This window comes from Pseudoalteromonas sp. GutCa3, assembly GCF_002836155.1.
Lineage (GTDB): Bacteria > Pseudomonadota > Gammaproteobacteria > Enterobacterales > Alteromonadaceae > Pseudoalteromonas > Pseudoalteromonas arctica.
The window spans coordinates 1-57,671 of sequence record NZ_PJBK01000016.1 but is presented as its reverse complement, the minus strand read 5'-3'; the positions used below and the strand labels follow the sequence as shown (position 1 = coordinate 57,671).

At 39.8% G+C, this 57,671-nt stretch carries 58 protein-coding genes, 10 tRNA genes and 2 pseudogenes (1 of these 70 running past the window's edge); 40 read left to right on the top strand and 30 right to left on the bottom strand.

Features of this window, described 5'->3' with window-relative positions:
- The 13 genes from CXF64_RS02030 to hemA form a co-directional block, all read right to left on the bottom strand.
- On the bottom strand, window positions 1-1,237 hold the 5' end (the start) of the coding sequence (locus CXF64_RS02030; RefSeq protein ID WP_101216153.1) for a PKD domain-containing protein. The gene continues 2,072 nt to the left of window position 1, outside the view; 1,237 of the gene's 3,309 nt are visible here — the first part of the coding sequence; the start codon lies at window positions 1,235-1,237; the stop codon falls past the left edge of the window.
- Window positions 1,238-1,253: 16 nt separating this feature from the next.
- Window positions 1,254-2,339: a 23S rRNA (cytidine(2498)-2'-O)-methyltransferase RlmM gene (rlmM, locus tag CXF64_RS02025; RefSeq protein ID WP_007583974.1), complete on the bottom strand. Its 1,086-nt coding sequence runs from the start codon at window positions 2,337-2,339 to the stop codon at window positions 1,254-1,256.
- Between the two features lie 17 nt (window positions 2,340-2,356).
- Complete coding sequence (locus CXF64_RS02020; protein WP_007583972.1) at window positions 2,357-2,725, bottom strand: DUF423 domain-containing protein; 369 nt, start codon at window positions 2,723-2,725, stop codon at window positions 2,357-2,359.
- A gap of 19 nt (window positions 2,726-2,744) precedes the next feature.
- Window positions 2,745-3,380: an alpha/beta family hydrolase gene (locus CXF64_RS02015; RefSeq protein WP_024591611.1), complete on the bottom strand. Its 636-nt coding sequence runs from the start codon at window positions 3,378-3,380 to the stop codon at window positions 2,745-2,747.
- Window positions 3,381-3,382: 2 nt separating this feature from the next.
- A complete protein-coding gene (locus tag CXF64_RS02010) occupies window positions 3,383-4,285 on the bottom strand; it encodes a transcriptional regulator GcvA (RefSeq protein ID WP_002958561.1) in 903 nt (300 codons plus the stop codon).
- Between the two features lie 121 nt (window positions 4,286-4,406).
- The gene (kdsA, locus tag CXF64_RS02005) at window positions 4,407-5,261 is read right to left on the bottom strand and encodes a 3-deoxy-8-phosphooctulonate synthase (RefSeq protein WP_007583968.1); all 855 of its coding nucleotides are present in this window, start codon (window positions 5,259-5,261) and stop codon (window positions 4,407-4,409) included.
- Window positions 5,262-5,270: 9 nt separating this feature from the next.
- Complete coding sequence (locus CXF64_RS02000) at window positions 5,271-6,524, bottom strand: DUF819 family protein (RefSeq protein WP_024591612.1); 1,254 nt, start codon at window positions 6,522-6,524, stop codon at window positions 5,271-5,273.
- 14 nt (window positions 6,525-6,538) lie between these two features.
- The gene (locus tag CXF64_RS01995; protein WP_101216152.1) at window positions 6,539-7,366 is read right to left on the bottom strand and encodes a tetratricopeptide repeat protein; all 828 of its coding nucleotides are present in this window, start codon (window positions 7,364-7,366) and stop codon (window positions 6,539-6,541) included.
- A gap of 149 nt (window positions 7,367-7,515) precedes the next feature.
- Window positions 7,516-7,890, bottom strand: coding sequence for a SirB2 family protein (locus CXF64_RS01990; protein ID WP_007583965.1), 375 nt, complete (start codon window positions 7,888-7,890; stop codon window positions 7,516-7,518).
- A 29-nt stretch (window positions 7,891-7,919) separates the two neighbouring features.
- Window positions 7,920-9,464 carry a response regulator gene (locus tag CXF64_RS01985; protein ID WP_180961419.1) on the bottom strand — a complete coding sequence of 515 codons (1,545 nt, stop codon included), beginning with the start codon at window positions 9,462-9,464 and terminating at the stop codon, window positions 7,920-7,922.
- Between the two features lie 54 nt (window positions 9,465-9,518).
- Window positions 9,519-10,358, bottom strand: a complete 840-nt coding sequence (gene prmC, locus CXF64_RS01980; protein WP_101216151.1) for a peptide chain release factor N(5)-glutamine methyltransferase — start codon at window positions 10,356-10,358, stop codon at window positions 9,519-9,521.
- Window positions 10,359-10,360: 2 nt separating this feature from the next.
- On the bottom strand, window positions 10,361-11,446 hold the full coding sequence (gene prfA, locus CXF64_RS01975) for a peptide chain release factor 1 (RefSeq protein ID WP_007583962.1): 1,086 nt from the start codon (window positions 11,444-11,446) through the stop codon (window positions 10,361-10,363).
- A 7-nt stretch (window positions 11,447-11,453) separates the two neighbouring features.
- On the bottom strand, window positions 11,454-12,710 hold the full coding sequence (gene hemA / locus CXF64_RS01970) for a glutamyl-tRNA reductase (RefSeq protein ID WP_010554718.1): 1,257 nt from the start codon (window positions 12,708-12,710) through the stop codon (window positions 11,454-11,456).
- An 83-nt stretch (window positions 12,711-12,793) separates the two neighbouring features.
- On the opposite strand from hemA, the gene lolB reads away from it, so the two are divergent.
- The 16 genes from lolB (at window position 12,794) to CXF64_RS01890 (ending at window position 19,351) form a co-directional block, all read left to right on the top strand.
- Window positions 12,794-13,381, top strand: a complete 588-nt coding sequence (gene lolB, locus CXF64_RS01965; RefSeq protein WP_024593864.1) for a lipoprotein insertase outer membrane protein LolB — start codon at window positions 12,794-12,796, stop codon at window positions 13,379-13,381.
- A 2-nt stretch (window positions 13,382-13,383) separates the two neighbouring features.
- Window positions 13,384-14,241: a 4-(cytidine 5'-diphospho)-2-C-methyl-D-erythritol kinase gene (ispE, locus tag CXF64_RS01960; protein ID WP_010554716.1), complete on the top strand. Its 858-nt coding sequence runs from the start codon at window positions 13,384-13,386 to the stop codon at window positions 14,239-14,241.
- Window positions 14,242-14,329: 88 nt separating this feature from the next.
- Window positions 14,330-15,277, top strand: coding sequence for a ribose-phosphate pyrophosphokinase (locus CXF64_RS01955; RefSeq protein ID WP_007583957.1), 948 nt, complete (start codon window positions 14,330-14,332; stop codon window positions 15,275-15,277).
- A 149-nt stretch (window positions 15,278-15,426) separates the two neighbouring features.
- Window positions 15,427-16,038: a 50S ribosomal protein L25/general stress protein Ctc gene (locus CXF64_RS01950; RefSeq protein ID WP_008171830.1), complete on the top strand. Its 612-nt coding sequence runs from the start codon at window positions 15,427-15,429 to the stop codon at window positions 16,036-16,038.
- 19 nt (window positions 16,039-16,057) lie between these two features.
- A complete protein-coding gene (gene pth, locus CXF64_RS01945) occupies window positions 16,058-16,642 on the top strand; it encodes an aminoacyl-tRNA hydrolase (RefSeq protein ID WP_007583954.1) in 585 nt (194 codons plus the stop codon).
- 53 nt (window positions 16,643-16,695) lie between these two features.
- On the top strand, window positions 16,696-17,787 hold the full coding sequence (gene ychF, locus CXF64_RS01940) for a redox-regulated ATPase YchF (protein ID WP_007583951.1): 1,092 nt from the start codon (window positions 16,696-16,698) through the stop codon (window positions 17,785-17,787).
- Window positions 17,788-18,119: 332 nt separating this feature from the next.
- Window positions 18,120-18,196: transfer RNA gene (locus CXF64_RS01935), tRNA-Met, on the top strand.
- A gap of 47 nt (window positions 18,197-18,243) precedes the next feature.
- Window positions 18,244-18,328, top strand: a tRNA-Leu gene (locus tag CXF64_RS01930).
- A gap of 39 nt (window positions 18,329-18,367) precedes the next feature.
- Window positions 18,368-18,442 (top strand) — tRNA-Gln (locus CXF64_RS01925).
- A 5-nt stretch (window positions 18,443-18,447) separates the two neighbouring features.
- Window positions 18,448-18,524: transfer RNA gene (locus CXF64_RS01920), tRNA-Met, on the top strand.
- A 90-nt stretch (window positions 18,525-18,614) separates the two neighbouring features.
- Window positions 18,615-18,699: transfer RNA gene (locus tag CXF64_RS01915), tRNA-Leu, on the top strand.
- A 38-nt stretch (window positions 18,700-18,737) separates the two neighbouring features.
- Window positions 18,738-18,812 (top strand) — tRNA-Gln (locus CXF64_RS01910).
- A gap of 71 nt (window positions 18,813-18,883) precedes the next feature.
- Window positions 18,884-18,968: transfer RNA gene (locus tag CXF64_RS01905), tRNA-Leu, on the top strand.
- Between the two features lie 38 nt (window positions 18,969-19,006).
- Window positions 19,007-19,081: transfer RNA gene (locus CXF64_RS01900), tRNA-Gln, on the top strand.
- Between the two features lie 71 nt (window positions 19,082-19,152).
- Window positions 19,153-19,237 (top strand) — tRNA-Leu (locus CXF64_RS01895).
- Between the two features lie 39 nt (window positions 19,238-19,276).
- A tRNA-Gln gene (locus tag CXF64_RS01890) sits at window positions 19,277-19,351 on the top strand.
- A 41-nt stretch (window positions 19,352-19,392) separates the two neighbouring features.
- On the opposite strand, the gene CXF64_RS01885 is transcribed toward CXF64_RS01890, so the two are convergent.
- On the bottom strand, window positions 19,393-20,976 hold the full coding sequence (locus tag CXF64_RS01885; protein ID WP_101216150.1) for a putative bifunctional diguanylate cyclase/phosphodiesterase: 1,584 nt from the start codon (window positions 20,974-20,976) through the stop codon (window positions 19,393-19,395).
- 154 nt (window positions 20,977-21,130) lie between these two features.
- Complete coding sequence (locus CXF64_RS01880; RefSeq protein ID WP_101216149.1) at window positions 21,131-22,387, bottom strand: FAD-dependent monooxygenase; 1,257 nt, start codon at window positions 22,385-22,387, stop codon at window positions 21,131-21,133.
- A gap of 169 nt (window positions 22,388-22,556) precedes the next feature.
- Between CXF64_RS01880 and miaB the strand changes: the two genes are divergently transcribed.
- The 5 genes from miaB to lnt are packed head-to-tail and all read left to right on the top strand — an operon-like array spanning window position 22,557 to window position 28,015.
- The gene (miaB, locus tag CXF64_RS01875; protein WP_101216148.1) at window positions 22,557-24,005 is read left to right on the top strand and encodes a tRNA (N6-isopentenyl adenosine(37)-C2)-methylthiotransferase MiaB; all 1,449 of its coding nucleotides are present in this window, start codon (window positions 22,557-22,559) and stop codon (window positions 24,003-24,005) included.
- Between the two features lie 50 nt (window positions 24,006-24,055).
- The gene (locus CXF64_RS01870; protein ID WP_007585598.1) at window positions 24,056-25,114 is read left to right on the top strand and encodes a PhoH family protein; all 1,059 of its coding nucleotides are present in this window, start codon (window positions 24,056-24,058) and stop codon (window positions 25,112-25,114) included.
- Window positions 25,115-25,118: 4 nt separating this feature from the next.
- Entirely contained in the window at window positions 25,119-25,577 is a 459-nt protein-coding gene (gene ybeY / locus CXF64_RS01865) for an rRNA maturation RNase YbeY (RefSeq protein WP_002958542.1), read from the top strand.
- Window positions 25,578-25,599: 22 nt separating this feature from the next.
- Complete coding sequence (corC, locus tag CXF64_RS01860) at window positions 25,600-26,484, top strand: CNNM family magnesium/cobalt transport protein CorC (protein WP_007585597.1); 885 nt, start codon at window positions 25,600-25,602, stop codon at window positions 26,482-26,484.
- Complete coding sequence (gene lnt / locus CXF64_RS01855) at window positions 26,465-28,015, top strand: apolipoprotein N-acyltransferase (RefSeq protein ID WP_198551126.1); 1,551 nt, start codon at window positions 26,465-26,467, stop codon at window positions 28,013-28,015. The genes corC and lnt overlap by 20 nt, the downstream gene beginning before the upstream one ends.
- Before the next feature lie 65 nt (window positions 28,016-28,080).
- Here lnt and CXF64_RS01850 read toward each other — a convergent pair whose 3' ends face one another.
- From CXF64_RS01850 to CXF64_RS01840, 5 genes and pseudogenes are all read right to left on the bottom strand, one after another.
- On the bottom strand, window positions 28,081-28,776 hold the full coding sequence (locus CXF64_RS01850) for a hypothetical protein (protein WP_101216146.1): 696 nt from the start codon (window positions 28,774-28,776) through the stop codon (window positions 28,081-28,083).
- A gap of 74 nt (window positions 28,777-28,850) precedes the next feature.
- Window positions 28,851-29,198: a hypothetical protein gene (locus tag CXF64_RS20905; protein ID WP_232783778.1), complete on the bottom strand. Its 348-nt coding sequence runs from the start codon at window positions 29,196-29,198 to the stop codon at window positions 28,851-28,853.
- Between the two features lie 3 nt (window positions 29,199-29,201).
- Window positions 29,202-29,387 (bottom strand): annotated as a pseudogene (locus CXF64_RS20900) (alpha/beta hydrolase-fold protein); the annotation flags it as partial.
- Window positions 29,384-29,698 carry an alpha/beta hydrolase-fold protein gene (locus CXF64_RS20895; protein WP_232783777.1) on the bottom strand — a complete coding sequence of 105 codons (315 nt, stop codon included), beginning with the start codon at window positions 29,696-29,698 and terminating at the stop codon, window positions 29,384-29,386. The gene CXF64_RS20895 and the pseudogene CXF64_RS20900, both read right to left, overlap by 4 nt.
- Window positions 29,699-29,727: 29 nt before the next feature.
- The gene (locus CXF64_RS01840) at window positions 29,728-30,738 is read right to left on the bottom strand and encodes an RDD family protein (protein ID WP_101216145.1); all 1,011 of its coding nucleotides are present in this window, start codon (window positions 30,736-30,738) and stop codon (window positions 29,728-29,730) included.
- 223 nt (window positions 30,739-30,961) lie between these two features.
- On the opposite strand from CXF64_RS01840, the gene CXF64_RS01835 reads away from it, so the two are divergent.
- Window positions 30,962-31,537 carry a hypothetical protein gene (locus CXF64_RS01835; RefSeq protein WP_024591117.1) on the top strand — a complete coding sequence of 192 codons (576 nt, stop codon included), beginning with the start codon at window positions 30,962-30,964 and terminating at the stop codon, window positions 31,535-31,537.
- Between the two features lie 17 nt (window positions 31,538-31,554).
- On the top strand, window positions 31,555-32,103 hold the full coding sequence (locus CXF64_RS01830) for a hypothetical protein (protein ID WP_024591118.1): 549 nt from the start codon (window positions 31,555-31,557) through the stop codon (window positions 32,101-32,103).
- A gap of 65 nt (window positions 32,104-32,168) precedes the next feature.
- Here CXF64_RS01830 and CXF64_RS01825 read toward each other — a convergent pair whose 3' ends face one another.
- Complete coding sequence (locus CXF64_RS01825) at window positions 32,169-33,257, bottom strand: alkene reductase (protein ID WP_101216144.1); 1,089 nt, start codon at window positions 33,255-33,257, stop codon at window positions 32,169-32,171.
- A 180-nt stretch (window positions 33,258-33,437) separates the two neighbouring features.
- On the opposite strand from CXF64_RS01825, the gene CXF64_RS01820 reads away from it, so the two are divergent.
- Both CXF64_RS01820 and CXF64_RS01815 read left to right on the top strand, forming a co-directional pair.
- A complete protein-coding gene (locus CXF64_RS01820; protein WP_024593877.1) occupies window positions 33,438-34,205 on the top strand; it encodes a hypothetical protein in 768 nt (255 codons plus the stop codon).
- 82 nt (window positions 34,206-34,287) lie between these two features.
- Window positions 34,288-34,812: a CIA30 family protein gene (locus tag CXF64_RS01815; RefSeq protein WP_101216143.1), complete on the top strand. Its 525-nt coding sequence runs from the start codon at window positions 34,288-34,290 to the stop codon at window positions 34,810-34,812.
- A 21-nt stretch (window positions 34,813-34,833) separates the two neighbouring features.
- On the opposite strand, the gene CXF64_RS01810 is transcribed toward CXF64_RS01815, so the two are convergent.
- The 5 genes from CXF64_RS01810 to CXF64_RS01790 form a co-directional block, all read right to left on the bottom strand.
- Window positions 34,834-35,370, bottom strand: a complete 537-nt coding sequence (locus CXF64_RS01810; protein ID WP_101216142.1) for a hypothetical protein — start codon at window positions 35,368-35,370, stop codon at window positions 34,834-34,836.
- A 146-nt stretch (window positions 35,371-35,516) separates the two neighbouring features.
- Window positions 35,517-35,771 carry a hypothetical protein gene (locus CXF64_RS01805; RefSeq protein WP_002958531.1) on the bottom strand — a complete coding sequence of 85 codons (255 nt, stop codon included), beginning with the start codon at window positions 35,769-35,771 and terminating at the stop codon, window positions 35,517-35,519.
- A 25-nt stretch (window positions 35,772-35,796) separates the two neighbouring features.
- Window positions 35,797-36,273 (bottom strand): FKBP-type peptidyl-prolyl cis-trans isomerase, encoded by a 477-nt coding sequence (locus tag CXF64_RS01800; RefSeq protein ID WP_033012432.1) that lies wholly within the window; start codon window positions 36,271-36,273, stop codon window positions 35,797-35,799.
- A 2-nt stretch (window positions 36,274-36,275) separates the two neighbouring features.
- Entirely contained in the window at window positions 36,276-38,696 is a 2,421-nt protein-coding gene (locus tag CXF64_RS01795) for a Lon protease family protein (RefSeq protein ID WP_232783776.1), read from the bottom strand.
- A 77-nt stretch (window positions 38,697-38,773) separates the two neighbouring features.
- Window positions 38,774-39,232, bottom strand: a complete 459-nt coding sequence (locus tag CXF64_RS01790; RefSeq protein WP_007585575.1) for a zinc ribbon-containing protein — start codon at window positions 39,230-39,232, stop codon at window positions 38,774-38,776.
- Window positions 39,233-39,428: 196 nt separating this feature from the next.
- Here CXF64_RS01790 and leuS point away from each other — a divergent pair, with 196 nt between their 5' ends.
- From leuS to lipA, 13 genes are all read left to right on the top strand, one after another.
- The gene (gene leuS / locus CXF64_RS01785) at window positions 39,429-42,017 is read left to right on the top strand and encodes a leucine--tRNA ligase (RefSeq protein ID WP_007585573.1); all 2,589 of its coding nucleotides are present in this window, start codon (window positions 39,429-39,431) and stop codon (window positions 42,015-42,017) included.
- A 1-nt stretch (window position 42,018) separates the two neighbouring features.
- Window positions 42,019-42,510 carry an LPS-assembly lipoprotein LptE gene (locus CXF64_RS01780; protein ID WP_101216140.1) on the top strand — a complete coding sequence of 164 codons (492 nt, stop codon included), beginning with the start codon at window positions 42,019-42,021 and terminating at the stop codon, window positions 42,508-42,510.
- On the top strand, window positions 42,510-43,547 hold the full coding sequence (holA, locus tag CXF64_RS01775) for a DNA polymerase III subunit delta (RefSeq protein ID WP_101216139.1): 1,038 nt from the start codon (window positions 42,510-42,512) through the stop codon (window positions 43,545-43,547). The genes CXF64_RS01780 and holA overlap by 1 nt, the downstream gene beginning before the upstream one ends.
- A 21-nt stretch (window positions 43,548-43,568) precedes the next feature.
- Window positions 43,569-44,204 carry a nicotinate-nucleotide adenylyltransferase gene (gene nadD / locus CXF64_RS01770; protein ID WP_010554701.1) on the top strand — a complete coding sequence of 212 codons (636 nt, stop codon included), beginning with the start codon at window positions 43,569-43,571 and terminating at the stop codon, window positions 44,202-44,204.
- 55 nt (window positions 44,205-44,259) lie between these two features.
- Entirely contained in the window at window positions 44,260-44,577 is a 318-nt protein-coding gene (gene rsfS / locus CXF64_RS01765) for a ribosome silencing factor (protein ID WP_007585564.1), read from the top strand.
- Between the two features lie 37 nt (window positions 44,578-44,614).
- A complete protein-coding gene (gene rlmH / locus CXF64_RS01760; RefSeq protein ID WP_007585562.1) occupies window positions 44,615-45,085 on the top strand; it encodes a 23S rRNA (pseudouridine(1915)-N(3))-methyltransferase RlmH in 471 nt (156 codons plus the stop codon).
- A gap of 9 nt (window positions 45,086-45,094) precedes the next feature.
- On the top strand, window positions 45,095-46,963 hold the full coding sequence (gene mrdA, locus CXF64_RS01755) for a penicillin-binding protein 2 (RefSeq protein WP_033012431.1): 1,869 nt from the start codon (window positions 45,095-45,097) through the stop codon (window positions 46,961-46,963).
- The gene (rodA, locus tag CXF64_RS01750) at window positions 46,960-48,066 is read left to right on the top strand and encodes a rod shape-determining protein RodA (RefSeq protein WP_007585558.1); all 1,107 of its coding nucleotides are present in this window, start codon (window positions 46,960-46,962) and stop codon (window positions 48,064-48,066) included. The genes mrdA and rodA overlap by 4 nt, the downstream gene beginning before the upstream one ends.
- Window positions 48,066-48,830, top strand: a complete 765-nt coding sequence (locus tag CXF64_RS01745) for a septal ring lytic transglycosylase RlpA family protein (protein WP_101216138.1) — start codon at window positions 48,066-48,068, stop codon at window positions 48,828-48,830. Before rodA ends, CXF64_RS01745 begins: the two co-directional genes overlap by 1 nt.
- Window positions 48,831-48,929: 99 nt before the next feature.
- Window positions 48,930-50,093: a serine hydrolase gene (locus tag CXF64_RS01740; RefSeq protein WP_010554697.1), complete on the top strand. Its 1,164-nt coding sequence runs from the start codon at window positions 48,930-48,932 to the stop codon at window positions 50,091-50,093.
- A gap of 175 nt (window positions 50,094-50,268) precedes the next feature.
- On the top strand, window positions 50,269-50,547 hold the full coding sequence (gene ybeD / locus CXF64_RS01735) for a DUF493 family protein YbeD (RefSeq protein WP_002958517.1): 279 nt from the start codon (window positions 50,269-50,271) through the stop codon (window positions 50,545-50,547).
- Between the two features lie 19 nt (window positions 50,548-50,566).
- Window positions 50,567-51,220, top strand: a complete 654-nt coding sequence (lipB, locus tag CXF64_RS01730) for a lipoyl(octanoyl) transferase LipB (protein ID WP_010554695.1) — start codon at window positions 50,567-50,569, stop codon at window positions 51,218-51,220.
- Entirely contained in the window at window positions 51,217-52,182 is a 966-nt protein-coding gene (gene lipA / locus CXF64_RS01725; RefSeq protein WP_002958515.1) for a lipoyl synthase, read from the top strand. The genes lipB and lipA overlap by 4 nt, the downstream gene beginning before the upstream one ends.
- 80 nt (window positions 52,183-52,262) lie before the next feature.
- Here lipA and CXF64_RS01720 read toward each other — a convergent pair whose 3' ends face one another.
- Window positions 52,263-53,549, bottom strand: coding sequence for a VCBS domain-containing protein (locus CXF64_RS01720; protein ID WP_101216166.1), 1,287 nt, complete (start codon window positions 53,547-53,549; stop codon window positions 52,263-52,265).
- Between the two features lie 256 nt (window positions 53,550-53,805).
- Between CXF64_RS01720 and CXF64_RS01715 the strand changes: the two genes are divergently transcribed.
- On the top strand, window positions 53,806-54,045 hold the full coding sequence (locus tag CXF64_RS01715; RefSeq protein WP_007585551.1) for an RNA recognition motif domain-containing protein: 240 nt from the start codon (window positions 53,806-53,808) through the stop codon (window positions 54,043-54,045).
- A gap of 106 nt (window positions 54,046-54,151) precedes the next feature.
- On the opposite strand, the gene CXF64_RS20790 is transcribed toward CXF64_RS01715, so the two are convergent.
- Window positions 54,152-54,301 carry a hypothetical protein gene (locus tag CXF64_RS20790; protein WP_165783596.1) on the bottom strand — a complete coding sequence of 50 codons (150 nt, stop codon included), beginning with the start codon at window positions 54,299-54,301 and terminating at the stop codon, window positions 54,152-54,154.
- 142 nt (window positions 54,302-54,443) lie between these two features.
- Here CXF64_RS20790 and CXF64_RS01710 point away from each other — a divergent pair, with 142 nt between their 5' ends.
- Entirely contained in the window at window positions 54,444-56,063 is a 1,620-nt protein-coding gene (locus CXF64_RS01710) for a M28 family metallopeptidase (protein ID WP_101216137.1), read from the top strand.
- Between the two features lie 35 nt (window positions 56,064-56,098).
- Here CXF64_RS01710 and CXF64_RS01705 read toward each other — a convergent pair whose 3' ends face one another.
- On the bottom strand, window positions 56,099-57,046 hold the full coding sequence (locus tag CXF64_RS01705; protein WP_101216136.1) for a PDC sensor domain-containing protein: 948 nt from the start codon (window positions 57,044-57,046) through the stop codon (window positions 56,099-56,101).
- A gap of 233 nt (window positions 57,047-57,279) precedes the next feature.
- Window positions 57,280-57,474 (bottom strand): annotated as a pseudogene (locus CXF64_RS01700) (EF-hand domain-containing protein); the annotation flags it as partial.
- Window positions 57,475-57,671: the final 197 nt, after the last annotated feature.

The window sequence follows — 57,671 nt, the reverse complement described above, 5'->3', positions numbered from 1 at the left end:
TTGTAGCGGGCGTTGAATCAACAACGGTAACACTCAGTACAAATTCGGTTGTGTCTTTTGTATCAGTCGCCGTTAACGTATAGCTTTGTGGAGTGATACTGTTTGCAGGAGGTGTGTAACTAAAACGTAAGGCTTGGGCATCAATAACACTGATTTGCGCACCATTTAAATCATCACCAAAGTCAATCTGTACGCTATCGTTATCAGCGTCGCTAACCACTAAGCTAAATTCTGTGGCTTGGTTATATTGCACATTTATATTTACATCATCGGCAGCCGGTGGGTTATTTGGGGCTAATATTACAACTATTTTCTGGGCGTTATTTGTAGCGTTATCGTCATCGGTAACAGTTACTACAAACGTTACATTGGTATTTTGCGCAACAGTGGGCGCATTAAAGCTAATACTTGTTTCTGTTTGGGTAAGTTCAACTACAGGGCCACTTGTTTGCTGCCAGGTTATGCTATTAATACTGCCATCGCTGTCTTGTGCATCTGCAACTAGGGTTACACTGTCATCTTTTTCAGCTTCTTCAGGGCCTGTAACAATGACTGTTGGCGCGCTATTTACTTGATTAATTAAAACCGTTTTACTCGCTTGAGCGCTTTTACCGGCATTGTCAGTTACGGTTACGCTAAAGCCTAGCGTTGTATTTTCAGATACATTGGGGGCAGTAAAACTAAGTACACCATCTGATTGGCTAAAATCAACATTATCTCCCGCAGACTGAATCCAACTAATAGTGCTTATGGTTCCATCTGTATCTTGAGCGTTAGCAACTAAGCTTACTTGTGTGTTAGCAAGTGCACTACTTGGGCCTGTAATATTAACTGTAGGTGCATTATTTTGAGAAGTGATAGTGCCTGAAAATACTTGTTGTGCAGTAGCACCTGAATTATCAGTAACAGTAACTGAAAAACTAAAGGTCGTGTCAGTGGTTACACTCGGTGCAGTAGCTGTAAGCGTATTGCCATTAACAATAAATGTAAATTCAGGACCACTAAGTTGTTGCCATTGATAATTGGCTATTTGCCCGTCACTATCACTTGCAAGCGCAGTAATAGTAAACGATTGGTTAGAGACAATAACGTTACTACTAACAGAGAGCGTAACACTGGGCGCAGCGTTACCAGAGGGCGTAGTTGAATCACTACCTTCTCCGCCGCCGCCACAACCTGTGATTAAAAGTGATAAAAAAAGTAAACTTAGCCATTTATTAATATTGTTTTTTACCACTTTTAGCCTCTACATATTAACTATACAAATTTTGTGGCACCTTAGTAACGTTTAAATGAACGGTTATTTCCTCACGATCATGATAGAGATGTTTAGCTTGTAACTCGTAATTAATGCTATGTTTCTCAAGCTCTTTTCTTATCATCGAAAGACATTCATAAACACTATCAAAGCGTTTTTTCATAGGTAGTTTTAAGTTAAATATAAACTCTTTTGCGTATGCATTTACTGCCCAGTCAATCATTAGCGTAGTCACTTTGGTTGGTTTTTCCACCATATCGCACACTAACCAAGTAATATTTCTTTTTTCTGGGCGATATTTAAAACCATCTGCTCTAAAATGTTTAACTTGCCCCGTTTGCATTAAATCGTCATTCATTGGGCCGTTATCAATCGCACTTACAAACATACCACGGCGTACAAGCTGATAAGTCCAACCACCCGGGCATGCACCTAAATCAACACTGCGCATACCTGCTGCCACGCGTGATTCACGTTGTTGCTCAGGAATAAATACATTAAACGCTTCGTCGAGTTTTAACGTTGAACGACTCGGTGCATCGCTTGGCATACGAAGGCGTAAAATACCCATGAAAAATGGAGAATTATTAAAGCTATACGAGTAACCAACATAAGCCGTATTGTTTGTTAAAAACATGACATGCATTACTGGGCGGTTTGCTTTTGGCTCACGCAGTACTGTATTTTGTTTTTCGAGGGCTTTTTTAAGCGGCGTTGATATTTTTTTACAGAACGTTAAAAGCTCTTTGCCTTCATTTGTATCTGGCGTTTCTACGCGCAGTTCTGAGCACAATGTAAAATCTTTAGCAGCTTCAACTACTGCACTTACACGGTCCTCTACTGGCATGTTTTCAAGTAATGTACCGGCAAACCATTGGCGTGCAAACACCATATTTTTAAAATCGACTTTTTTGATTATTTCGTCGCTGTGATGCGCTTCAAAACATTCGTAAACAACATAACCTGTATTTGGCTTTGCTTTTACATACCCTGCAAAACCCTGCTCTGCAGCATGAAACGTTATTTCAGCAGCGGCATCGCTTTCAAAACCACTACGACAATAAATCACAACACTAGACATATTAACCCTTAAACTCTTTAAAACTTAAATCGTGCGACTTGCACTAAAATAACAATCCAACCAATAATAAAGCACAATCCACCAAGCGGTGTTATCGGCCCTAGCCACTTCATATCTGTTAGAGCGAGTAAATATAAACTGCCACTAAAAAGTAGTGTGCCCGTTATAAAAAAACCACCAGCCCAACTCAGGTTTATGCCCCATTTAATTAAAATAGCCACCGCAATAAGTGCAAGGCCATGCACCATTTGATACTCAGCAGCTGTTTTAAAAACCCCTAATGAATACTCCGATAAACGGCTTTTTAAACCATGGGCAGCAAATGCACCTAACATAACCGAGAGCATACAAAAAATACTGCCGGCCATTAAAAATAATTTAATCATCTAATCCCCTAATCGAGTCTTAACACATCTCTACTTGTTGCTTAATAAATTCAACGGCACTTAACGCTGCTGTTTCTCTATTTTGCAGTTCAGTTACGCCACTTTTTTTACGTGGTTTTAATGAATGATCGCCATCAGTCAGCCATGTGAGTAAAGGCTGTTTTGGCATTTCCATAGTAAGCAGTTCTTCACGTGTACCAAATGTATCTCGCTCGCCCTGTAATACTAAAAAAGGGCAAACAATATCAGCAAAATGATCGGTGCGTAACTTTTCTGGCTTACCCGGCGGATGAAATGGATAACCAAATGCAATAACACCCGAAAGTCTTTGCTCTGTGCTGCACGCAAGCATTGATGCCATGCGTCCGCCCATCGATTTACCGCCTATAAATAACGGTAAATCTGGCTGCGCCTGCCCAAGCACTTGCTCATAATGAGTAAGTAGCTTTGGCGCTCGCTCAGGAGGCCTACGTTTATTAGTTTGTTTAGCAATTTGCATATATTCAAAATCAAATAAACCAACATCAACACCTTGCTCGCTTATTAATTTTGCCATATGTTGCATAAAGTCAGAATCGCTACCAGCACCTGCACCATGCGCAAATATAAACTGTGCAATTGCAGGTTGTGCGGTGTTTTTAAACCATTCAATCATTGTTAATACTCATGTTCTTGCTCATGCTCTACTAAGCTCAGCATCCACTCTTTAAACGAAACTATTTTACCAAGCTCTGTTTGCGATTCGCGAAGCACTAAGTAATATGCATTTTTACTTTCTAGACTGTGATTAAACGGAATAACCAAACGCCCTGCATCTATGTCGGGTTTAGCTAATACACTATTACCAATTGCCACACCTTGCCCATGTACTGCAGCTTGTAATACCATTGATGAGTGACTAAATATAGGTCCTTGATTTACCTGAATGTTACGCACGCCTGCAGTTTTCATCCACGTTTTCCAGTTTTTACGTGTGGTGTCATGCAATAAGGTGTGATGCGCTAAATCACTAGGTTGATCAAGCGGCTTTAACCCGCTTAATAACATAGGGCTACAAAGTGGTACTAAATACTCGGTATGAAGTTTGTACGCTTGTACGCCATTCCAATGGCCTCTTCCATAGTAAATAGCAATATCTACGTCATCAGTCAGTGAGTTTTCATCTTGATCTTGTGCTTTTATTCGCACGTCTATCTCTGGGTGTAACTCATTAAACAAACTCAAACGAGGCACTAACCACTGAATAGCAAAACTTGGTGTTAGACTAACTGTTAATGAGCCCTTAGCACCACGGGCTAATAGCTTTTCAGTTGCATCAATAAGCTGAGTAAAAATCTCTTTTATATCTAAAAAATAGCCTTGGCCTTCTTCAGTTAATAATAATGAGCGGTTTTTACGTAAAAACAACTTTAAACCTAAATGCTCTTCAAGTGTTTTTATTTGATGACTTACTGCCGCCTGCGTTACATAGAGCTCTTCTGCAGCCTTAGTAAAACTTAAATGACGCGCAGCCGCTTCAAAGGCTTTTAATGCGTTTAATGGAGGTACCCGTCTTGACATAATAACCAAGCTTAGAATTAGTTTTTCTTATGCGTGAGATTATATACATCATATAAGTTTGTGTATATTAAAGGCATAAAAAAAGCGACCTGAGTCGCTTTTTAATAAACATCATGCTTAATTATAAATCGCTTGCACTTGTATCAAGTGGGGCAAAGCTTTTAATTAAATCATCAACCGCTTTCATTTGCGTTAAGTACCCTTCTAACTTACTAAGCGCTAGCGCACATGGGCCATCACATTTAGCTTCGTTAGGGTTTGGATGCGCCTCAATAAATAAACCTGCAATACCTAGCGCCATACCACTTCGAGCAAGCTCTGCAGCTTGTGCACGACGACCATCAGCAGAGTCAGCTCGTCCACCAGGGCGTTGTAGCGCATGTGTTGCATCAAAAATAACAGGCGCCATTGCTTTCATGTCATCCATACCCAGCATATCAACCACTAGGTTGTTGTAACCAAAGCTAGAACCACGCTCACAAAGTGCGATGTTATTATTACCCGCTTCATTAAATTTAGTAATGATATGGCGCATTTCATGCGGCGCTAAAAACTGTGGTTTTTTCACGTTAATAATTGCACCTGTTTTAGCCATCGCCACAACTAAATCTGTTTGACGTGCTAAAAAGGCTGGTAACTGAATTACATCAACAACTTCAGCAACAGGTGCTGCTTGATGCGGTTCGTGTACATCAGTAATAAGCGGTATGTTGAAGGTCTTTTTAATCTCTTCAAATATTTTTAAACCTTCTTCCATACCAGGACCACGGTACGAATTGATTGAAGAACGGTTAGCCTTATCAAATGACGCTTTAAATACATAAGGAATATTGAGTTTCGTCGTAACTTCTACGTAATGCTCTGCAACACGCATTGCTAAATCACGAGATTCTAATACGTTAATACCACCAAACAATACAAACGGTTTGTTGTTTGCTAGTTCAATTTCATTAATTTTAATAATTTGGTCTTTCATTTAAATTCCTTACGGTGCAACTGCTTGCATCATTAATCCACAAATATAAGCCATATAAGTACCCACACCATAGCCCAGTACAGCTAACAGGACACCAACAGGTGCTAATGAGGGATGAAACGCTGATGCTACAACAGGTGCAGACGCTGCACCGCCCACATTAGCCTGCGAGCCCACAGCCATATAAAATAACGGTGCTTTAATTAGTTTAGCTACTACTAACATTATGCTTGCATGCACTAACATCCAAATGGCACCAACTAAAAATAACCCTGGGTTATTAAAAATAGCGGTTACATTCATATGCAAACCAATCGATGCAACTAAAATATACAAAAAGCTAGAGGCTACCTTTGAAGCGCCAAACGCTTCTATTTGTCTCACTTTAGTAAACGATAAGCCTATGCCAATCGTTGTTGATATAACAATTAGCCAAAAGAATTTACTGTTTAAGCTGTACTCTTTTGCCCACTCGTAAGTAGTGCCAAAGTACGGACCTAAAAAGTCAGCACAAAAGTGCGCTAAACCGGTTATACCAAATGCAATTGCAAGCAGCGTCATGTAATCGTTAAGAGTAGGAATACGTGCGTGTTCAGCATGATAGGCTTCAACACGTTTTTTTAAATCTTCAATTGCGCTTGTATCAGCACCCGTAGCAGCATCAATTTTTTTATGATTTGCTGCCATTAACAATAAAACAGCCATCCAAATATTCGCGACTATTACATCTACTGTAATCATTACAGAAAATATATCACCACCAACTTCAAACATCTCTTTCATTGATGCCTGGTTAGCACCACCGCCAATCCAGCTCCCCGCAACGGTTGTCATACCGCGCCATACTGCATCGGGCCCATGACCACCAACAATACTTGGATCAAATGCACTCACTACTAAAATAGCTAATGGCCCACCAATAACAATACCTAATGTACCCACTAAAAACATAATGAGCGCTTTAGGGCCTAAGTTAATAATAGCTTTTAAATCAATACTAATGGTAAGTAGTATTAAACAAGCAGGCAGTAAGTAGCGCGAAGCCACATAATAAACATTAGATTTATTACCATCTACAATACCAAAGGTATTTAATAACGAAGGTAAAAAGTAACACAGTAGTAAAGCAGGTACGTATTTATAAAATCGTTTTAAAGCTGGACGCTCACTGTTTGAGGTTTTAAAAATAACCCCTAAAATAACAGCAAGCAAACCAAGCACAACGGCATCATTTGTAATTAATGCGCTTTGAGTTTCAACCATAATTATTCCTATTCTTAATGGTGCGTTTTATTATTATCTTCTAGTTCTTCTATTTGGTGTTGAATAATCTCTATTGCAGGATCGTCCGGACACTCATCGACAAAAAACTGTAAATCATCACGTGCCATTTTAGGGCAACCGAGCTGATTTAATAAGTAACCTCTGTCGCGTCTCTCATACGGGTCGTCGCCTATTAGCTCCATTAGCATCTCTACACAGGTCAAAGCATGACCAAATTTGTTTTCGCTAATGAAAGACCATTTTTGCTGAGCTAAAAATAGCTTATATACTTCGTCATCAAAAATTAACTCTAAAGGTTCTTGTTCTTGCCCATCATCTTCATCTGCGTTTTCAGGGATGATATACCAGCTTTGTTGCCCGCTGCTTGGCTCAATTATGTAGCCCTCTTCATCACTTATCGCCACATGAACACCAACATCACCCAGCGTAAGACTAAGATTTGCATCAAAGTTAGCTTGTTGTAAAAAGTGACAAAGTATAATTGCAAGCGTTGTTGGTGAGCCACTACGCATAGAAAGCGTATAGCTTAATGTATTTAATTTGTATTCTGGCACTTTTAAGCCTGAGGCACTAAATAGCCAATCGCTGTAAAACATATCTAATAATTTTTCGAAGCGATCGTGCTCATCACTCACTTTTAAACACAGCGCTGAAATTTGCTGTTCAAAGTCAGTTAAAGTTTCATAACATGGTGTTAAATCTATCTGAGGGTCCCATTTTGACTCTGCTTTAATACAGCGGTAAATCGCTGGAGGTGTAAATTCATCGTAAGCATCATCAAGATGAGATTCATCGTGTTCGTCAAACCCGAGGGTAGTCATTAATACTGCAACATTTTAGAAAACGAAGGCGTAGTTTACCTAACTTTAAAGCTATATACCAATATAGAGATGTTTTTGAATATTTTCTGAGAGGGAGTCGTATTTGAGCTTTATAAAACAACTATAAAGCTCAAATAGTCAGGTATTACTTAAAGCAAAAAAGCTGATTTAGACGTCGCTAAATAACCTATCGCTAAAATAACAGCAGTGTTAACTAAAACGTAAGCAACTTTAGCCGTCATTTTAGTTTGTCTGGCGCTTTTAGCCCCAATACCAATATATATAACCACTAAAACTATTTTTTCTAATAGCCAATATTGTTCAAACGGGTTAATTTTAGCCATAAATATAAGCGTAAGTGCAGACACTAATAGCAAAGTATCTATACTATGACTACCAATCATTACCGCTTTATTTTTTGCTAATTTACCACTGCCCATTCGCGAAAATGCGCGAACATAAAATAAAATCACACTCAACATCGCAATTGCCATGTGTGAATGCTTTACTGCTAAATAATCCATATGCCCCTGTACTTCTGTTTTATAAAAATTTAATCAGGAAAACGGTTAAGAACCGCTTCTAACTCATCAAGCTTCTCGTTAAATACTTCAACCAATTTTGGTTCAAAGTGTGTGCCTTTTTGAGCGTTAATTTCATCAACTACGTTTTGCAGTGTCCAGGGTTCTTTATAGCATCGTTTATGGCGAAGTGCATCGTATACATCAGCAAGTGCAACTATACGACCAAATACATTAATTGCGTTTCCGCTTAAACCTTGTGGGTAACCAGAGCCATCCCATTTTTCATGATGCTCTTTTGCAATAATTGCGCCGGCACTAACAATCTCATGCGACGAGTCTTTTAAAATAGTATAGCCTTTATCAGTATGAGTTTTCATCACTTCCCATTCTTGGGCGTCTAACTTTGCTGGTTTATTTAATACCGCATCAGGAATGCCCACTTTGCCTACATCATGAAGAGGCGACGCCAACCTTACTAAATTAGCATCATGCTTAGATAAGCCATACCCTTGTGCCAATATATGACAAATATGTGCTACACGCTTAACATGATTACCCGTTTCTGTTGAGCGTTGCTCTACCGCTTCACTTAACCTGTAAACAAGCTCTTGTTGCGTTGCTTCTATTTCAGACTGAAGTTGTACATTTTCAAACGCAAGTTGCACGTTTTGAGAGAAAATCTTAATTAAATGGCGCTGAGTATCCGTTAAATCCTTTGGAATACCTGATATAAATAGCATCGAATTATGATTGTACTCACTGCTACAATACGCGAATAAGTAGTTATCTTTATAAATAATGCTTTTTTCATTAAGCGCCTGATGACATGCACTTAACTGTTCAGCTTGTAATACCTCATCGAGCTCTTTACCTTCACTTTTTTCAAAGTCACCGGTACCCGAGCAAACAATTAATTTTTTATTATTTTGTGCTTCAGGATTTTGTGCAACTAAAGTAGTTGCATACATAGCTTGATCAGCAATACCAAGTAAAGAAGTTAACTGCTGCATAACGCCTTCAATAAAGTGCTCTATTGAATGCGCAGAAAAAATATCACGGGACGCTATAATTATTTTCTCAAGCCCTTCGCGTGACTGCTCAATCGAAATAATATCCCGATACGAGCGCAGGCTCGACATAATAACAGTAAATAACTTTTGAGCCGTTAGCTCTGTTTTAGATTTGTAATCGTTAATATCATAATTAATAATTACTTGTCGTTCAGGTGCTTGACCAGGTTGACCCGTTCTTAAAATAATTCGAATATGATTATTTTTAGCTTCTTCACGAATAAACTTAGCAACTTGCAAACCGGCATCATCGGTCTCCATTACTACATCAAGTAGTACAATGGCTGCATCTGGATGCTCTTTCACAAGCTCTTTTGCTTCAGCACCTGAGTACGCACTAATGAATTCTAAGCGTTTATTTTGAAACTCAAAATCACTCAACGCTAGTTTTGTAACAGCATGAACTTCAGGTTCATCATCAACGATTAATACTTTCCAGGTACCGAGTTCAATCTCATTGATTGCTTCTTCTGGCTCATCTGAAAATAAAAAATCACCCATCATAGTCGAAATTCCTTCATGGCATTATACAACACACTAGCAGGCAATTATTATTCTTTAGGGCCACTGTGCAAACGTTACACGGTCGTTATCACCAAAGTCTTTCACTGTTTTAATATTCACAAATGCCATTTTTTGGAAAAAATGACGAACAGCTTCACCTTGCTCAAAACCGTGTTCTATTAAAAGATAGCCACTAGATAACAAATAGTCACGTGATTGCGTAATTATTTGTTTAATATCAGACATTCCACAATCATCCGCCACTAATGCCGACAAAGGCTCAAAGCGCACATCGCCCTGATTTAAATGTATATCACTGCTTTCAATATAAGGTGGGTTAGTGACAATTAGGTTGAATTTCTCACCATGTAACTCGCTAAACCAGTTGCTTTGCTTAACGTGTACATTATTAATTGCCAATCGCTGCTGGTTACGTGTAGCCAGTGCAACTGCATCGCTTACTCTATCTACTGCAATAATTTGCCAATTAGGCATTTCACTACCCAATGCCAGTGCTATTGCACCAGTACCCGTGCCTAAATCAAGCACTTTAGCTGTAGCAGGTACAGCCACTTCAAGTGCTTGTTCTACTAACGTTTCAGTATCTGGTCGGGGTATTAAAGTTGTTGCGTTAACTTCAAGCGATAAGCTCCAAAATTCACGTTGCCCCGTAATATGTGCAACAGGTTCACCGTTTAAACGTCTTTGGCAAAATGTATTAAATTGCTGTTGTTGTTCGGCATTAAGCGCATGCTCTGGCCAAGTAAAAAGGTAACTGTGAGGTTTTTGAAGAATATGTAGAAGTAAAACTTGTGCGTCTAATTTAGCACTTTCGCTGCTAGGTGCTAATAAATTAGCACCTGCAGCAATAGCTTGTTCAAGAGTTTGGCTCACGATTACTCGTCGCCCATAGCCGCTAATAGGTCAGCTTGATGTTCTTGCATTAATGGGTCAATAACGCAGCTTAAATCACCCGCTACCACTTCATTCAAACGATAAAGTGTCAAGTTAATACGGTGATCGGTAATACGACCTTGTGGGTAGTTATAAGTACGGATACGTTCAGAACGATCGCCACTACCTACTAAGTCACGACGTTCAGATGCTTCTGCCGCATGGCGCTTTTCATCTTCAGCCTGTTGCAAACGTGCTGCAAGTACTGACATCGCTTTAGCACGGTTTTTATGCTGTGAACGCTGATCCTGACACTCAACCACAACACCGGTAGGTATATGTGTAAGTCGAATAGCAGAATCTGTTTTATTAACGTGCTGACCACCTGCGCCTGATGCACGAAATGTATCAACTTTTAAATCTGCGGTATTAATTTGTATCGCTTCGGCCTCTGGTACTTCCGCCATTACCGCAACAGTACACGCAGAGGTATGAACTCGCCCTTGTGACTCAGTTTCTGGCACACGTTGTACGCGGTGTACACCTGATTCAAACTTTAATTGACCGTAAACGCCTTCGCCACTAATATTTGCAATAACTTCTTTGTAACCACCGTGCTCACCTTCATTGGTGCTCACAACTTCTACTTTCCATTTTTTAGTTTCTGCATAACGACTGTACATACGGAATAAATCGCCAGCAAAAATAGCCGCTTCATCCCCGCCTGTTCCAGCACGTACTTCAACAAATACGTTGTTATTATCTCGTGGATCTTTTGGCAACATTAATACTTGAATTTGATCTTCAATTACCAAAATTTGCGCTTTAGCTTCTTTATATTCTTCTTGCGCCATTTCACGCATTTCAGGGTCAGAATCTTTAAGCATTTCTTCTGCACTGGCTAAATCATCTTGCGTTTCTTTGTAAGTTAAAAACGTTTTTACAATCTCTTCAAGCTCAGAATATTCTTTTGAAAGCCCACGAAAACGATTTTGATCACTAATGACCGACGGGTCGCTTAGCAGCGCTTGTACTTCTTCGTAACGCTCTACTAAGGTTTCTAATTTATTATAAACAGACTCTTTCATTTAACGGTTATTCCTGATCAATACCTAACATTTTTTTCAACTGGTTTAGCTGCGCCACTTCACCTTTTTTCGCTGCGTCTTGTATTGCACGGGTAGGCGCGTGCATTAAGCGATTGGTTAATTTATTGGCGAGCTCTAATATAATTTTTTCTGCATCTTTACCTGTATTAAGCTGACTAACAGCACGCTCTACAAGTTCTGACTTAATTGTTTGTACATCATTTCGATAATGGCGGATTAAATCTACCGAATCGAGTGAGCGCATCCACATTGCAAATTCTTTGGTGCGTTCAGTAATAATTATTTGCGCTTGCTGTGCAGCTTGCTCACGCGCTGCCATATTCTCGCTTACAATGGTTTGTAAGTCATCAACGGAATATAAATAGGCAGCATCTAGCTCACCTACTTGGCTTTCTATGTCGCGCGGAACCGCAATATCTATAAATAGCATAGGCTTGTGTCGGCGCTGCTTAAGCGCTTGCTCAACCACCCCTTTACCAATAATAGGTAAAGTACTGGCGGTAGAACTAATGACTATATCGGCTTCATGTAAACGTTCTGGCAACTGTGCAAGTGCGATAACATCTGCCGACACTTCATCAGCAAGGCTGCGAGCACGTTCAATTGTTCTATTAGCTACCGTTATTTTTTTAGGCTCATTTTGATATAAATGTTTAGCAACCAGTTCAATGGTTTCACCAGCACCAATCAATAGCACATTGGTTTGATCAAGCTTGCCATAAATATGTTTTGCTAAGTTAACAGCCGCAAATGCAACCGACACGGCACTTGCGCCTATATTTGTTTCAGTACGAACTTGTTTTGCTACCGAAAAGGTTTTTTGAAACAACCTATCAAAAGTAACCCCTATTGCATCGTGGGTTTTAGCACTAAAAAACGATTGCTTTATTTGCCCTAAAATTTGCGGCTCCCCTAATACTAAGGAGTCTAAACCGCAAGCTACACGCATTAAGTGGTTAATGGCGTCATTACCTTCATGGCAGTATATATTGCTGCTCAGTTCATGTTCATCCAAACCATGGAAACTGGCAAGCCACGTTAACAGTGTTTGGGAATTTTGCTGAGCGAGGCTACAATAGATCTCGGTTCGATTACAGGTAGACACAATAACCGCTTCATTAAAGTCGGCATGGCCACTTAATTGTTGCAACGCCTCTGAAATTTGCTCAGGCGAAAAAGCCACTTTTTCACGTAATTCTACGGATGCGGTTTTGTGATTTATACCTAGTGCTATTATGGTCATATTTGCCAAATATTGCTGAGCCCTACTTCAAAGGCGGTAATTTTACCAAAAATCAGCGGAATATGGAAAGTAAGGAACAACATTTGATTCGACAATATTTGATTTTATTCATGTTTTTTTTATTATTAGGTGGCTGTGCCCATCAAATTGATACAAAAACAACACTTTATGATGATTGGAAGCCACGTTTAGCTGCTCAAAAAACTTGGCAGGTCGAGGGTAAACTCGCGTTTATAAGCCCAGAAGAGCGTCAATCTGCAAACTTAAATTGGCAGCAAACAACAAATTCCAATAATTTAATACTGACTACTTTTATTGGTACTCGTATTTTGTCGCTTAAACAAACAGCAAATGGTGCTGAATTAGAGTTTGACGGCGATGAGTACTTTGATACTAATGCTGCAGAGCTTTTAAAGCGTTTAACGGGTTTTACACTCCCTGTTGATAACGCCGATAACTGGCTTAAGGGCACCATTGACGATCAAAGTTTAGTCGTTGATGAACTAGGCCGTGCTAAGCAAGTATTATGGTTTGATAATGCAGGCAAGAAATGGCAAATAGATTACGGCACTTACGTACAAAACGCAGGTTACTGGTTACCTACTAAACTGACGTTAAAGCACCAACAAATAAAAATAAAAATTCAACTCTACGATTGGCAGTTTAAATAAGTATGAATAACAAAACCTCTTTTTCACTTATTGCTCCGGCAAAACTCAATTTATTTTTACATATTAATGCTCGCCGAGAAGATGGCTATCATGAACTAGAAACCTTATTTACTTTTTTAAATTTTGGTGATGAGTTGCATTTTGAGCTAACAACAGACGGTGGTATTTCTGTCGGGGGTGATACTAAAGACATACCCCTAAATGATAATCTCATCTATAAAGCGGCTTTATTATTACAAACACACTGTAAAACCTCTTTAGGTGTAAAAATAAATTTAATTAAACGCTTACCGATGGGCGGAGGTGTTGGAGGTGGTTCATCCGACGCCGCAAGTACTTTATTAGCGCTAAATAAATTATGGAAATTAGAACTAAATTTAGAAATTCTAGCCCAATTAGGACTTAAATTAGGGGCTGATGTTCCGGTGTTCATACAAGGGCAAAGCGCCATAGCGCATGGTATTGGTGAGAAATTACACCAGGTAAAACTTGAACAAAAATGGTACTGCGTTGTACACCCAAACCAACATGTAAGTACCGCAAAAATATTTACACATCCAGATTTAAAACGCGACACACCAAAAATAATAGGCGATTGGAAACACCATACTTTAACCAACGATTGTGAGCCTTTAGTTAAAAAGCTTTGCCCCGAGGTTGAAAAAACCCTCCAGTGGTTGCTAAAATACGCACCGTCGAAGATGACCGGAACAGGTTCATGTTGTTTTGTCGAATTTGCTAGTCAAGTTCAAGCACAAGATGTACTTGAAAATCTCCCCCATACTTGGCAGGGTTTTGTGGCTTCAAGCGCAAATGTCTCACCTGCTCATACGGAGTTAACCGCCATATTCGATCAATGAAGTAACGTACAAGTAATCATAAGTTAACTCGCAGTGATATTTATCACTGCTCGTTAGTCCAAATATTCAGTGCCTGAGGAACCCTACCGTGCCTGACATGAAGCTCTTCGCTGGTAACGCAACACCTGAGTTAGCTCAAAAAGTTGCAAAACGTTTATATATTGAATTAGGCGATGCTGTTGTTGGCCGTTTTAGCGACGGTGAGATCAGTGTTCAAATAAATGAAAATGTTCGTGGCTCGGACGTTTTTATCTTGCAATCAACCTGTGCCCCTACAAACGATAACCTAATGGAACTTATCGTTATGGTTGATGCTCTACGTCGTGCATCTGCAGGTCGTATTACTGCCGTCATTCCTTATTTTGGTTATGCGCGCCAAGACCGTCGTGTACGTTCTGCCCGTGTTCCAATTACCGCTAAAGTTGTTGCCGATTTCTTATCAAGTGTGGGTGTTGACCGTGTTCTTACGGTTGATTTACACGCTGAACAAATCCAAGGCTTCTTTGATGTACCAGTAGACAACGTATTTGGCAGCCCTGTATTACTTGAAGATATGAAAGAACGCGACTTTGAAGACGTCGTTGTTGTATCTCCAGATATTGGTGGTGTTGTACGCGCACGTGCAATTGCAAAACTACTAAACGATACCGATTTAGCAATCATTGATAAACGTCGCCCTCAAGCAAACGTTTCTCAAGTAATGCACATTATTGGTGACGTTGAAGGTCGTGATTGTATTATCGTAGATGATATGATTGATACCGGTGGTACGTTATGTAAAGCCGCAGAAGCACTTAAAGAACATGGCGCTAAACGCGTATTTGCATACGCAACGCACCCTATTCTTTCAGGTAAAGCAGCAGAAAACTTACGTGACTCGATGATTGACGAAGTAATTGTAACTGACTCAATTCCGCTATCTGACGAGCTTAAAGCCCTTGATAAAATTAAGGTACTTACGCTTGCTGACATGTTAGCAGAGACTATTCGTCGTATTAGTAACGAAGAATCTATCTCAGCGATGTTTGAACACTAAAATTAAACATTCCTGAGTATAAAAGCGCCTTTTGGCGCTTTTTTTGTAAGCGATGTTTATTTTGTCTGGGCGTGGTGGTATGATAGCGCGCCTTTTGGCTAGGGACCTTGGTCGCAAAGGCCCTACACATTTTAATAACTGGAGACATCATGTCTAACAAAACTTATACATATAACGCTGAACTTCGCGTAGAAACTGGTACTGGTGCGAGCCGCCGCCTACGTCGCGAAGACAAAGTTCCTGCAATCCTTTACGGAGCTGACAAAGAAGCTTTATCTCTTACTTTTGCTCATAAAGATATGATCAAAGCACAAGAAGACGAAGGTTTTTACACGCATATCCTTACGCTTAACGTAGATGGCGAAGCTGTTGAAGTAATCTTAAAAGATATCCAACGTCACCCATTCAAGCCTAAGCTTACTCACCTTGATTTCCAACGTGTAGATGCTACTCATAAATTTCAAACTAAAGTTCCTCTTCACTTCATCGGTGAAGATATTGTAACTAAAGCTGGCGCAACTGTTGTTCACCAGTTAACTGAAGTTGAAATTACGTGTCTTCCAAAAGCACTTCCAGAATTCATTGAAGTAGATGTTTCTAAGTTTGTTGTTGGCGATTCTGTTCATATTTCTGACCTTACTTTCCCTAAAGGCGTTAGCTCTGTAGATTTAGGTAAAGGCGAAGGCCATGATCAGTCTATCCTGACTATCAAAGCAAACAAAGCAGCTCCAGTTGAAGACGACGCTGCAGCAGCAGAATAATTTTTAAGGTCTCGCAACCTTGAATTCTATTCAAATGCTTGTGGGCCTGGCTAATCCAGGCCCCGAATACGCAAACACACGCCACAATGCAGGTGCTTGGTTCATCGAGCAAATCGCTGCACGCTACAACTGCACCCTAAAATACGATCCTAAATATCACGGCCTTACAGGCAAAGTGATCATTCAAGGCCAAGAATTCAAATTATTGATCCCCACTACTTACATGAATTTAAGTGGTAAAGCGGTCGGTAGTTTAGCTAATTTTTTCAAAATCCCTGTCGAGGACATTTTAGTTGCCCATGACGAATTGGATTTAGACCCAGGCGTTGCCAAGTTAAAAAAAGGCGGCGGGCATGGCGGTCATAATGGTTTAAAAGACATTATTGCAAAAATGGCAAATCAAAAAGACTTTATGCGCTTGCGCATTGGTGTAGGTCATCCGGGGCATCGTGAAATGGTTACTGGTTGGGTGCTTGGAAAAGCGGCCAAAGCAGACCAAGAAAAAATGGATGCTGCTGTTGATGAAGCAGTTCGTTGCATGGAAATACTTGCAAAAGATGGTGTGTTAAAAGCACAAAACAGACTACATTCGTTTAAACCCTAGTAACTTGGGTCCAAGTACACCGTTTAAACGAATTCTAAACAAGGTATCTTACTATGGGTTTTAAATGTGGCATCGTTGGCTTGCCTAACGTTGGTAAATCAACGCTTTTCAATGCACTAACTAAAGCGGGTATTGAAGCCGCTAACTTTCCTTTTTGTACCATTGAGCCTAATACAGGTGTGGTACCTGTGCCAGATCCTCGTCTAGACGAACTTGCTAAAATAGTTAATCCTCAACGAGTTCTTACCACCAGTATGGAATTTGTAGACATTGCTGGCTTAGTAAAAGGCGCATCTAAAGGTGAAGGCCTTGGTAACCAGTTTTTAGCTAACATTCGTGAAACCGATGCAATTGGCCACGTAGTTCGCTGTTTTGAAGATGAAAACATCATCCACGTAGCAGGCACTATTGACCCTGCTGACGATATTGACGTAATCAACACTGAGTTAGTACTTGCTGATATGGATAGCGCTGAAAAAGCCCTTTTCCGTAATTCAAAAAAAGCAAAAGGTGGCGATAAAGACGCTAAAGAGCAAAATGCTGTACTTGAAAAAGTAAAAGTGCATCTTGACGAAGGCTTAACTTTACGTGGTCTAGCACTAACTAAAGAAGAAAAAGCAGCAATCAGCTCTATTAACTTCTTAACGATTAAACCAACAATGTATATTGCAAACGTTGCTGAAGATGGTTTTGAAAATAACCCATACCTTGACCGCGTACGCGCTATTGCCGCAGCTGAAGATGCGATTGTTGTTCCTGTATGTGCCGCTATCGAGTCTGAGCTTTCAGAACTAGATGACGAAGACAAGCTAGAGTTTATGGCTGATCTTGGTCTAGAAGAGCCAGGTCTTAACCTTGTTATTCGCGGTGGTTATGAATTACTACAATTACAAACTTATTTCACAGCTGGCGTAAAAGAAGTACGCGCATGGACAATCCCTGTAGGTGCAACAGCACCACAAGCAGCGGGTAAAATCCATACCGACTTCGAGCGTGGCTTTATCCGTGCGCAAACTATTGCTTTTGACGACTTTGTTGCCTTTAAAGGTGAGAGTGGCGCAAAAGAAGCAGGTAAGATGCGTCAAGAAGGTAAAGAGTACATTGTTAAAGATGGCGATGTAATGAACTTCTTGTTCAACGTATAAGTACAAATTAAACCAATTTCACTTGGTAATAATTTTTAAAGGCTCGTTTTTACGAGCCTTTTTTGTATTTAAGCATTATAAAAATAATAATTAGCCTCAACTAGTCTATCTTTGTAAGATCGCTTAATTAAAGAAGTACAGGGTTAATTAAGATTCCGCGCCTTAAAGGCAGCTAAAAAAACAGCATTTTTATTAAATTTTAGCCTGTTAGCTTAATTTTCCTGCAAACAAACACAGTTAAGTGTTTTTTTGCAAAAAAGGTGTTGACGAATTTGGGTCATATCAGCATAATACGCCCCGCACTCAGCGATGAAGTGCTAACAAAAAAAGATGGCTAAGTAGCTCAGCTGGTTAGAGCACATCACTCATAATGATGGGGTCACAGGTTCAAATCCCGTCTTAGCCACCATTATTTTTTTGTTGCTCAATGAAGAGTTTAAAATAACTACCTTGTGTGCGGGAGTGGCGGAATTGGTAGACGCGCTGGATTTAGGTTCCAGTATCTTAGGATGTGAGAGTTCAAGTCTCTCCTTCCGCACCATAATTCTTGATAAGAATTAAAACTATCAATTGTTATTGTTGGGATATCGCCAAGCGGTAAGGCACCAGGTTTTGATCCTGGCATTCCCAGGTTCAAATCCTGGTATCCCAGCCAACAATGGCTAAGTAGCTCAGCTGGTTAGAGCACATCACTCATAATGATGGGGTCACAGGTTCAAATCCCGTCTTAGCCACCATTTCTTCTTTTAGAAATGGCTCTGCAAGAGTTAAATTGCAGCTCAATGAAGAGTTTAAAATAACTACCTGTACTTTATTGTACAAACGATGCGGGAGTGGCGGAATTGGTAGACGCGCTGGATTTAGGTTCCAGTAACTTCGGTTGTGAGAGTTCAAGTCTCTCTTTCCGCACCATTTCTTGATAAGAAATAAAATTATCATTAATTCTTTGTTGGGATATCGCCAAGCGGTAAGGCACCAGGTTTTGATCCTGGCATTCCCAGGTTCAAATCCTGGTATCCCAGCCAACTTCTTCTACCAAGGAAAGTTGGATAAAAGAATTGCTCTAGCTTAGAGTTTAAATTGGCAAATTGTTGATGCGGGAGTGGCGGAATTGGTAGACGCGCTGGATTTAGGTTCCAGTAACTTCGGTTGTGAGAGTTCAAGTCTCTCTTTCCGCACCATGTTCTTATAAGAACTAAAATTATAAAGAATTCTTTGTTGGGATATCGCCAAGCGGTAAGGCACCAGGTTTTGATCCTGGCATTCCCAGGTTCAAATCCTGGTATCCCAGCCAACTTCTTCTATCAAGGAAAGTTGGATAAAAGAGTTGCTCTAGCTTAGAGTTTAAATTAGCAACTTAGTGATGCGGGAGTGGCGGAATTGGTAGACGCGCTGGATTTAGGTTCCAGTAACTTAGGTTGTGAGAGTTCAAGTCTCTCCTTCCGCACCATGTTCTTATTAAGAACTAAAACTAATTCAAATTTATAGTTGGGATATCGCCAAGCGGTAAGGCACCAGGTTTTGATCCTGGCATTCCCAGGTTCAAATCCTGGTATCCCAGCCAATTTGACTCCCCTATCTAAAACTTCTCAATACTCATTAAATTCAACTTACTTTTTCTGCACTTAAATAAACATTTATAAATTCATCTATATTTATTGGTTTGCTATATAAATACCCTTGTAAATAATCACAGTTAAGACTCAACAACGCCTGTTCTACCTCTTTAGTTTCTATTCCCTCAGCAACTACATCGCAATTTAATCGACTCGCTAAAAACAATGTAGATTCTACAATGGCGTAATCAGGTGAGTTAGTAAGCATATCTTTGACAAACGACTGATCAATTTTTATTTGATTAATCGGCAGCTCTCTTAATAACGACAGTGACGAAAAGCCAGTACCAAAGTCATCAACACTAAATTTAAACCCGCGCATACTCAACTGTTGCATCATTTTTCTAGCAGCCGGTATATTTGTCATCATTGCACCTTCTGTAATTTCAAAAATTAACGAGTCGCTTAATGTAGGGTCGGTTGCGAGTAAACTAATTATAAAATCGTAAAACTCGCTGCTTTCAATATCTTTCGTTGATAAATTGACATGTATAGTACCGGTGAAACCAAATAGCTTGAGCTTTCTAATATGATTAACGGCTTCTTGTACAACCCATTTCGATAAAGGAAAAATAAGCCCTGTACGCTCAGCTACGGTTATAAACTTTTCTGGACTAATAAAGCTACCATCATCTTGCGGCCATCGGATAAGCGCTTCTAGGCCATGTAATTGCAGATCTTTAGAGTCCATTATGGGTTGTAAATAAAGCTCAAACTCATCTTTATGTAATGCCACTTTAATTTTGGCTGATAAATCAAAAAAGTCCTCAGCTCGTTTACCTATTGCAGATGAGTAATTTACCAAAGGTTGAAATGTTTTTTTAGCTTCATGCAGTGCCAAGTCAGCTTTTTTTAATAGCTGATCGGGCAATCGGCTATCATCAGGAAAACGGCTTACGCCTATACTTAATTGTATTTTAACCATTTGCTCATTCGTACAAAACGGACTTTTGACGGCTGAGTTTATAATGTTTACACAATAATTCATGCTTTCATCTGTATCGGTATGCAATAAAAAAGCAAACTCATCGCCACCTATTCGATATAACTTAGCAATACCGCATAATTCTTTATTTAATTTATTGGCAAATGCAGCCAAAAGTTGGTCACCACACTGATGCCCAAACGCATCATTAATTTGTTTAAAGTTATTTAAGTCGATATAAAATAGTGAAAATGGGGAAGGATATTCAACTTGTTTACTTAAAGATTTAAAAAATTTATCGCGGTTAGGTAGAGTTGTTAAGTTATCGTGCTCAGTTTGATATTTTTGATACTGCGTTGCTTGCTCTATTTTAAGAATACTTTTTAAGCTCAGTTTAATAACTAAAAAAACAAACCCACCACCGCCAAGTAACAACATAGCCACCATATTCATAACGACGGGTGCAATGTCGTGATTTGAAAAATAATAAAGTATCCACCAATACCCTATAATAAAAAAAATAATAGCGCATAGCAGGACACTCCATGCTATTTGCGATGTTTTTTTGCAAACTTTAACGGTTGTTTTTAAGCTAGCAACAAGCAGTAGCGCACCTAAAATAATTATTACTGTAAAAAAATTATCCACACACAGGCTCTTTAAAGTTATTAAATTGCGATTTAGTGATGTAACACCAGTTAAATTAAAACCGTGTTCAATATAGCCGAGTCACTATTTGCTGACTTAAAAACAGACATAAAAAAAGGCTCATAAATGAGCCTTTTAAATACCTACTTTAAATTTAGCCTAAATCACCGCTAATTGCGTATTTTAAAACCCAGTTTTTTATTGGCCCCGTATTATTGGCCATTTTTAAAAACTGGCTACGTGCCCATTTAAGTGGCGTAATTTGATTAGAAAACCCAAAGTAACACGCGTCCATCATGCTCATCATTAATAAATTAGCCCTGCGGCGAGCTCGCTCGTATTCTTTAAGTTTTAGTGGGCAACCTATATCTCCTGCTTCGTTTAAAACCTCAGCAAGTGCCACTACGTCCTGAAAGCCTAAATTAACGCCCTGCCCTGCAAGTGGGTTAATTGTATGTGCAGCGTCGCCCACTAAAACCAAGCGCCCTTGCGAATAATTATTAGCGTGTTGGCGAGTAAGCGGAAACACTGCATGGGTTTGTACTTCAAAGTCTCCAGCAAGTTCTGGGAATTTATTCAGTATGTGCGTTTTTAACTGAGTTGGGCTTAGCCCTTTAAATGCTTGCAATGTGTTTGCATCGTCGTACCAAATTAAATTAGCGTACGGTGCCTGCATTGGTAAAAATGCTAACGGCCCACTAGGTGTAAACTGTTGCCATGTTTTAATTTGTTGCGGTGCATCGAGTTTAATTAATACCCCCATGCAATGCTGTTGGTACTGCCAACCCGTAATACCAATATTAGCTTTAGCACGCAGCTGCGATTGTCCACCATCGGCGGCAATTACTAAATCAGCTGTATAGGTTTGATCTCCATACACAAGCGTAATTAAATCATCCGTTTGCTCTATTTTAGTTACCGGCAATGATTGCTCAATAACCTCAATCTTATAATGCCCAAATTGCTGCCACAAACTTGCTTGAATTAAACTATTTTCAATCAAGTGGCCTAAATGTGTCGTGTTTATGTCGGCGCAATCAAATAATAAATTGTCACCACCGCGCTCAAAAGCCTCTAATTGTTGATAAGGCGCTATACGGTTTTGCCTTAAAAGAGGCATTGCCCCTAATTCATCAAGTAAATTTTCTGAAAAACGATTAATAGCAGACACTCTAATATCCACCTTATCGCTACTAAGAATGTGCGATGGGTCTATTAGGTGTTTTTCAATTATGCGCACGCCAAAGCCTTGCTGAGCCAGCTTTATCGCCATAGCCGCGCCAACCATGCCCCCGCCAACCACTATCACATTATTTTTGGTCATGTTTTTCATCATTTTATTATTACTTGAGTCTGTTTTGATTGTATCAAAATTAATTTGTTTTATACCAGAGGATATCCCTAACAGCACATTAAACTCGCCCCGTATTGATTTGAGATCACAAACATGAAAACTATACTTGGATCTGGGCGGGTATCCAGCTAAAATACGCCTCCTTTAAGTGAGCATGCTTGCTCCTTAATCCTGTTTCTAGCACATTTTTGTGCCACTATCGAATTGAACACGAGGCAATATTTCAATGAGCAAAAAGCTGCATATTAAAACCTGGGGTTGTCAGATGAACGAATACGACTCTCAGAAAATGGCTGAACTTTTAGATGCCACCAACGGCTACCAGCTAACTGATGATGCAACAGATGCCGACGTAATCTTACTTAACACCTGTTCAATTCGTGAAAAAGCACAAGAGAAAGTATTTCACCAGTTAGGTCGCTGGAAGTTGTTAAAAGACGACAAGCCAGACTTAATAATTGGTGTAGGTGGTTGTGTTGCCTCACAAGAAGGTGACTCTATTCGCCAACGTGCACCATTTGTGGATGTTATTTTTGGCCCGCAAACATTGCACCGTTTACCAGAAATGATTAAACAAGTGCAAGGCAACAAAGGCTCATCGGTTGTTGATATTTCATTCCCAGAGATTGAAAAGTTTGACCGCCTGCCAGAGCCAAAAGCGGATGGCCCATCTGCGTTTGTATCAATTATGGAAGGCTGTTCTAAATACTGTACTTTTTGTGTTGTACCGTATACTCGCGGCGAAGAAGTTAGCCGCCCAGTAGATGACGTACTACTTGAAATTGCACAGCTTGCTGAGCAAAACGTACGTGAAGTAAACCTACTAGGCCAAAACGTAAACGCATACCGCGGCGACACGCACGATGGCGAAATATGTTACTTCTCAGATTTAATTCGTCTTATTGCTGCTATTGATGGTATTGACCGTATTCGTTACACCACATCGCACCCGGTAGAATTTACGCCTGATATAATCGACGTTTACGCTGATGTACCAGAGCTTGTAGATCACTTACACCTACCAGTACAAAGTGGTTCAGACCGTATATTAAACCTAATGAAACGTGGCCATACGGCAATTGAATACAAATCGACAATTCGTAAGTTACGCAAAATTCGTCCTAACTTAAGCATGTCGTCAGATTTCATTATTGGTTTCCCAGGCGAAAGTAAAGAAGACTTTGAAGCGACCATGAAGCTTATTAGCGACATTGGTTTTGATATGAGCTTTAGCTTTATTTACAGTGCACGCCCAGGTACGCCAGCGGCAGATTTGCCAGATGACGTAACAGAGCAAGAGAAAAAAGAACGCTTATACTTACTACAAAACCGTATTACACAAATGGCGCAGCAAATTAGCCGTCAAATGTTCGATACAGAGCAACGTATACTTGTTGAAGGTCCTTCTAAAAAGAACCCAATGGAATTACGTGGCCGTACCGAAAATAACCGTGTAGTAAATTTTGTTGGCCCGCACACAGTGATCGGACAGTTTGTTGACGTACGTATTACCGAAGCACTACCTAACTCTTTACGTGGTGACTTAATTCGTACAGAATCAGAAATGAACTTACGACGTGAAATCGCGCCTTCAGCTATTTTAACTAAAGCTGCAGCTGCAGAGCCAAAACCAGACACTGTTAACGAAATTGGCGTAGCTTCTTTCGTTCCTTAGTCATACTATTAGCGCCAGTTAACGCTGGCGCAGTACTATAGGAAGCAATTTTGAGTAATCAGTTAAAAACATTAGAGATTTATTTAGAACCTGCCGATAACAAACGCCTTTCTTCTTTATGTGGCCCGTTTGACGAAAACATCAAACAAATTGAACGCCACCTGGCTGTTGAAATAATTCACCGTGACAACTTTTTTAAAGTAACCGGTAAACTACACAACTGCGCCGGCGCTGTAGAAATCTTAAAAAACCTTTATGTTGATACTCAGCCAGTTCGTGGTGTTTTAGGCGAAATAGAACCCGAAGCCGTTCATTTAGCTATTACCGAATCAAAAGCCCTAGAGCAAGACGCATCAAGCAGCGCTTACGGCAAAGAAATGGTGATTAAAACGCGCCGTGGTGTTATTAAACCACGTAACGATAACCAAGGTGTTTATGTGGCTAATATTTTAAACCACGACATTACCTTTGGTATTGGCCCTGCTGGTACTGGTAAAACCTACCTTGCAGTTGCTGCCGCCGTTGACGCCCTTGAGCGCCAAGAAATACGCCGCATATTATTAACGCGCCCTGCTGTAGAAGCGGGCGAAAAGCTTGGCTTTTTACCAGGCGATTTAAGTCAAAAAATAGACCCATACCTGCGCCCTCTTTACGATGCTCTTTTTGAAATGCTAGGTTTTGAAAAAGTAGAAAAGCTCATCGAAAAAAATATCATTGAAGTCGCTCCGCTTGCTTACATGCGCGGACGTACTTTAAACGATGCCTTTATTATTTTAGATGAAAGCCAAAATACCACCGCTGAGCAAATGAAAATGTTTTTAACCCGTATAGGGTTTAACTCAAAAGCGGTTATTACAGGCGATATAACACAGGTCGATTTACCTCGTGGAACACGCTCAGGCCTTCGCCATGCAATGGAAGTACTTGATGGCGTAAACGAAATTAGCTTTAACTACTTTAAAGCCCAAGACGTAGTACGCCACCCTGTTGTAGCACGCATAGTTGAAGCCTACGAGCGAAACGACGAAAGCGAGCGACTAAAGCGCATTGAAAAGCAAAATGCAAAAGACGCACTCGCTGCTCTTCAACAGCCTACTACTAAAGAGTAATACTTTGACAACCGAACTTGATTTACAAATAGCCTGTGAGTTTGACAACCTCCCAAGCGAAGAGCAATTTGCACTGTGGGCTGACAAAGCCCTTAGCCAATACCGTGACGAGTCAGAACTCAGTATCGTTATTAGCGACGAAGCGCAATCGCAACAACTTAATAACGACTATCGCGGTAAAAATAAACCGACCAACGTACTGTCGTTCGAATTTGAAGCACCACCAGGAATAGATATTCCTTTGGTTGGTGATTTAATTATTTGCCCAGCCATTGTATTAGCTGAAGCAATTGAGCAAGAGAAGTCATTTCATGACCACTTTGCTCACATGGTTATTCACGGATGCTTGCATTTGCTTGGATTTGACCATATAAAGAGTGACGATGCTTTAGAGATGGAAAGCATCGAAAAGCAATTACTTGCAGAGCTAAACATAGCAGACCCATACCGGGACGATATTTAAATTAACGGAGCAATTAGACGCAATGAGCGACGGTAACTCGCAATCTAGCCAGGGTTCTTCTGGCAAAACGTGGTTGGGCAGAATAGCCCAAATGTTGCAAGGGGAACCCCAGAATAGAGAAGAGCTGGTCGAAGTTATTGCCGATGCGCAAGAACGAGACGTAATCGATCCAGAAACAAAAGAGATGATAGAAGGTGTGCTTGGCGTGTCTGAGCTTAAAGTGCGAGACATAATGGTTCCGCGCTCACAAATGATCACTCTTGAGATCGACAGCCCGCTTGAAGAGCTAATTCCAATGATGGTTGACTCAACTCACTCACGTTTTCCTGTGGTGATTGAAGACAAAGACCATGTAGAAGGTTTTTTACTCGCTAAAGATTTATTGCCACTGATCTTAAATAAAGACGAGCATTTACCATCAATACGCGATTATTTACGCCCAGCAATGGTAGTACCTGAGAGCAAACGTGTTGATACATTGCTAAACGAATTCCGTCAGCAACGCTACCATATGGCTGTTGTTATTGACGAATACGGCGGCGTATCGGGCTTGGTAACGATTGAAGATATTCTTGAAATAATTGTTGGCGAAATCGAAGATGAGCACGACGAAGAAGAAGAACATCAAGATATTCGTCGACTTGCTAAACATGTTCACGTAGTGCAAGCACTCACACCTGTAGATGACTTTAACGAGCATTTTAAAACAGGCTACAGCACAGACGAAGCCGATACTATTGGCGGAACTGTACTGCACGCATTTGGCCATATGCCAAGCCGTGGTGAAACGATTGACATAGAAGGTTACCAATTTAAAGTAACCAACGCCGACAATCGTCGTATTTTGCAACTGCAAGTCACCGTTCCTAAGGCTGATGATAACGACAGTGAAGAAACTGCTAACTAGACTTACCCTATTAGCAAAAGATAAAAAAGCATGGCTCGCACTCGTTGCGGGCCTTGTTTTAACTTTTGGCTACGCCCCCTTTGAAATTTGGCCCATCGTATTTATTAGCCTTGGTGCCATAATTTTTTGCGTTAATCCCAATAATACCGGTAAAGCACACGCAAAAACCGCCGCTAAATATGGCTTTATATTTGGCCTAGGCTGGTTTGGTGCAGGTATAAGCTGGGTACATGTTTCTATTGCCACCTTTGGCGGTATGCCGCTTATTGCGTCACTCTCGTTAATGGCATTTTTGTGCGCCTACTTAGCATTATTTCCCGCACTTGCCTTTTGGGCAACTACACGCTTTGCCAGCGGCCCTAAAAGCTTTGGCGCATTACTTATTGCCTGCTTTGCAATTAGTGAGTATTTACGTGGCACCGTACTTACCGGTTTCCCGTGGTTAAGTTTTGGCTACACACAAACCGACGGACCTTTAAGGTTGCTTGCCCCTTATATTGGCGAGTTTGGCTTAACACTTACCTGTGTCGCTATTGGCTTTGCACTGTATAGACTTACCCAAAAAGATTTTAAAACCCCGGCGGTTACTGCTACAGCTGTTGCGCTTATTTTTATAGGCGCAAGCACCACCGGCAGTATTCATTACACAGATAAAAACATGTCAGTGTTGCTCGTGCAAGGGAACATACAGCAACACCTGCGCTTTGAGCCAAGTGAGTTTTGGACCACAATGAGCAAATACCAAGACATGACACGCCCACATTGGGATGCCGACTTAATAGTATGGCCAGAAGCCGCCGTGCCTGAAATAGAAATGCTTGCTGATTCCTACCTAGCCAATTTAGACAGTGCAGCCTCGTTTAATAAAACCGCCCTTGTAACCGGTATTGTTGACTATCAGCGAGACACCAAAAATATATTCAACACGCTTATTGTGGTCGGTAATAAAGAACGCGGCGACGAGCACGGGCATTACCATTACCTTGATAAAAACCGCTATCAAAAACACCAGCTATTACCCATTGGCGAATTTGTACCGTTTCAAGACTTTTTGCGTCCTATTGCCCCATTATTCGATTTACCTATGTCATCGTTTACCCGTGGCGACAAAGTGCAAAACAACTTACGCGCCAATGGCTATAACTTACTCCCCGCTATTTGCTACGAAATTGTTTTTGCCGACTTAGTACGCGGTAATTACAAAAGCGACTCCGATCTACTCTTTACTGTAAGTAACGATGCCTGGTTTGGAGACTCCATTGGGCCTTTGCAACATATGCAAATAGCCCGCATGCGCGCTTTAGAACTTCAACGCCCTCTAGTGCGCGTTACCAACAATGGTGTAAGCGCTGTATACGACCCCATAAGCCACACACAACAAACCATGCCACAGTTTGAAGCTACCACATTGAAAGCCAACATTAAGCTTATAAAAGGCGACAGCGTGTACAGCCAATACGGCAATGTGTTTGTATGGGGATTTGTGTTTTTGATGGGTGTTGTTGGGTTTGGGGTTAGGTTTAGAAAGTAAAAGTTAATACTGATAGCTGTTGAAGTTCAGCTCTCAGTATTAAACTAGAAGTCAAAGCTCAAAATTTATGATACTAACCTCACCCATACACTACTGTATACTGCTATGAATCCGATAAACATTGGGCTATATAACTCTAAAAAGTCCCGTTGACGAAATTGTTCCAGAAACCAGTGAGAAAACATAATACCGAGTGCAAATAAATACTGAAATTTATCTTTCGAGCCTATTAAATAAAACCTATATAGATATGGGTTGCTCTGCTCGTCATATTCAGTAAGGTCGATATAAGCATTAAAAAATAACCTTACTTTAAGGTCATAGTCTAAATAGCTATGATTGCTGTGTTTGTATTTATCATCATTAATATATATTTTGGGTTTAAGCAAATCAGGGATAAATCCATCAACTACATCATTGTGACTGTCATACCGTCTAAAAAACTTATTATCCAAAACTCTGGTAGCGAATTGTTTTTTATAATTATCTGTATAGAAGTGAGATATAGAATTATATCGGAGTAATAAATATCCAATCGATAACAGTAAAAGAGTATTAATACCTGTAGGGTTAGTAAATGTAATTTTAAAAATAAAAGTATTTGCCTCTGTAACCTTCGCGCCTGAGAAAGTAAGCGCTAATAGCACTGATGAAATAATTATTAGCGTTTTTTTACAACTTGCTAAAGCAGGATCGATAGGCGGAGCTAAATTTAAATCTGCATTAATTGCTTTGTTTAGCTCTTTCACTGGTTCAATCACTTAACTACGCTCCATCTTTTTTGTTTAATAATAAGGGTGGCTTTAGTTTAAATAAATTAAAGATTATTAACACTTCATAGCTGTAATAATTTTCTCAACCCATAATACCAACTAAGCGCTGCCACCGTGCCATGAGTTTCTTCTTCAAAGTAACGTTGATTTATATATAAACTATTACTCGGGTGCGCTTTTAGTTTTTTAGCAAGCTCTAAGCCCCATTTATAATTAGCCTCTCCAATTTCACCAAAAGCTGCATTATTAGCAAAAGTAAAATATACATTGCCTTTAAGCTGCTTATTTATAAGTTGTTGTTCGTCAAAATAACGATTGAGATAATTATTATCCCAAAGGTAGGTTGCATCAATAATTAAGTAATCAGTAAATAAAGAGTGATTTGTAAGTAAAACATAACTTGCGAACAAGCCGCCGAAAGATTCCCCAATTAATACCCGCTTATTTGATGTACGGTAATTTTTATTAATGAAGGGAATAAGTTCTTTTTCAAAAAAAGCGGTGTAGTTTGCGGCATTGCCAATGTTTTCAAATTTTTCGAGTAGCTTGCCGTTAAAAGTCCAATCGACATTGGTAGGGGTAAAGTCGCGCTCTCTTATCGCATTTTTACTGTTAGGAACAGCGACAATAATTGCTTGTTGAATTTTTTTTCTAGCCGCTCAGTACTGAGTGCTTCAACAAGCCCCGCTAAGGCTTTTAAATGGGTTGGGTCGCCATCAAGCAAGTAAATAACAGGATATACTCGTTCGAGGTTTTGCTTGTAGCTTGGTGGTAAATAAACACTATAACTGCGCTGCTCACCTAAAATAATAGACTTAAGCTGATGTTTTTTTGCTAACACAATATTTTCTGACGCATACGAAGCTGTAATAAAATACAGATAACTAAACGCCATTAATAAAGCTTTCATAACCATCCTTGTAATTAATAAGAGCAAACTTAACTTTTTACAGTCTCTTCTACAGTTTCAACATTTACAACTTGATTCAAGTTACCTTTAATAACCACAGTCGCTGATATTTTATCTTGAATGGCTTGTCTGTTTGGATCCCAATATATCTGTAAAAAGCCCAATAAGCCTGTGGCAAAGCCTGCACCGTAGCCGCCGTAACGACCAAAACAATCTAATAAACCTAATGGCTCACCGCTTAGGGCGACAACACGAATATTACATACTTTTTTACCCGGTGTTTGGCCGCGCCAAAGTAACGAGAACAACGTAAAGTAAACAGCAGCCCAGCCAAAACCCAAGCCTAAATCTTGAATAATGCCTTTGCTCCACTGCAAAATACTGTTTGAGGTTGTTTGTGCAGGTTTTTCTTCTATTAACTGTGCAGGCTTTATTTCGTTATTTTCACTGAGCACTAATAGCTGTAAAAGGACAGTAGCAAGTTGTGGGTTTTGTAGGTCGTCCATTTCTGCTAATTTGGGAACTTGCCCTATTAAATTATCAAGCGCATTTTGTTGGCAAGGTTGCTCACAGCTGTCATCGGCTGTTTGCGCTAAATAAGTATTTACCTGTTGTTTTTCTGTGGCGGTAAGCTGAATTTCATCTTGTATTTTTACGCCCTGAACCGCCAAACCTTGATCATCGATATCGTCTTCTAGGTAATCTATGCCAATTGAAAGCACAGTAAGTGCGCTTACAAATAAAATACTTGCTGCCGTTATTTTTAAAATTCTTCGCCACACACTCGACATTTTTGGAAGGTATTGCTGCGCCGTACCTTTATAAAAAGCCATTGCAGCGACAAATGCTATTAAAGCCGCGCTAAGTTTGGCTGCTAAAAATATCAGTGCTACATCAATAATAATCGCTAGTGCACGCCGAATTGGCGTAGCTAAAGGCAAGCCCAGCAAAGCACTGTCAATTTTGAAGGCGTAGGGGGTAACAACTTCTCGGGTTTCAGAATTTGATAATTCTAATTGTTCTATCTCTTTGGCTTTCATTTATTTTCTTGTTATTAAAATAGGTAACCCGGTTAACTTACGCGTTTTTTATTTTTTGCTCAAGATTAACTCTGCTTTATTTTGAAGAAAACCGACCTCACAAATGCTAAAAGTTACAACCGTTTACAAATATAAAGTTAACATAATTTACAAAAGTAACTATTGAACATATATTGATGCTGAAACTGCTTTCACACTAAAAATTAAATATATGGAGTATATTTTGAAGTTATTAACTAACATGTTTTTCTTGTTTTCGGTCCTTATTTTGAGTGGCTGTGCCCACCAGATAAGTTTAAATCCAGACACTGAAAAACTTCAGGTTACAGAAAATAAATCAGCATCAGTTGTAGGTTATTATATTTCTGAAGATGATATAAAAACACAAGTAAAAACACCTGGCGGTGGTGGCGATAATGTTAGTTACAAACCTTATAAAGACACAGAAGCAGCGCTGTATACTGTGCTTTCTAATAAATTTGAAAACGTCTATAAGCTTGAATCATTAACTGATAGTACATTTTTAAAAGATAAAAAAATTGAGTATGTATTCATACCGACAATAACAACGCAATCTAGCTCAGATAGCTTATTCACATGGCCTCCTACTGAATTTACTTTCACACTAAACTGTAAAACTTTAAATAACAATGGCGATATAGCATGGAATAGTGAAGTTAAAGGTTTTGGCAAAGCTGAATTTGATGAGTTTAAAAATGATTTTTCTTTATCTGCAAAACGTGCAACAGAAGAAGCATTTAACAAACTAGTTGTAGAACTTGATCAATCAAATTTATAAATAAGGACAGAAATAAAATGAAGTATAAAAGTTCACTAGGTTTAATCGCGGCTTTATTTTTAAGTGCATGTACCATTCAAGTTCCACCTTATAGTGCAGATATCAGTAACGTTTCTAAACTAAAAGAAGAGTCTAATACACCAGTCTCAGTCGGAAAAATTGAATCTGAAAAAAAATTAAATAAGATATCACTTCGAGGCTCTCCTCTTGTTTCATCTGTAGGCAACAGCTATGGCGAATATATTGAGAGCGCATTAATACAAGAATTAAAACTGGCTAAACTTTGGTCTGGTGTTGCTAAAAAGCAAGTGACTGGCAAGGTTATTGACCAAGATATTGATGTAACAGGGTTCTCAGAGGGGAATTCATTTATAAAAGTAAATTTTGTTGTTTCAGAGGACGATGCAATTTTATTTGAAAAAGTAATTTCAGCTGAACATGATTTCGACTCTTCATTTATTGGCGCAATTGCAATCCCAAATGGTCAACGAAGCTATGTAGAGCTTGTTCAAAAATTACTTAAGAACTTGTATTCTGACGAGGAGTTTATTACTGCAATTAAGTAAGTACTCTCAGTGTAATTAAAACAAATAAGGAGCTGTATGCTACAGCTCCTTATTTATATATAAATTTAATTTGTAACTGGATAATCGGTATAGCCTTGCTCTGCGCCACCAAACAAAGTGTCGGGGTTATGGCTGTTAAGAGGCTTGCCTTGCTTTAAGCGTGCTGGTAAGTCTGGGTTTGATACAAATGGGCGACCAAAGCCAATCATATCGGCCCAGCCTTCGCTAAGTGCTTTGTCTGCGCGCTCTTTTGTGTACTTGCCTGCGTAAATTAATACACCGCTGTAGGCTTTGCGAATAGCGTATTTAAACTCAACACTCATCAAAGGTGCGTCATCCCAATCGGCTTCGGCTATATGCATGTAACCTACACCGGCTTTATTTAATGCCTCAGAAACCGCTAAATAAGTTTCCTCAGGGTTTTCGTCTACTGTGCCATTAAGAGTTGTTAACGGGGCTAGTCTTACGCCTACTTTGCTGCTACCAATTTCGTCGCTAACAGCATTTACCACTTCAATTAAAAAGCGTATACGATTTTGCACGCTGCCACCATATTCATCGGTGCGAGCATTTGATTCTGAGTCTAAAAATTGGTTAATAAGGTAACCATTAGCAGCATGAAGCTCTATGCCATCAAATCCTGCATTAACTGCATTTTTAGCAGCTTGGCGAAATTCGCCTATGACATGCGTAATATCTTGTTTGCTCATTTCGCGTGGGAGTTGGGTGTCTACAAACCCCGGTGCGCCGTTTGTATCTACAAATACTTTTACGTCTTTTGCAGCAATCGCCGAGGCTGAAATAGGCTGCACGCCACCGGTGTTGTCACTATGAGTTACACGGCCAACATGCCAAAGCTGAGCAAACATAACGCCACCAGCGCTATGCACTGCGTTGGTTACTTTACTCCAACCTACAACTTGCTCATTTGAATAAATACCCGGAGTCCAAGCGTAGCCTTTGCCAAGTTCACTAATCTGTGTGCCTTCGCTTACAATTAGCCCGGCACTTGCGCGCTGTGCGTAATATGTTGCCATTAAGTCGTTAGCTATATCGCCAGGCTGTGTTGAACGCGAGCGAGTCATTGGGGGCATAACAATACGGTTTTTTAATGTTTTACCTGCAAGTTCTATTGGTTCAAAAAGTAATGTCATAATGCCTCCTAAGTTTGATTGCGCTCATAATAACGTAACCAAGCACATGCAAAAACCACAAAAACTGCAAAATAGTTTTGTTGTATCTGCAATAAAGCTACAAAGTAAAACACATTAACTTTAGGTGAACTAAATGTATTTTATTGACTCTTAACAGCACTATTAAGTTGAGGGTTTGATGTGAATAAAGGGAATGCGTGGCCGTGGGTTATCTCGTTATGTATACATGGCGTGTTGCTATACTTATTACTTTCACATAAATTACTTTCGCAAAAAATAAAAGTTGAAGTACCTCAAACAAAAAAAGACACCGTAATAAACGCTTATGTAATGGTTAACTTATCAACGCAACCTAAGTTAAGCACCGTTAACACCACCACTAACGCACCGATTGCTGAGCCTGCAAAGTTAGAGGTAAAAAAAGTACCTGAATCTATAAGCACTAATAAAACACCTACAACTCAAACACAAGTTACTAAAGCACCCAAACAACGTGACGAAAAACCAAAAACAACAACAGTAACAAAGCTCACTATTACAAATAAACCTCAACCCCCTGCCCACACCATTAATACCAACACGCAAACGTTTAAAAAACTTAACCCGTATGCGCCTATTTATGGCGCACCTATAAATAACTTAACGCATAAAAAAATGGTCACGTTTGGCGAAGCAGATAACTCAGATAGTACTGATGATGCAATAGCTGCCACCCCCACAATTAAATCACCGGTTAAATCACAAAAATCAGAAGTTATTAGCCAAAATACAATAGGCACACGACGATTAGAAAAATTTAACGGTAAATGCTATTTAATTGATACTTCAACCGTATTTGGTAGTAATGGCATGCCTCAAGGTAGCGCGCAGACCTGCCCTGGTGAGCAAACTGATGATGAAATATTATTTAATAAAATTATGGATAAGTGGGCTCGTAAAAATAATTAGTTTTAAATTAGTGAACAAATACGTTATTAAAACGTATTTGTTATAAGTACTCCACTTACTTAATGCCAATTAGGAAACACGTATGACAACAAAGCAACTATCATCACTTTTTGTATTTAATTTATTAGTTGTAAGTGCACAAGCGAGTGCAAACCAGCGCTGGTACGTTGTTAACGACTCAGTAATGGGCGGTGTATCTAATAGCCAAGTAACACAAACTCAAGAAAGTTTGCTTTTTACAGGCAATGTTTCGCTTGATAATAACGGCGGTTTTGCATCAATACGTACAGAGCTAAATACACAAAGCCAAAATACTAAAGCTATAGCACTGCGCGTTAAAGGCGATGGACAAACCTATCAGCTTAGGCTCAGAACTACCAATTACCTTGATGGCGCAGCGTACACCCACTCATTTAAAACAGTAAAAAATGAATGGGTAGATATAAACTTTGCTCCGAGTGATTTTACTTTAACGTATCGCGGCCGCGTGCTTGAGCAACAACCGATTATTGATTTTGATGATATAAAACAGCTAGGCTTTATGATTGCAGGTAAGCAAGAAGGTAGGTTTAAACTTGAAGTGGGTAAAATTGAGTTTAAAAGCTAACCCACCAGCATGTTGGTGGCGCTAAATAGTATAGTCGTCGCCCCGCCTCTTCATTTCACTAATAACCAGCTCAACCATTTGTTGTTTTATTGCTGCTTGCTCTGACTTTAACTCCCCTAATTGCAGCTCTAACATATCTATTTGTTCTTGCTGTTGCGTATTTTTATATTTTTTAGAGCCTAAGTGCTCTGCATCTAGAGTTAAACTCGCATCACTTTTATTTAGCTCACTTGCAGAAGTATTTATAGTTAAACTACGTTGTACGGGGCTTTGTTTAAGTTTGTTAATTTGTTCTTGCAGCGCAATAACTCGCCCAGTGAAGTGCTTGTATACTTTTTCTAGGTTTTTATATTGATTGCCAAACGTTGCGTTATCTTCACTATATTCTTGCGCTTTGGTATCTAGAAACTTTGATAACACATATTTTGGCTCTTCCTCATTTTCTTCCTCGCTCTTTTCTTCACTCGCTTTTTCAACAGGTAGTTTATCTGATTGCGCTAAAGTTTGAGTATTTGAGCTGTATACTTGGTATGGAATGGGAGTCGGTGAAATCTTCATTATTTTATCCCTAAAATAGCTTTGTAACTATTATAGGTATCGACCTCGTATTAAAATCCTTGAATAAATTTTAATGTTAGCTAAAAGCAAAAAGCCCCACTTTATTAAAGTAGGGCTTATACCAATTTATTAAACTAACTCGTTGCTTACTTAGTACTTTGGTTATCTTGTGAGAGCGCAATAAGTGCAAGCGCCGCATTTAGGCGAGTATTTAAATTATTATAAATAGTCATTCCAAACACACCGATAATACAAACTATTAAACCCATTTGTAGGTTAACGCTCATCTCTAGTAAAAAAACAGCTGCAACTAGTAAGCATAGCGCTAATGCATAAATAATAGATTGAAAGGTAAAGTTAATATCACCCTTGGCTATTTTAAGTAATTCGTCTTTATTCATAATTTACTTCCTTGTTATTTGATCACTAAGACTCAATTGCCAGTAACTCTACTTCAAATATAAGTACTGAGGCAGGAGGAATACTCCCTACACGTTTTTCGCCGTACGCTAATTGGTGCGGTACATATAGCGTGTATTTATCGCCGGGGCTCATAAGTTGTAAACCCTCAGTCCAGCCTTTAATAACTTGGTGTAAACCAAAGCTAATAGGTGTTTTACGCTCTACTGAACTGTCAAACACAGTGCCGTCGATTAGTGTGCCGTGGTAATGCACGTTAACCATACTTTTTGGGGTTGGTGTGTTTTCGTTTTCGCTTTTATGGATTACTTTATACTGCAAGCCAGAAGTCGTTTCTACTACGCCTTCTACCTTTGAGTTAGCGGCTAAATAATCTGCACCTATTTGTGCATTTATGCCTGCTTGTTGTTTTGCTTTTTTACTATTTTGAAATATTAAAAAACAAAAAATGGCGATAACTACCGCCAAAATTATATTAATCATCATTAACCTTTTTCGTTGTCTAGCTCTTCGTCTTTTTCGTCATCATCGCCGTTTACTATGTCGGCAATCTCTTTAAGGCGAGCAAGTGCAATACCGTTTACTGAGTTTTCTGGATACTGGTCATCAATAATATCGCCAGCTTCTATATCCATTAACAAGTTAAGCGCTTGGTCTACGGTTTCAACTGCGTAAATATTAAATTTACCCGCTTCAACTGCATTAAGTATTTCGTCATCAAGCACTAAGTTAACTTGGTTTGATTTAGGAATGATAACGCCTTGCGAACCTGTTAAACCACGCATTTTACACAGTTTAAAAAAGCCTTCTATTTTTTCGTTTACTCCACCAATGGCTTGTACATCGCCGTGTTGATTAATAGAGCCTGTAAGCGCAATTGATTGGCTAATAGGTAGGCTTGTAATAGACGAAATAAGCGCACACAACTCTGCTAAAGATGCGCTATCGCCATCTATGTAACCATAGCTTTGCTCAATGGCAATATTAGCGCTAAGCGTTAAGCTAAAGTGCTGCGCATATTTATTACCTAAATAACCGGTAAGCAACATTACACCTTTTGAGTGAATTGCTTTACCAAGCTCAGCTTCGCGTTCAACATCTATTACGCCATCGGCGCCAGCATAAACAGTTGCCGTAATACGCGCAGGGGTACCAAATGAGGTATCGCCAATGTGTAATACGGTTAAGCCATTTACTTTACCAATGGCTTGGCCGTCGGTTGCAATAAGTGTGTGACCTTCTTTTATATCACTGAGCATATTTTCGCTAATTTGGCCGGTACGGTATTGCTTGCCTTCAATGGCTTCGTCAATATGGTGCGCGTCAATAACGGCTAATTTGTCTTGCTTTGCGTAGTAACTAGCTTCTGCAATAAGTTCAAGTACATCAGCAAAACGCGCTGATAATTTATTTTGATGCTCAGCTTGGCGGTAACTAAATTTAAGTAAACGCACCATAGCAGCCTGCGTTGCAGTGCACTTTAATGTTTGCTCGCAATATTCATTCACTTTAGTAATAAACTGGTATTGCAATTTATCGCTACTTGGCAAGTAGTAATCAAAGTCGGCTAATACTCTAAATAGCTCTGCAAATTCTTCGTCGTATTCACCTATGGTGTAGTACAACTCGCGCGAACCTAATAAAATAATTTTAACATCAAGCGGTATAAGCTGCGGGCGAAGTGTAAAGCTAGTCCCTACTGTGCTGTCTTGATACGGTAAGTCGTTTTTAATTTGATGTGTTTTTAACGCGAGTTTTAAACCATCCCACACTTGTGGATTTGCCATGATTTTTTCAGCGTCCATAATTAAATAACCGCCATTAGCACGATGCAATGCACCAGCCTGAATTGAGCGATAACAGGTAATTAAAGAGCCTTGCGATGTTGAGTACTCAATTTTGCCAAATATATTGCCAAACGTTGGATTAGGCTCGTACACAACCGGTGCTGCGTCGTCCTCTTTAAACTCAACTAAAATGTTAGGTGCAAAAAAGTCGGTAAGCATGCCTTTGCGATCAAAGTCTTCTTTGCTTTCTTCACTTTCATCTTCGTCATCTAGCCATTCAAGTACCGCGTCTATAATTTCAACGCGTATATCTTTTAAATAGCGCAGTACACCAATATGCGTGGCATATTTATGTTCTAAGTCTTTTAAAAGTGGTTTAGTGGCTTGCTCAGCAGTCGATTTTTTAAGGTTGCGTTGTTTTTCTTTTGATTCGCGTTTCCAACGTGGCAGCTCTATTAACGCTTCTATTAATGCATCTTCTAGCTTTTCAATTTTTTCAAAAAACTCTTCACGTAACGTTTCTTCAAGTTCGCCAAATTCGCTGTCGCTTAATTGTTTACCATCTACAAGTGGTGCAAACCCTACTGAATTTTTTTCTTCAACTAATGCAACGCTTTGCTCAAACGCCGCAATTTCTACTGCGGTAATAGCACTGTCGTAGGCATCGTTAAATTCACGATCGATTGATTTTTTCTTACGCTGATACGCTGGGTTATCAAATGCCGCAGGAAAGGTGTCGAGTACTTCATCTAAAAATGAATCTATATCGTCACTAAGTTGCTTGCTTTGGCCTGGTTGCATAAACAGCGCAATAGGTTCTCTGTGGTCATCGTAATTGTTTACGTATAACCATTCGTTTGGCGTTGAGCGGTCTTTTGCGTGTTGTTTAAGTTTATCTTTAACAAGCGTAAAGCGCCCGTGAGCGGCCTCGCCCATTACATAAACGTTGTAACCCGGCAGTTCCATCCCTAATGAAAAATCTAAAGCACTTTGGGCGCGTTGTTGGCCTATAAACGTAAGTTGCTCTGGGTATGGATTGTTCATACACGTGTTTATGTGATTAGTAGAAATACTCGGTGCGAGTTTTGAAACAGATAGTGGCAGCAATTTTTTCGTCATTCTAACTTCTTTTTTTACCAGCATATTCGCTGGCCTTTGGGCGTATTAAGTGGCCCGCAGCCACTTAATACTTATATTTAAGGGTGCAGTGCCTTACGACTAAAATAGATTCCATCACATTCAATACACGGTGTAATTTGTGTAGCGTGATAAACATCGTAACTATGGGTGCAATTCTTACATACTAATGTGCCCATGGCTATCCATTCGCCTGCGTGATACACACCATTGTGCTTAAAATCTTGGCTAAGAGATTGCCACTCAAGTTGAGTTTTATCTTCTATGTGCGACAGTTCAAACCAAAGAGACTCTTTAAGCTCTTGCCATGCAAGCGAATTATAGTGTGATTCGTTCTCTACTATATGTTCAATATCATTCTTTAAATAACTTTTGTAGAGCTCATATCTTTCTTGACTTAAATCTTTAAGCGCCTGCTCAGATTCAACAAACCCAGAAACCACATCTTTTAAACCATGCTCTTTCACATCTTTTATCCAATGGGTAAAACTGCTAAGCCATGTTTTGTAATCAGTCATTTTTTACTCCTTCAAAATTGCTGTTAAATCAGTCTGTAACTTATGCCTTTAGCTAACCACACTATAAAAAGGCAGGTTAACCTGCACTGAAAGTTACAATTTAATAAAAGCATGTTTTTGACGCTGTGAATAGTGTTTTATTTGGGGTATCCTAACGGCAATTTTTTATTAGTTTGCAAGAAGTCTGGAACCATAGATGCAAGAGCAATATAACCCGCAAGATATAGAGTCAAAAGTACAAAGCTACTGGGAAGAAAACCAGGTATTTAAAGTCACTGAAGATGAGAGCAAAGAAAAGTATTACTGCCTTTCTATGTTCCCTTATCCGAGTGGTCGACTGCATATGGGTCATGTGCGTAACTACACCATTGGTGATGTTGTTTCTCGTTTCCAGCGCCTGCAAGGCAAAAACGTAATGCAACCTATGGGTTGGGATGCGTTTGGTTTACCTGCAGAAAACGCTGCTATTAAAAACAAAACAGCACCAGCTAAGTGGACATACGAAAATATTGATTACATGCGTACTCAACTTAAGCAATTAGGTTTTGGTTATGACTGGGATCGCGAAATTGCGACATGTCATCCAGAATACTACAAGTGGGAGCAGTGGTTTTTCACTAAGCTTTACGAAAAAGGCCTAGTGTATAAAAAAATGTCGACAGTTAACTGGGATCCAGTAGATCAAACAGTACTCGCTAACGAGCAAGTTATTGACGGTCGCGGTTGGCGTTCAGGCGCTGTGGTTGAGCAAAAAGAAATTCCACAGTGGTTTATTAAAATTACCGACTACGCACAAGAGCTACTTGACGATTTAGACAAGTTAGAAGATTGGCCAGAGCAAGTTAAAACAATGCAGCGCAACTGGATTGGCCGCTCTGAAGGGTGTGATATTGAATTTAAACGCACCGATAACGACGAAACTTTCAGCGTATACACAACACGTCCAGATACCTTTATGGGTGTTACGTATGTTGCTGTTGCTGGTGGTCACCCTATTGCACAAGAAGCCGCTAAAAATAGCGATGCTATTGCAATGTTTGTTGAAGAATGCAAAAACACCAAAGTTGCCGAAGCAGACATGGCAACAATGGAGAAAAAAGGCATAGCAACAGGCTTTTACGCCACTCACCCATTAACGGGCGAGCAAGTACCAATTTGGGTTGCTAACTTTGTATTAATGCATTATGGCTCAGGCGCTGTAATGGCAGTACCTGCACACGATCAACGCGACTTTGAGTTTGCAACAGCGTACGGCCTAGATATAAAACAAGTCATTGCGCCTGCTGAAGGTTCAGATCTTGAAGTAAACCTAAAAGAATCAGCATTTACCGATAAAGGCGTACTTGTAAATTCGGGTGAATTTAACGGCCTTGATTTTGAAGCTGGTTTTAAAGCGATTGCCGATAAATTAGAAGCACTCGGTGTTGGTGAGCGTAAAGTAAACTTCCGCCTGCGTGACTGGGGTGTGAGCCGTCAGCGCTATTGGGGTTCTCCAATTCCAATGCTTAGCGATGAAGATGGTAAAGAACTTGCTGCAACAGAAGATATGCTACCAGTTCGCTTACCAGAAGATGTGGTAATGAACGGTGTAACTTCACCACTTAAAGCAGACCCAGAGTGGGCTAAAACAACAGTAAATGGCGCACCTGCGTTTCACGAAACTGATACGTTTGACACCTTTATGGAATCGTCTTGGTACTACGCACGCTACTGTAGCCCACGCTACGACGAAGGCATGCTAGATCCAGCGGCTGCTAACTACTGGTTACCAGTAAACCAATACATTGGTGGTATTGAGCATGCAATTTTACATTTATTGTACTCACGCTTTTTCCATAAATTATTACGTGACTTTGGTTTAGTTAATTCAGACGAGCCGTTTGACCGCTTACTTTGTCAAGGTATGGTACTTGCTGAAACATTTTATCGTAAAGATGAAAAAGGCGGCGATATTTGGATTTCGCCAACTGATGTAAACACCGAAACCGACGAAAAAGGCCGCGTTACTAAAGCATGGCACAAGGAAGACGGTGAGCCGGTATTCTCATCAGGCATGAGCAAAATGTCTAAGTCTAAAAACAATGGTATAGACCCACAACATGTAATTGCCCAGTATGGTGCAGATACAGTGCGTTTATTCATGATGTTTACAGCACCACCAGAGCAAACGCTTGAATGGTCAGACTCAGGCGTTGAAGGCGCGCATCGTTTCTTAAAACGTGTATGGAAATACGCGGTAGACGTTAAAACAGTAGGTTACCAAGCACTTGATAAATCAGCGCTAACTAACCCGCAAAAAGTACTACGTCGCGACTTACACAAAGCAATTGCTAAAGTGACTGATGATGTTGAACGTCGTCAAACCTTTAACACCGCTATTGCAGCCATTATGGAGCTTTCTAATAAGTTATTAAAAGCACCACTGAGCGACAAACAAGATGTAGCGATTGCTAACGAAGCACTTGAAGCATTAGTTATTATGCTTGCACCTATTACTCCGCATTTATCGCATGAGCTTTGGAAAGAGCTTGGTAAAAAAGGCGAGATTTTAGATGCTGCATGGCCAAAAGTTGACGAGTCTGCACTTGTTGAAGATGAAAAACTAATCATCGTACAAGTAAACGGCAAGCTTCGCGCTAAGTTAACAGTGGCAGCTGGTGCAACTCAAGAGCAAGTAGAAGCCCTTGCGTTTGCAGAATCTAACGTAACTAAATTTACTGATGGCTCAACCATTCGTAAAATCATTTACGTACCAGGCAAACTACTTAACGTGGTAGCTAACTAATATGGCTGCATTTAACGCCATTAAAAATGGACTAGCCTTAGTGCTAGTCTGTTTTTTGTTATCAAGCTGTGGCTTTCATTTAAAAAAAGCCTCTAGCCTGCCTGATAACTTAAAACAGCTAACACTTGTAGGCGATGACGAAAAATCGACTTTATTCACTGAGCTTAAAAAAGAGCTTCAAGCGAGTAACGTAGAGTTAGTATCGTCAGCTAAAGATAAAGCCCAATTGTATTTACGCAAAGAAAGCATTGAACGCCAAACACTCTCGCTGTTCCAAAACGGCCAAGTTGCTGAATATGAGCTCGCTTATGGCGTATCGTATGTAGTTAAACGCCCAGGTGAAAAAGCGATAGAAAAACGTTTTGAGCTTTACCGTAATTACCAAGACGATCCGGATCATGCATTAGCAAAAGCAAAAGAGCTTGAGCTACTTATTAGCGAAATTCGTGAGCAAGCCAGTCGTCGTATTGTTAGAGAGCTGTCGCAACTATAATGCGCTGCTATGCTAATCAACTACCGAGTGAATTAAATAAAGGGCTAAAGCCCTTTTATTTAGTATTTGGAGAAGAGCCTTTTCAAGAAGCGCAGTGCGTACAACAAATTCGCGACAGTGCTAAGCAACAAGGTTTTGATGAAGTAATTAAGTTTACTTTAATGCAAGGATTCGATTGGCAAGAAATTATAGCCCAGTACCAAAGTATGTCGCTGTTTAGCGCCCGCACTATTATTGAGCTTGATTTAAACCAACAAAAGCCAGGCGTTATTGGCAGCAACACCTTTAAAAAAGTAGTTGAACTGGTTAATCCCGATACTATTTTAATTGTTAAAGGCGCTAAAGCCAGCCAAGAAGTACAACGTGGAGCATGGTTTAAAGCTCTTGATAAGCAAGGTGTATTTGTACCTTGCTACCCGCTTACGGGCTCTCATGTAAAACGATGGCTTGATGAGCAATGCCAACGTTTATCACTTAATATGCAAAGCGACGCCAAAGTAAGCTTAATAAATGCCACCGAAGGCAACTTGTTAGCCTGTTTTCAGGAACTTGAGAAGCTCTCGCTACTGCACGGCAATGCATTAATTACTCAGCAATTAGTAATGCAAGGTCTGTTAAACCAAGCCAAGTTTGATATTTTTGATTTAAGCGATGCGCTATTAAATGGTCACGCCAAACAAGCTATAAAAGTATTAAACAAACTTGCCAGCGATAACACCGAAGTGGTGAGTATTTTGTGGGCTATAACCAAAGAGCTTAATACACTTATAAGTGTGCAAGTTGGTTTATTAAATGGCGAACCTATCGCTAATTTATTTAAACAAAAAGCAATTTGGAAAAACCAACAAGGTCCAGTTCAAAATGCTATTAACCGTTTAAACATGCACACACTAGAACAAATAAACAGTGATGTTGCGTTGTTTGATGCCAGTTACAAGCAAGGTAATTTAATTGCACCTTACCAAGCGCTTGCTCATATTTGTATTAAATTTTGCCAGCCGCTCAACATTCCTATGCCGTGCCACGCGGTTAATTAATAAATAGCTAATGGGTGTTAAATGATCGCAATTTTTGGTGGCACTTTCGACCCAGTCCATTTAGGCCATCTAAATATGGCGCAGCAATGCGTAAATGCGTTTAATTTAGATACGCTTTATTTTATGCCCTGTGCATTACCTGCACATAAAGCAGCTCCGGGTATTAGTGCAGAGCACCGAATTAATATGCTCAACGCAGCTATTGCTCCTTATCCTCATTTTGAACTCGATTTAAGAGAACTTAATCGAACCGGTCCATCGTATTCGTTGCTGAGCTTACAAGAACTTCGTAAAGAACACCCCACTACACCTATTTTATTTTTAATTGGTATGGACTCATTTAACAACCTAGATAAGTGGTTTGAGTGGAAGGCAATAACGCAGCTTTGCCATATTGTGGTGTACCAGCGCCCTGCTCAACATTGCACTATAACAGGTGAGCTCAAAAGCTATATGCAACGCGCAAATGCCGACGAAGTAGCGGCACTTAAACACTCACTTGCAGGTAAACTTTATTTTTTACCGGGCGAAATGCTCGATGCGGCCTCAAGCACCATTCGCGAACAACTGAAAAAAAGTAATAAAAAGAATGAACTATTGCCCGATGCAGTGAGTCATTACATAGAAGTGCATCAGCTCTATCAAATTGATGCTTAAAAACTCCTAGCGTGTTAAAATGCGCGCCATTAAATTTTTAAATTGAGACAAAACCTTGGATTCAAAACAACTACTCGCCTTTGCTATGGACAAAATTGACGATATGAAAGCGCGTGACATCGTTCATATTGACGTTACTGGAACATCAGATATCACAGATTACATGGTAATTTGTTCTGGTACTTCTAAACGCCACGTACAGTCAATTGCCGATCACTTAGCAAAAGAAGCGCGTCATGCAGATTCAGAGCCATTAGGTTATGAAGGTGAAGGCGACGGCGAATGGGCACTGGTTGATTTAGGTGATGTGGTTGTACACGTGATGCAAAACGAAGCACGTAGCTATTACGATCTAGAAAAACTGTGGGGCTAAACGCTCACTCATTTTAGACAATGCTTGGAAGTAATACGTGAAAATACAAATGATTGCTGTTGGTACTAAAATGCCAGCATGGGTAGAAACGGGATTTGCAGAATATCAGCGACGTTTCCCTAAAGATATGGCCCTAGAGTTAATTGAAATTCAAGCCGGAAAACGTGGTAAAAATGCAGATATAAAACGTATTTTACACATTGAAGGTGAAAAAACATTAGCGGCTATTCCAAAAGGCAATCGTATTGTAACGTTAGAGGTAACAGGGAAAGCGCTGGATACTCACCAACTTGCTAAAAATATGGAAAAATGGCAACTCGATGGCCGCGATGTAAGTTTACTTATTGGCGGACCTGAAGGACTTGCTCCAGAGTGCATTGCAGCTTCTGAGCAAAAATGGTCGTTATCTAATTTAACATTGCCGCACCCTTTGGTGCGTATAATTGTTGCAGAGAGCCTTTACCGAGGCTGGAGCTTAAATAACAACCATCCTTATCATCGCGAGTAACCCCTTGCCATGCTAAAACATAGACCCACTATTCGTGACCACTCCGCAGAAGCAAACTTATTTGCTAGGCGAGCATTCGTGGGTTTTGTTTTTGTATTAGGATTAGTCGCTGTATTACTTTCTAATCTTTATACTATTCAGGTAGAAGATCACCAAGACTACCAAACCCGCTCCAACGATAACCGCATTAAAGTTATTCCTATTGCACCCAACCGTGGTTTAATTTACGACCGTAACGGTGTGCTACTTGCTGAAAACAAACCTGTTTACAACCTTGAAGTCATCCCCGAAGAGGTAGATGACCTTGACGAATCGCTTGATCAAATAAGTAAAATAATTGCGATTACAGAGCAAGATAAACAAGACTTTTTAAAAGATATAAAACACACCCGTCGTTTTAAATCACAAGTATTAAAAGCCCGCTTAGACGAAACAGAAGTGGCGAAATTTTCGGTTAATCAACATAAATTCCCTGGTTTTAGTATTGAGGCACGTCTGGCTCGCTACTACCCATTTGGTGACACGCTAACGCATGCGCTTGGATATGTTGCCAAGCTTAATAGAAAAGAGCTAAACCAATTAGAACAAGAAGATCGTGCAACCAATTACCGTGCTACATATGATATTGGCAAGCTCGGATTAGAAAAATACTATGAAGAAACATTGCACGGTAAAGTGGGCTCACAACGGGTAGAAGTTAATAACCGTGGCCGTGTAATTCGCACTCTAAGCATGACCCAGCCACAACCTGGTAGCGATTTAGTACTTACCTTAGATATTGGCTTGCAACAAATTGCACAGCATGGGCTTAAAGATATGCGTGGCGCTGTTGTAGTTATGGATGCAAAAGATGGTGGCGTGCTGGCACTTTATTCAAACCCAAGTTACGACCCAAATTTATTTGTACACGGCATTAGCAGCAAAAATTATAAAGCGTTACTTAACCAAGACCGTCCGCTAATAAACCGTACTACGCAAGGTCGTTATGCGCCTGCCTCTACGGTAAAGCCCTTAATGGCTGTATTAGCGCTTGAAGAAAATATAGTAAATGAATCAACATCAATGTGGGATCCTGGTTTTTTTCAAATTCCAAATGTTGAACACAAATGGCGAGATTGGAAACGTTGGGGCCATGGTCATGTGGATGTATACAAGGCGATTGAAGAGTCGTGCGATACCTATTTTTACGATGCGGCTTATCGATTAGGCATTACTAAAATCAGTGATTTTATGGCCCGTTTTGGCTACGGCGATTTGTCAGGTATTGATATTCATGAAGAAACTACTGCTATTCTACCTTCAAAAGAATGGAAAGAAGGACGCTTTAAAGAGTCTTGGTGGCGTGGTGATACTATTTCGGTAGGTATTGGTCAAGGTTACTGGACTGCTACACCAATTCAAATTGCAAATGCGACTAACATATTAGTTAATCGTGGTATTAATCATCCACCTCATTTGGTGCAAGTAATAAAAAAAGATAGCGACATAACGCAAATTAACAACGAAGAAAAACCTCCTGTTATTTTAAAAGATCCACGCCATTGGCAGGTATCGTTAGATGCAATGCATAATACAGTTCAAAAAATATCAGGCACAGCGCACAAAGCATTTAAAGGCACTAACTACGACTCGGCTGGTAAAACGGGTACTGCACAGGTAGTTAGTATTGCCCAAGGTGAACGCTACGATGCAGAATCGCTTAAAGAGCGCCAGCGTGACAACACAATTTACGTAGGGTTTGCACCTTACAACGATCCTAAAATTGTGGTTTCTGTTGTATTAGAAAACAACCACGGTGGTATTCAAATTGCTCGCCAACTTATGGATTACTACTTTGCAGCCAATCCAGTTAATCTTGCAAGGAACGATACACCATGACCGCTTTGCACGATAAACGCTCTATTTGGATGCGTATGCATCTAGACCTACCACTGCTTATTGCATTACTCATAATGATGGCTGGTAGCATAATGGTTGTTTACAGCGCAAGCGGCCAAGACTCTTCAATGATGATTAGGCACATGACTCGTATGGGCGGTGCGGTTGTTGCTATGGTTGTTTTGGCCCAATTTTCGCCTGCCACATTAAAGCGTTTAGTGATCCCACTTTATTGCGTTGGTTTATTAATGCTAGTGGGTGTACTTTTATTTGGCGTAAGCTCAAAAGGCGCGCAGCGCTGGCTTGATTTAGGTGTTACACGGTTTCAACCTGCAGAATTAATGAAGTTGGCAGTCCCGATGATGGTAGCTTGGTATATAGGGCGTAACCACTTACCTCCTCGGCCAATGCACTTAATTATTGGCTTTATGATTGTAATGCTCCCTACATTATTAATTAAAGAACAACCCGATTTAGGTACCGCTATACTTATTGCAAGTTCAGGTATATTTGTTTTGTTTTTGTCTGGATTAAGTTGGCGTTTAATCGGCTTTTTAAGCTCTATTGTAGCGCTTGCCGCATGGCCATTTTGGCACTACGGTATGCACGATTATCAAAAGCAGCGTGTACTCACCTTTTTAGACCCTGAGAGCGATCCGCTCGGTTCGGGTTATCATATTATTCAATCTAAAATTGCTATTGGCTCAGGCGGTATAGAAGGTAAAGGCTGGCTGCTTGGTACGCAATCGCAACTAGAATTTTTGCCAGAGCGCCACACCGACTTTATATTTTCGGTTTTAAGCGAAGAATTTGGTTTATTTGGCGTATGTGTTTTACTTAGTCTCTATTTATTTATTATTGGCCGTGGTTTATACATTGCTGTTAATGCACAAGATGCATTTGGTAAATTGCTCGCAGGCGCACTCACCCTCACCTTTTTTGTGTACGTATTTGTAAACATAGGCATGGTATCGGGTTTATTACCTGTTGTAGGCGTACCTTTACCACTGATTAGTTATGGTGGTACATCGATGGTGACGTTAATGGCAGGATTTGGCATTATTATGTCAATCGCAACAGATAAAAGGATGCTTTTAAAATAATGCGACACACTAATCAGCTTATATTTACCACGTTATTAATTTTGCTTTTAAATGCATGTAGTAGCGGCTCTAGTAGCCGCTATAGCATGCGCCATGATGCAGCACCACTTAGAGCCCCGACTACACTTGAGATGCAAGACGCTATAGTTACCGAAGTAACTAAAAGCGCCAGCGCTAGTCGCCCATATACAGTGCTTGGTAAAAGTTATTCACCCATGCTTGATGAAACAGGCTTTAGTGAAGAAGGCATTGCCTCTTGGTATGGTCGTAAATTTCATGGTTATCACACTTCAAATGGTGAAACGTATGATATGTTTGCCATGACCGCAGCGCATAAAACGCTGCCACTACCTAGCTTTGTTAAAGTAACCAATACAGCAAATGGTAAATCGGTAATCGTTCGCGTGAACGATCGGGGCCCGTTTCATGACGATAGAATAATTGACCTTTCGTACGCAGCCGCTTACAAGCTTGGCTATTACACCCATGGTACAGCAAAGGTTAAGCTAGAAGCCGTTACGCTTGCGGGCGCAACTGCGCGTCAAACCTATATTCAGGTAGCTGCAGGTAGTACACTTGCTAATATTGAAGCGCTTGCCAGCACATTGCGAGAGCAATACAAATTACCAACAAATATCGTTCAAAAAGACGACATTTACAGACTGCATTTAGGGCCAATAAAAGACACCCCTCATGCAGACGAAGTATTAAAAAAATTAAAACAAAATCAATTTCAAAACGCGTTCTTGCTTTACACTCAGTAAGACTAATACCCAAACTACCCCAGGATGCTCGCATCTTGGGCTGGTTTGGGTATAAAATGGCGTAACGCGAATCTTTAACTTTAACCATTAATGAGTATGATGAAATCTATTAAACATAAAATCCTCAAAGGTGTATGCGGCCTAGTTTGTACAGCCGCCGTATTTTCAGCCAGCGCCCAAATTATTCCGGCACCACCTCAAGTTAATGCAAAAGGTTATTTTTTGGTCGACTTTACAACAGGTAAAGTTATTGCTGAAGGTGAAGCCGATACACAGCTAGCACCTGCAAGTTTAACTAAAATGATGACCAGTTATGTAATTGGTACTGAAATTAAAGCAGGTAATATTGCCACTACCGATATGGTAACGGTAAGCGAAAAAGCATGGGCTAAAAACTTCCCAGAATCTTCAAAGATGTTTATTGAAGTAGGTAAGCAAATTAGTGTTGATCAGCTTAACCACGGTATTATTATCCAATCAGGTAATGATGCATGTGTTGCAATGGCTGAGCATATTGCTGGAAGCGAAAGCGCATTTGCTGATTTAATGAATGCCCATGCTGCTAAATTAGGTATGAGCAACAGCCACTTTATCAACAGCCACGGCCTTGATACTGACGAGCACTTCACAACGCCTCGCGATATGGCGACACTTGGTGCTGCACTTATTCGTGATGTGCCAGATGAATATGCACTTTATAAGCAAAAATCGTTTACTTATAACGGCATTAAGCAATATAACCGTAACTCATTATTGTGGGACGAAAGCTTAGATGTTGACGGTATTAAAACTGGTCATACATCAGAAGCTGGCTACAGCCTAGTTACCTCAGCAACTAAAAACGATATGCGTTTAATTGCTGTTGTTATGGGTACTACCAGCGAACGAGCTCGTAAAGTAGAAAGTAAAAAACTACTTAACTATGGTTTTCGTTTTTATGAAACAATTACTCCGTACAAAGCAGGCGATAGCTTTGCAGAACAACGTATTTGGATGGGTAACAAAGAAAATGTATCTTTAGGTATTTTAGAAGATACACCGATTACTATCCCACGTGGTCAGCATAAAAACCTTAAAGCTAACTTTGAGCTAGATAACACACTTGAAGCACCACTTGCTAAAGGTACTAAAGTAGGTACGTTATTCTTACAACTAGAGGGCGAAGATATTGCTCAATACCCACTGGTAACACTTGAAGAAGTGGAAGAAGGCAGCTTCTTTAGCAAAATTTATGATTACTTACGTTTACAGATCATGCAGTAATTTATAGCTCCCCTATTAACTAGGGTAACTAATTTAAACGTCTCCACTGTGAGGCGTTTTTTTTTACTTGAAAAATGTTAGAATGCGCCCCATATAAGCAAGACTGCTAATTGCCTATCTGTATTAAGCTTCGAGCTTGCATAGAGTCCACACTTTTGTATGAGGAGTCACCGTCGTGGTTCAACCTGTTAAAGATACTAAATTTGATGAGTACCTAGAGTACCCTTGCCCATTTACATTCAGAATAATGGGTTTAGCTAATGTAAACTTAACTGATCAAATTTTAGCTAAGTTACAACCAATAGCACCTGGCGATTACGCCCCTAAAGTAAAACCAAGCAGCAAAGGTAATTACGAGTCAGTAAGCCTTGTAGCAACGGTTACCAGTGGCAAACACATTGAAGAAATTTACAACGTGATCAGCAATATTGATGACGTACGCCACATGCTTTAAGCCATAGTTGAGATTTGTTGTGAACGAAAACACTTTGATCGTACGCCAACTGGGTCGTCAGCGTTATATGCCAATTTGGCAAAAAATGCAGGACTTTACCGACACCCGTGATGAAAATACGCCAGATGAAATTTGGCTTGTAGAGCACGAGAGTGTATTCACCCAAGGTCAGGCTGGTAAGGACGAACACTTACTAGCTCCTGGCGACATTGAGGTGATTAAAGTTGACCGTGGTGGACAAGTAACTTATCACGGCCCTGGCCAGCAAATGATGTATGTATTATTTAATCTACGTCGTTTAAAGATTGGTGTACGTGAATTGGTTACATGGCTTGAAGAGTGCATTATTGAATCACTCGCCGAGTATGGTATTGAAGCTTATGCTAAAGCTGATGCACCCGGTGTTTACGTTAACGACAGCAAAATTGCATCCCTTGGATTACGAGTTCGTCGTGGTTGCTCGTTTCATGGCTTAGCATTAAATGTTAACATGGACCTAAGTCCATTTTTACGCATTAACCCATGTGGTTATGCGGGCATGAATATGGTGCAAACTAAAGAATTAGATGGTCCTCAAAACCTAGAAAGTGCAGGTGAAGGATTGGTGAAACACATGATCAAGAAGCTTAATGCAACACAGGTTAAGCATACTGAAGGGTTTGAAAACGAATGAATAAACCAGTCAAAATGGAACCAGGTGTAAAACTACGCGACGCAGAAAAAATGGCGTTGATCCCAGTAAAAGTTTTACCTACAGAAAAAACTGAAATGTTGCGTAAGCCAGAATGGTTAAAAATTCGCTTACCTAAATCAACCGATCGCATTGACGGCATTAAAAAAGCGCTACGTAAGCATGGCTTACACTCGGTATGTGAAGAGGCTTCGTGCCCTAACCTATCTGAATGCTTTAACCACGGTACAGCTACCTTTATGATTTTAGGTGCTATTTGTACTCGTCGTTGCCCATTTTGTGATGTTGCCCATGGTCGCCCATTAAAACCTGATGCCACTGAACCTGAAAAGCTAGCACTTACTATAAAAGATATGAAGCTAAGCTACGTTGTAATCACTTCAGTTGACCGTGATGATTTACGAGATGGCGGTGCTCAGCATTTTGCCGATTGTATTCGCGAGATTCGTAAACATAATCCAACTATCACTATCGAAATTTTAGTACCTGATTTTCGTGGTCGTATGGACCGCGCATTAGAAATATTAATCGAGACGCCACCAGATGTGTTTAACCACAATCTTGAAACTGCGCCACGTTTATACAAACTAGCTCGCCCAGGTGCTGACTACAAATGGTCATTAGAATTACTTCGTCGCTTTAAAGAAGCTCACCCAGAAGTTAAAACTAAATCAGGCTTAATGGTAGGTTTAGGTGAAGAAATTAGCGAAATTGAAGAAGTACTTCGCGATTTACGTGCACACAACGTTGACATGCTAACTGTAGGCCAATATCTACAACCTTCTAAGCATCACTTACCGGTTAAACGCTACGTGCCACCAGTAGAGTTTGACGGCTTAAAAGCGTATGCAGACGAAATTGGCTTTACTCACGCGGCTTCAGGTCCGTTTGTACGCTCAAGCTACCATGCTGATCAACAAGCAGCGGGCAAAGAAGTAAAATAACCACTTTTATCAAAGAATAAAAAAAGCCGTTAATAATGCATAATTATTAACGGCTTTTTCATGCTAATTGATAAAATAGCTTACTGCGCTAACTTACCTCTTGTGATAGAAAAATCAGCAAACCTAACACGTTCTTCATCAACTCGAAGGCTGTCGGTTTCAACAATTGAGCGGTATATTCCCCACTTAGGACGAGCAAAATCATCATCATTAAAGCCACGCCACATATCTATGTTTTGCTCGCTTATATTAAATATCTCTGCGTTGTCGCTTAAGCGCGTTAATGTCATATCAAGCTTACCACTTTCACTAAATGTAGCTTGTACAAATACCTCGACCCATTCATCTGTAATTAAAGACCAGTCGGTTTCAATTAAGTTTTTATCAAGACCCGTGCTGTTACCGTTTTCGTCAAAGCCTGCGCTATACCGCACTTGCAGTTGATTGCCTGTACTATTTTTTTGCGCTCCTGAGAGAGTGATAATAGGCTGATCGTCATTACCATTGGTGTTGTCGTTACTCTCGTTACGGGCTTTTATTTGAAAAAAATGGCTAAACTTACTCGTAAGCTCAAGCTCGCTACTTACTTTAAATTTCCAGCTGTATTGAAATGTCTCACCCTCAAACGCCAGTGTTTCTTGCGGTGATTTATCGTAGGTTTTTATTTCGTTGCGTTGCCTGTCACTTGCACCTTTGTCTTTATCTTGGTCATCATCTCGGTGGGCTAAAAATACAAAATGGTTACCAATTATCGTATCGGTATCTTCGATAATATGGACAACACTTTCATGATTGCTAGCGTATAAGTCTGGAGATTCAATTGACCCTTCGCCGAATGCATTTTCAATAAGTGTGTATGCGTCAAGTCCCGAATCTACGCCATCTGATTGCAATAACACGTGCGAGATGCTCTCAAAGCCATCAGCTTGAGTTATTGGTGCACCAACAATTGTTATGATAATTTGTGCGCCAGTACCATCTAAAGAGTTTACTGTTATTGTGTCTTGCAGTGTTTCGTCTTCACTTAAAGATGTTATTGAAGCGTTTAAATCATCAAGTGTATATGACCAATTTCCACCAGCATTTAAGCTAAAAAAACCATAGCTTGTAGCGCTATTTTCTTGTGCTATAAAAGCAGCCTCACCGGATTGTTGATCAGTAATGGTTAATGAGCCTGTTATTGCATCATTACTATCACTAATAACTTCGCCTCGGCTATTACCACCAATTATTGCTGGAGTTTTTAAAGTAATCGCTTCATTATTTTGCACCGTAGAATCAGAGCCAGAGCTGCCACAACCAACAACTAAACAAGATAGAAGTGCGGTTGTAATTACATTACGCAGTTTAAGATTATATTTAGGCATTGTTAGCTTTATAGTTAATAGTAAGTTAATAAAACATAAACTTACCAATTAACTATGCAAATAACCACAACTCAATTACCAATTAACATGACCAATTTAATGGCAATCCATTTAAAATTATAAAAGCTATGTTTTTTCAGTGTGATACAAACAATTATTCCTATAGAACGTTTATTTATATATGTTTTAAAATAAAATTAGGTTAAAGCTGAGTTACTTGAGATAATTAGTACTGACATAATTATTTAGGTTCATTATGAAACTATTAGTTCGTAACTTGTCTCGTGCTACCACTGAGCATGAGCTTCGTACTTTATTTGCAGAGCACGGTAAAGTGACTACCTGCAACTTGGTACTTGATAAAGAAACTGGCCAATCTAAAGGCTTTGCCTTTTTAGAAATGCCAAACGACATAGAAAGTAAAAGCGCCATTAAAGCACTTAACCAATCTACTGTTGATAAAAGTAAGATCCGCGTAAAGCTTGCAGACGCATAAAGCTAACTGCAACTTATACTAAAAAACCAGCTAATGCTGGTTTTTTGCTTTTAGTGCCAAGTATTGTATTTAAGCTTTATATTTAGCTAAAAAAACTAAGCGGTTATTAAGCCGCTTTTTTTATACTTATAGTGCCCAATATTATAAAAGAAGCAGACAGCACAAAAAATGTCTCCTGCTCAGCTAATATTGCAGCAGCAAAAAATGCAATGCCACTAGCTATAAATAAATACCCACTTTTTTTACATTGGTTCATTATGTGCTCCTTTAGGTTGTTCGTTATTTATACACCTTATAAAATCAATCTGCAATTGAATGAAAAGTTCTCTATAAAAATTCGACATCGCTGCGGTGCTTCCTTTATATTGAAAGCCTATTTAAATAACAATATGAAGACTATGGCATCTACTCTTTTAAAAAGCGCTAGCCTAAGCCTGCTAGTTGCACTCTTTGGCTGCTCAGAGCCTGCAAGCGAACAAACCCCATTAGAAAATACAGCCGGTGTAAGCCTTAGCAATATTAAACAGCATATTAAAACGCTAGCCTCTGATGACTTTCAAGGCCGAGGCCCGCTTACTCATGGCGAAGTGAAAACAGTAGGCTACTTAAGCGAGCAATATAAAGCGCTGGGTTTAACCGGTGCTTATAAAGGTAAATACTTACAGCCTGTAAAAATGGCAATGGTGACAGCTAATCAGGACATGCAGTTAAAGGTAGGTGATTTGAGCTTTGAATCAGGCAAAGACTTTACCGCACGTACCGAGCAACTTCAGCCATTAATTGATGTAAGAAGCTCTGACATTGTATTTGCGGGCTACGGTATTAATGCGCCAGAATATAGCTGGAATGACTATAAAAATATTGATGTAACTGGTAAAACAGTGGTTGTGCTAGTTAACGATCCAGGCTTTGCTACTCAAAACAATGCCCTTTTTACTGGTAATGCAATGACCTACTACGGTCGCTGGACTTATAAATATGAAGAAGCCGCTCGCCAAGGTGCAAAGGCTGTATTTATTGTTCATGAAACCGCACCTGCAGCATACCCTTGGGGCGTAGTTGAAAGTTCAAACACCGGCACCAAATACACGTTAATGGATAACAATTTAAACGCGTCTAAATTACCGGTTATGGGCTGGCTAACACTTGATGCGACTGAGAGAATGTTTAACGCCGCAGAGCTAAACTATCAAGATTTAAAACAAGCAGCATTAAATGATGACTTTAAAGCGACGCCACTTAACTTAAAAGCAAACCTTGCCTTTAAAAACGAAGTATCTCATGCAAAATCACATAACGTAGTTGCACAAATTACAGGTAGCGAATCACCAAACGAATACGTTGTTATTAGCGCGCATTGGGACCACTTTGGTACTAAACAAACTGATACTGGCCCTAAGATTTATAACGGCGCAGTAGATAACGCTTCAGGCACTGCAGCCACGCTTGAAATAGCACGCATCATGAGCAAAATGAACAAGCAAAAACCATTTAAACGCTCAATTATTTTTGCTAACTTTACAGCAGAAGAAACGGGGTTAATTGGTTCTGAAGAATTTGCATCGGGTGCGGTTGTACCTACAAAACAAATGGTCGGTCTTTTAAATATTGATGGCATGAACGTGCTTGATGGCACTGACTACATTTTACAATACGGTAAAGATTTATCGACAATGGAAAACTATTTAGCAAAGGCTGCAAAATCACAAGGCCGTGTTGTTAAAATGGACCCTCGCCCGCAAAATGGCTTGTTTTTTAGATCAGATCATTTCTCGCTTTCTAAGCAAGGCGTGCCTAGTTTATTATTTATGAGCCTGGGCGATACCGATCCTGAGTACATTGCGCATAAGTACCATAAAGAAGCAGACGACTACTCAGCTGATTGGTCGTTAGGTGGTGTTAAGCAAGATATAGATCTTATTGTTGATATAGCCACACAGCTTGCAAACAATGGCGATTGGCCAAAGTGGACGAGCGAGTCTGACTTTAAAGCCAAACGCACGCAAGATAAGCAATAAATAACTATTAATAGTTATGTAATATAAAAATCCTCCTACTTGGAGGATTTTTGTTTTAAACGAGCCCGCATTAATAACGTTTCGGCCTTTGCCCCTAAATAAACATAAATAGCCAAGGCAATTAAAAGCCCTACCACTGCAAGCATCATCGCTATTGCAGGCATTAAATACTCCGATTGCCCCAGCGCCGCTTTAAACATAGTTAACAGCGCCTCAATTGATATAGCAATCAACACGGTAGATATAAACCGTGTAATAGTGCGACGCGTAGATGAGTGCCTAAAAATATCCTTATGCATAAGGATTTCTTCTTCGAGTATTGTTTTACCTAAATCGAATACTGCTAATGCTAGGGTGATGTAAATAATGATACTAAAGGGTTCAAGTGGGTCTGATGAGATATCTACATGGGTTAATAGCGCGTATATATCATTAAAAACGATATTCAGTAAAAATAATACTAAGCAAAATAAGCACGCAACAATAATACCGTAACCCGCTTTGAAGTAAGGCGACATATTAGCGCGCGCAGTATCACCCATTACAAACTCAATAAGCTGCGTTAAGCTCACATCAACGACCAAGTAATGTTGATTATTAATTGGTTTTTTTAGTTCTTTAATCGCCGATATACATAAATGGTTAGTCGCTATAGAAATGTAGGGATCAGTAAAGCACACCCTATCACTTGTTTTAGCGTTCAAAAAATAGGGGCGCTCGCTTAAATCTTGTTGATTACCACTTTCACCTAGTTTTTTGCTATATGCCCGTTTAAAGCAGACATTATTACCCTGCTGCAAACCTTCTGCATTTAAACAATATTGTAATTCTAAAAATGGGTACTGCTTAATCAGGTAGCGGGTATCACGCTCCTTAGTTAACCCATCCTCAATACTCATCAAAATAGATTCAAGTAAACTGTGTATCACATGCTCATATTCATGGTAGCGCTCAACACTACTGATATAACTCATTCGCGCCATTTTAAATACTCATTAACCTAAGTTATAAATAGATTTGCAAGTTTAAAACCAATAATAAAATAACCTAACAATCAGCAACTTAATGATATTCAAACTCGTGTTTTGCACTACTTTGGTGACTAAAAAGTAATATATTAAATTAAATGCACAAAAAAGCAGCTAAGTATTAATTACTTAGCTGCTTTGTGAGTATGACTGGTAAGGCTTTACGACTAACTTAAATATAGAGCCTGTTACTGAACCTTCGAAAACTCTTCTTTAGATAATTCGCCATTTCCATCTGCATCTAATTGATCAAAAAGCTGTACTAGTTGCGAGTTTACTTGGGCTTCTGTTTTACTAATTACGCCGTCGCCATCAGTATCAAAAGAATCAAAATCTACCGCAGCAAACGCCGCTGAAGAAGAAGCAAGGGCTACAAGTGGTAGGGCGTGTTGATCTTTGGTGGGTGAATTTGCAGCAGTATGTTTGGTTTTTAGGCAAGGCAGAGCCTATGTAGTGTGGTTATTCCCCATAAATAGGCGATAACGCAGCATAAATACCAAACATGCGCTGCCCTTTGGGTTCTTTCTAGGGACGATTAACTCTTTGTTGCTCGGTTTTTACTTAGCCCACTAGGTTACAA

Excerpts from the sequence above, each read along its gene's own strand:
- rlmM (WP_007583974.1), bottom strand. The coding sequence starts at position 2,339 with ATGTCTAGTGTTGTGATTTATTGTCGTAGTGGTTTTGAAAGCGATGCC.
- CXF64_RS02020 (WP_007583972.1), bottom strand. The coding sequence starts at position 2,725 with ATGATTAAATTATTTTTAATGGCCGGCAGTATTTTTTGTATGCTCTCG.
- CXF64_RS02015 (WP_024591611.1), bottom strand. The coding sequence starts at position 3,380 with ATGATTGAATGGTTTAAAAACACCGCACAACCTGCAATTGCACAGTTT.
- CXF64_RS02010 (WP_002958561.1), bottom strand. The coding sequence starts at position 4,285 with ATGTCAAGACGGGTACCTCCATTAAACGCATTAAAAGCCTTTGAAGCG.
- kdsA (WP_007583968.1), bottom strand. The coding sequence starts at position 5,261 with ATGAAAGACCAAATTATTAAAATTAATGAAATTGAACTAGCAAACAAC.
- CXF64_RS02000 (WP_024591612.1), bottom strand. The coding sequence starts at position 6,524 with ATGGTTGAAACTCAAAGCGCATTAATTACAAATGATGCCGTTGTGCTT.
- CXF64_RS01995 (WP_101216152.1), bottom strand. The coding sequence starts at position 7,366 with ATGACTACCCTCGGGTTTGACGAACACGATGAATCTCATCTTGATGAT.
- CXF64_RS01990 (WP_007583965.1), bottom strand. The coding sequence starts at position 7,890 with ATGGATTATTTAGCAGTAAAGCATTCACACATGGCAATTGCGATGTTG.
- CXF64_RS01985 (WP_180961419.1), bottom strand. The coding sequence starts at position 9,464 with ATGATGGGTGATTTTTTATTTTCAGATGAGCCAGAAGAAGCAATCAAT.
- prfA (WP_007583962.1), bottom strand. The coding sequence starts at position 11,446 with ATGAAAGAGTCTGTTTATAATAAATTAGAAACCTTAGTAGAGCGTTAC.
- hemA (WP_010554718.1), bottom strand. The coding sequence starts at position 12,710 with ATGACCATAATAGCACTAGGTATAAATCACAAAACCGCATCCGTAGAA.
- ispE (WP_010554716.1), top strand. The coding sequence starts at position 13,384 with ATGAATAACAAAACCTCTTTTTCACTTATTGCTCCGGCAAAACTCAAT.
- CXF64_RS01950 (WP_008171830.1), top strand. The coding sequence starts at position 15,427 with ATGTCTAACAAAACTTATACATATAACGCTGAACTTCGCGTAGAAACT.
- ychF (WP_007583951.1), top strand. The coding sequence starts at position 16,696 with ATGGGTTTTAAATGTGGCATCGTTGGCTTGCCTAACGTTGGTAAATCA.
- miaB (WP_101216148.1), top strand. The coding sequence starts at position 22,557 with ATGAGCAAAAAGCTGCATATTAAAACCTGGGGTTGTCAGATGAACGAA.
- corC (WP_007585597.1), top strand. The coding sequence starts at position 25,600 with ATGAGCGACGGTAACTCGCAATCTAGCCAGGGTTCTTCTGGCAAAACG.
- CXF64_RS20895 (WP_232783777.1), bottom strand. The coding sequence starts at position 29,698 with ATGAAAGCTTTATTAATGGCGTTTAGTTATCTGTATTTTATTACAGCT.
- CXF64_RS01840 (WP_101216145.1), bottom strand. The coding sequence starts at position 30,738 with ATGAAAGCCAAAGAGATAGAACAATTAGAATTATCAAATTCTGAAACC.
- CXF64_RS01830 (WP_024591118.1), top strand. The coding sequence starts at position 31,555 with ATGAAGTATAAAAGTTCACTAGGTTTAATCGCGGCTTTATTTTTAAGT.
- CXF64_RS01825 (WP_101216144.1), bottom strand. The coding sequence starts at position 33,257 with ATGACATTACTTTTTGAACCAATAGAACTTGCAGGTAAAACATTAAAA.
- CXF64_RS01815 (WP_101216143.1), top strand. The coding sequence starts at position 34,288 with ATGACAACAAAGCAACTATCATCACTTTTTGTATTTAATTTATTAGTT.
- CXF64_RS01810 (WP_101216142.1), bottom strand. The coding sequence starts at position 35,370 with ATGAAGATTTCACCGACTCCCATTCCATACCAAGTATACAGCTCAAAT.
- CXF64_RS01805 (WP_002958531.1), bottom strand. The coding sequence starts at position 35,771 with ATGAATAAAGACGAATTACTTAAAATAGCCAAGGGTGATATTAACTTT.
- CXF64_RS01800 (WP_033012432.1), bottom strand. The coding sequence starts at position 36,273 with ATGATTAATATAATTTTGGCGGTAGTTATCGCCATTTTTTGTTTTTTA.
- CXF64_RS01795 (WP_232783776.1), bottom strand. The coding sequence starts at position 38,696 with ATGACGAAAAAATTGCTGCCACTATCTGTTTCAAAACTCGCACCGAGT.
- CXF64_RS01790 (WP_007585575.1), bottom strand. The coding sequence starts at position 39,232 with ATGACTGATTACAAAACATGGCTTAGCAGTTTTACCCATTGGATAAAA.
- leuS (WP_007585573.1), top strand. The coding sequence starts at position 39,429 with ATGCAAGAGCAATATAACCCGCAAGATATAGAGTCAAAAGTACAAAGC.
- CXF64_RS01780 (WP_101216140.1), top strand. The coding sequence starts at position 42,019 with ATGGCTGCATTTAACGCCATTAAAAATGGACTAGCCTTAGTGCTAGTC.
- holA (WP_101216139.1), top strand. The coding sequence starts at position 42,510 with ATGCGCTGCTATGCTAATCAACTACCGAGTGAATTAAATAAAGGGCTA.
- nadD (WP_010554701.1), top strand. The coding sequence starts at position 43,569 with ATGATCGCAATTTTTGGTGGCACTTTCGACCCAGTCCATTTAGGCCAT.
- mrdA (WP_033012431.1), top strand. The coding sequence starts at position 45,095 with ATGCTAAAACATAGACCCACTATTCGTGACCACTCCGCAGAAGCAAAC.
- rodA (WP_007585558.1), top strand. The coding sequence starts at position 46,960 with ATGACCGCTTTGCACGATAAACGCTCTATTTGGATGCGTATGCATCTA.
- CXF64_RS01745 (WP_101216138.1), top strand. The coding sequence starts at position 48,066 with ATGCGACACACTAATCAGCTTATATTTACCACGTTATTAATTTTGCTT.
- CXF64_RS01740 (WP_010554697.1), top strand. The coding sequence starts at position 48,930 with ATGAAATCTATTAAACATAAAATCCTCAAAGGTGTATGCGGCCTAGTT.
- lipA (WP_002958515.1), top strand. The coding sequence starts at position 51,217 with ATGAATAAACCAGTCAAAATGGAACCAGGTGTAAAACTACGCGACGCA.
- CXF64_RS01720 (WP_101216166.1), bottom strand. The coding sequence starts at position 53,549 with ATGCCTAAATATAATCTTAAACTGCGTAATGTAATTACAACCGCACTT.
- CXF64_RS01715 (WP_007585551.1), top strand. The coding sequence starts at position 53,806 with ATGAAACTATTAGTTCGTAACTTGTCTCGTGCTACCACTGAGCATGAG.
- CXF64_RS20790 (WP_165783596.1), bottom strand. The coding sequence starts at position 54,301 with ATGAACCAATGTAAAAAAAGTGGGTATTTATTTATAGCTAGTGGCATT.
- CXF64_RS01710 (WP_101216137.1), top strand. The coding sequence starts at position 54,444 with ATGGCATCTACTCTTTTAAAAAGCGCTAGCCTAAGCCTGCTAGTTGCA.
- CXF64_RS01705 (WP_101216136.1), bottom strand. The coding sequence starts at position 57,046 with ATGGCGCGAATGAGTTATATCAGTAGTGTTGAGCGCTACCATGAATAT.